Source organism: Salipiger sp. H15, assembly GCF_040409955.1.
Lineage (GTDB): Bacteria > Pseudomonadota > Alphaproteobacteria > Rhodobacterales > Rhodobacteraceae > Salipiger.
Genome location: NZ_CP123385.1, coordinates 220,203 through 275,572 on the forward strand (window position 1 = coordinate 220,203; position 55,370 = coordinate 275,572).

The window sequence follows — 55,370 nt, forward strand, 5'->3', positions numbered from 1 at the left end:
AGATGCCATGAGCGAGATCCGCAGCGAGAGCAGCAAGCCGCGCAGCTTCCAGGAGATCATCCTGCGGCTGCAGACCTATTGGGCCGCCAAGGGCTGCGCGGTGCTGCAGCCCTACGACATGGAAGTGGGCGCGGGCACCTTCCACCCGGCCACCACGCTGCGCGCGCTCGGCTCGAAGCCCTGGGCCGCGGCCTACGTGCAGCCCTCGCGCCGCCCCACCGACGGGCGCTACGGCGAGAACCCGAACCGGCTGCAGCACTACTACCAGTACCAGGTGCTGATCAAACCGAGCCCGCCGGATCTGCAGGCGCTCTATCTCGGCTCCCTCGAGGCCATCGGCATCGACATGGGCCTGCACGACATCCGCTTCGTCGAGGACGACTGGGAAAGCCCGACGCTGGGCGCCTGGGGCCTTGGCTGGGAAGTCTGGTGCGACGGCATGGAAGTCTCGCAGTTCACCTATTTCCAGCAGGTCGGCGGCCATGACTGCCACCCGGTCTCGGGCGAGCTGACCTACGGGCTCGAGCGGCTGGCCATGTACGTGCTCGGCATCGACCACGTGATGGAAATGCCGTTCAACGACCCCGACGCGCCGATCGCGCTGAAATACGGCGACGTCTTCCGCCAGACGGAAGAGGAATACTCGCGCTGGAACTTCGACGTCGCCAACACCGAGGTGCTGCTGCGTCACTTCGAGGAGGCCGAGGCCGAGTGCGAGGCGATCCTCGCGCGCACCCATGACGATCCCAAGACCGGCAAGCGCATCGTCATGGCGCACCCCGCCTACGACCAGTGCATCAAGGCCAGCCACCTCTTCAACCTGCTCGACGCGCGCGGGGTGATCTCGGTCACCGAGCGGCAGGCCTACATCGGCCGGGTCCGCACGCTGGCGAAGAAATGCGCCGATGCCTTCGTCACCACCGAGGCGGGCGGCTGGACGCCGTCAGCGGCGGAGAGCGCCGCGTGAGCGGCAAGATCCTCGCGATCCTCATCGTGGCGGCCGCGCTGATCTTCGGTGCGGTCGTCTACTACACGCAGGTCTACTATTTCTACGAGACCCTGCCCGCGGACGAGGCGCGCGTCGTGCTGACGCCGCAGGACCGCGGCGCGCCGCGCGACATTCCCTTCGAGGGTTTCGAGGCGATCGACGCGACCTCCTCGCCGATCCGCTACCGCGCCTGCTTCACCACTTCCGAGCGTCCGGACACGCTCGACCCGGTGTTTGAGCGCTACGAGGGGGCCGAGCCGCGCAATGCGCCCTTCTGGTTCGGCTGCTTCGACGCGGACGAGATCGGCACCGAGATCGCCGCCGGCACCGCGCATGTCTACACCTCGCAGCGCAACATCGAGTTCGGCATCGACCGCGTTGTGGCGATCACCGAGGACGGGCGCGGCTACGTCTGGGAAGAGGTCAACGAGTGCGGCGACAAGACCTATGACGGCACGCCGCTCGGCGAGGACTGCCCGCAAAGGTGAAAGGCAGGGCGCGCGCCGATCCCGGCCCGCGCCCGCCTCTTCCTCTCAGCTTTTCTTCCAGCCGAAGAACCCGTCGCCCGCCCGCTCCAGCAGCTCGCGCGCCAGATCGGCGCCCATGCGCGCGCCCTCGGTGATCGGGCCGCGGCGCTCACCCGAGAGCGCCTCGCTGCCGTCGGGGCGCAGGATCTCGCCGCGCAGCCACAGCTCCTCGCCGTTCAGCAGCGCAAGCCCGGCGATGGGCGTCTCGCAGCTGCCGTCGAGCGTGCGCAGGAAAGAGCGTTCCGCGTCGAGCCGGAACTGCGTCGGCCGGTCGTGGATCGCGGCCAGCATCGCGGCGGCGCGCGCATCGTCGGTGCGGCGCTCGATGCCGATCGCCCCTTGCGCCACGGCGGGCAGCATGTCCTCGGGTGCGATGGGCGTCATGTGCTCGCCCGCCATGTTCATCCGGTTGAGCCCGGCCATGGCGAGGAAGCTGCAGGCGGCGACGCCGTCCTCGAGTTTCTTGAGGCGCGTCTGCACGTTGCCGCGGAACTCGACGACCTGCAGGTCGGGGCGGCGGTGCAGCAGCTGCGCCCGGCGGCGCAGCGACGAGGTGCCGACCACCGTGCCCTCGGGCAGGTCGGCGATGGCCGAATGCGTGGGCGAGATGAAGCAGTCGCGCACGTCCTCGCGCGGCAGGTAGCAATCGAGGATCAGCCCCTCGGGCTGCTCGGTCGGCATGTCCTTCATCGAGTGCACGGCGATGTCGATGCCGCCCGACAGCAGCTGCTCCTCGATCTCTTTCGTGAACAGCCCCTTGTTGCCGATCTCCTTCAGCGGCCGGTCCGCGGCGATCATCGCGCGGTCGTCGCCGGTGGTCTTGATCACCACGATCTCGAAGGCCTCGGCGGGCAGGTCGAAATGCGCGGCCAGCCGGTCGCGGGTCTCGTGCGCCTGCGCCAGCGCCAGCGGCGAGCCGCGGGTGCCGATCTTCAGCGGTTGGTCGGGAGAGGGCAATTCTCGTGTCATGGCCAGAGCTTTATGTCGCGGGAGAAGCTGTGGCAATGGGGGCCGATTTGACATATTGCCGCTGCGAAGGACACGACGAAGAAAGACGGGGGTTCCCATGACCAAGACGATCCTGCGCGCGCTGGCCGGCGAGACCCTGCCCACCCCGCCGATCTGGATGATGCGCCAGGCCGGGCGCTACCTGCCCGAGTACCGCGCCACGCGCGAGCAGGCCGGGGACTTCCTGTCGCTGTGCTACAACCCCGAGCTTGCCGCCGAGGTGACGCTGCAGCCGATCCGCCGCTACGGCTTCGACGCGGCGATTCTCTTCGCCGACATCCTGTTGCTGCCGCAGGCACTTGGCCTCGACCTCTGGTTCGTCACCGGCGAGGGGCCGCGGCTCTCGACCATCCAGACCGATGCCGACCTTGCCGCGCTGAAGCCGGTGGCCGCGATCCACGACACGCTCAGCCCGGTCTACGACACGGTGAAGATCCTCGCGCGCGAGCTGCCCTCCGAGACCACGCTGATCGGCTTCGCCGGTGCGCCCTGGACCGTGGCGACCTACATGATCGCCGGGCGCGGCACCAAGGACCAGGGCCCGGCGCACGCGCTGAAGGCCGGGAACCGCAAGCTCTTCGAGGGCATCCTCGACGTGTTGACCCAGGGCACCATCGAGTACCTCAGCAAGCAGGTCGAGGCCGGGGCCGAGGTGGTCAAGCTCTTCGACAGCTGGGCCGGCTCGCTCGAGGGCGAGGATTTCCGCAAGTACGCGCTGGAGCCCGCCCGGATCATCACGCAGGAAATGAAGGCGCGCTTCCCCGGCCTGCCGGTCATCGCCTTCCCGCGCCAGGCGGGTGAGGGTTACATCGGTTTCCATGAGGCGACCGGCGCGGATTGCGTCGCGGTCGACGACAGCGTCACGCCCGAATGGGCCGCCGAGAACGTGCAGGTCTCGGGCTGCGTGCAGGGCAACCTCGCCTCCTCGCATATGGTGACCGGCGGCGAGGCGCTGGTGCGCGAGACGCAGCGCGTGGTGAAAGCCTTCTCGAAGGGGCCGCACATCTTCAACCTCGGGCATGGCATCACGCCGGATGCGGACCCCGAGAACGTTCAGCTGATGATCGACACCGTGCGCTCGTTCGGCCGAAGCACCGTCACCGCCTGATCAGCGCCTGACGCTCATCTCCTGACGGCGGTGCTGCCGCGCCGCCGTCCCGGCTGCGGCCGCATCCGCGAGCGCTCGCGCAGGAACACCACCAGCCCCGCCCCGACGATCAGCGCGCAGCCGATCCAGGTGGCCGGGATCGGCCATTCGCCGAACATCAGCCAGCCCCAGAAGATCGCCAGCGGCAGTCCGACATATTCGAAGGGCGCGACCACGGCGGCATCGGACATCCGGTAGGAGGCGCTCATCGCGTAGCCGACGAAGCCCGAGATGCAGCCGAGCGCGAGGAACACCAGCGCGTCGTCGGCGCTCGGGATCACCCAGGGGCGCAGCAGGAAGCGCGCCGCGTCGCTGTCGAAGCTCTCCATGTAGCGCCCGTCGCCCGCGACGACGTAGAAGCAGATCGAGACCACGAGGAACATCAGCTGCAGGTGCACGGCCAGCGCCGAGGCCCGCGTGGTCACGCCGAGCTTGCGCGTCAGCACCTGCAGGAGCGCGTAGAGCAGCGCCGAGACCACCGGCAGCAGCAGCACGAGACGCGAGGCCGGAGCGTCTGCTGCCGCCTCCGCCCAGGGCTGCTGCATGACCACGACCCCGAGGAAGCCGACGCAGACCGCGCCAAGCCGCCACGGCCCCACCCGCTCGCCGAGGATCGGCACCGAGAGCAGCGTGATGAAGAGCGGCGCCACGAAGAAGAGCGCCGTCGCCTGCCCCAGCGGGATGACCGCGACCGAGGCGTAGAAGCTCATGTTCGCCAGCACCACCAAGACCCCGCGCGCAAGGTGCAGGAGCGGCGTGTCGCTGCGCAGCAGCTTCCAGCCGCCCTCGAGCTGCAGCAGCACGAGGATGATGCAGAGCCCCACCGCCGCGCGCGTCGCGACGATCTGGTGCAGCGGGTAGCCGCCCGACAGCAGCTTGATCAGCATGTCGTTGATGGAAATTCCCGTGACCCCGGCGCAGATCAGCGCGATTCCGAGGCCGGGACGGTGAAGGCTGGGGACGGGTGCGGCGAGTGTCATGCGCTGGCTCTAGCCCGGCGCCGCGCCCGGCGCCATATCCAAACGCGTGCACCCTACCTCGAAGAAGGGTGCAAATCTCTTCGAAGAGATTTGCCCGCCACCGCCACTCCTGCCGGAAACTGTCAGCAGGCGCGCCGCGCACAGTGTGCCGTGCGGGATCACACGTTGCGCTTTGCGCGCGCAAGCCTAGGTTTGCGCTCACACGAGACGGAGGAAGTCCCATGTCCATGGTCGAGGTGGCGCAGGTCGCCAAGCGATACGACGGCGGGTTCGAGGCCCTGAGAGGCGTCGACCTGACGATTGAAGAGGGCGAGATCCTCGCCCTCCTGGGTCCCAACGGCGCGGGCAAGACCACGCTGATCTCGATCATCTGCGGGCTGGTCACGCCCACCGGCGGGCACATCCGCGTCGGCGGGCACGACGTGATCACCGACTACCGCGCCACCCGCCGCCTCGTCGGGCTGGTGCCGCAGGAGATCAACCTCGAACCCTTCGAGAAGGTGATCAATACGGTGCGCTTCTCGCGCGGGCTGTTCGGGCTCCGGCGCGACGACGCGCTGATCGAGGACATCCTCCGGCGGCTCTCGCTCTGGGACAAGAAGGACACGCCGATCCGCGCCCTCTCGGGCGGGATGAAGCGCCGGGTGCTGATCGCCAAGGCGCTGGCGCACGAACCGAGGGTGCTGTTCCTCGACGAGCCCACCGCCGGCGTCGACGTCGAGCTGCGCCGCGACATGTGGGAGATCGTCGCCGGGCTCAAGGCGCAGGGCACGACGATCATCCTCACCACCCATTACATCGAGGAGGCCGAGGCCATCGCCGACCGCATCGGGGTGATCAACCGTGGCCGCATCCTGCTGGTCGAGGACAAGCACAGCCTGATGACCCGGCTCGGCCGCAAGGAGCTGCGCATCGCGCTCGACCAGCCGCTGCCCGCCCTGCCCGCCGCGCTGCAGGGCCGCGGGCTCGAGCTGGAGGACGGCGGGCACCTGCTGGTGCACAGCTACGACAGCGCCGCCGAGCGCAGCGGCATCGCCCGGCTGATGGCCGACCTCGCCGCCGAGGGCATCGCAGTGCGCGACGTCTCGACCCGGCAGAGCTCGCTCGAGGAGATCTTCGTCGACATGGTGACCCGCGAGGAGGAACCGGCATGAACCTACGTGGCGTCTGGGCCATCTACCGCTACGAGATGGCCCGCTTCTTCCGCACCCTGCTGCAGAGCTTCATCTCGCCGGTGATCTCGACCTCGCTCTATTTCGTGGTCTTCGGCGCCGCCATCGGCTCGCGCATCGACGAGGTCGAGGGCGTCAGCTACGGCGCCTTCATCGTGCCGGGGCTGGTGATGCTCTCGGTGATCACCCAGGCGATCTCGAACGCCAGCTTCGGCATCTACTTCCCGAAGTTCATCGGCACGATCTACGAGCTGCTCTCGGCCCCGGTGAACTTCCTCGAGATCGTCATCGGCTACGTCGGCGCGGCGGCGACGAAGGCGCTGTTCATCGGGCTGGTGATCCTCGGCACGGCGACGCTCTTCGTCGAGCTGCACATCGCGCACCCGCTGGCGATGGTGGCCTTCCTGCTGCTCACCTGCATCAGCTTCTCGCTCCTGGGCTTCATCATCGGCATCTGGGCGGGCAGCTTCGAGCAGCTGCAACTGGTGCCGCTGCTGGTGGTCACGCCGCTGATCTTCCTCGGCGGCAGCTTCTACTCGATCTCGATGCTGCCCCCGGTCTGGCAGACGATCACCCTCTTCAACCCGGTGGTCTACCTGATCTCGGGCTTCCGCTGGGCCTTCTTCGGCCTTGCCGACGTGCCGATCGGCCTCAGCCTGCTGGCCATCGCCGCCTTCACCGGGCTCTGCCTCACGGTGATCTGGTGGATCTTCCGCACCGGCTGGCGCCTGCGCAGCTGAGCGATCCCCCCCTCGCGGCGCGCCGCCCGACCGGGCCGGCGCGCCCATCCCCGCGTGCCTCTTGAGCAATTGCCCCTGCGGCGATACATCTGCGGGCCTGACCAGAGGACGAATTCCATGCCCATCAAGCTGCCCGAAGACCTTCCCGCCTACGCCGTGCTCTCGCGCGAGGGCGTGATGGTCATGTCCGAGGACAGCGCCTCGCGGCAGGACATCCGGCCCCTGCGCATCGCGCTGCTCAACCTCATGCCCAAGAAGATCCAGACCGAGAACCAGTTCGCGCGCCTCATCGGGGCGACGCCGCTGCAGATCGAGTTCAGCCTGATCCGCATGACCGAGCACCAGACGAAGAACACCGCCGCCGAGCACATGGAGGCCTTCTACCGGCCCTTCGCCGAGGTCGAGGCCTCGGGCGAGAAGTTCGACGGGCTGATCATCACCGGCGCGCCGATCGAGCATCTCGAGTTCGCCGACGTCACCTACTGGGACGAGCTGCGCCGGGTCTTCGCCTGGACCCAGACCCACGTGCACGCCACCTTCGGCGTCTGCTGGGGCGGCATGGCGATGATCAACCACTTCCACGGCGTGCAGAAGCACATCCTCGACCACAAGGCCTTCGGCTGCGTGCGGCACCAGAACCTTGCACCGGCCTCGCCCTTCCTGCGCGGCTTCTCGGACGACATGGTGATGCCGGTCTCGCGCTGGACCGAGATGCGCCGCGACGAGATCGAGGCGGCGGGCCTGCCGGTGCTGATCGACTCCGCCGAGACCGGCCCCGCGCTGGTCGAGGACAAGGCGCACCGCGCGCTCTACATCTTCAACCACCTCGAGTACGACAGCACCACGCTGAAGGACGAGTACGACCGCGACGTCGCGGCCGGAAAGCCGATCAACGTGCCGGCGAACTACTACCCGAACGACGATCCCAGCAAGAAGCCGCAGAACCGCTGGCGCAGCCACGCGCACCTGCTCTTCACCAACTGGATCTCGGAGATCTACATGACCACGCCCTTCGACGTCGCGCGCATCGGCAGCGAGTCGACCGACTGGCGGACCACCGCGAAGGTCGGGGCCTGAGCCCGTGTGGCAGGCGCTGCTGCCCGCTGCCGCGCTGGCGCTGGCGGGCTGCGGCCTGACCGGCAGCCGGGCGACGAAGATGGAGGCGGCCGCCGAGGCCGCCTTCCCGCCCGAGGGACGCTTCCTGCAGGTGGAGGGCCGCCGCGTGCATTACGTGGAGGCGGGCGAGGGTCCGGCGCTGGTGCTGATCCACGGCGCCAGCGGCAACCTGCGGGACTGGACCTTCCGCGCGGTTGACCGCCTTTCGGCGCAGTACCGCGTCATCGCCTTCGACCGGCCCGGGCTCGGCTACACCGAGGCCGAGGCGGACGGCGACACGATCTTCGAACAGGCCGAGCTGCTCTCCGCCGCCGCCACGCAGCTCGTCGCGACGCGGCCGATCGTGCTCGGCCAGTCCTACGGCGGCGCGGTGGCGCTCGCCTGGGCCGCCGATCACCCCGAGCGGGTCTCGGCGCTGGTCCTGCTGGGCGCCGCCTCGCAGCCCTGGGAGGGCGGGCTGCCGTTCTTCTACAAGATGACCGCCGGGCCGCTCGCGCCGCTCGCCAATCCCGCCATCGCCGCCTTCGCGCCGGACAGCGCCGTGCAGGACGCCATCGCCGACGTCTTCCTGCCCAACCCCGTCCCCGAGGGCTATGCCGCCCATATCGGCGCGCCGCTCACCCTGCGCCGGGCCAGCCTCGACGCCAACGCCCGCCAGCGCGCCAGCCTCAAGGCCGAGATCCGCGCCCTCGCCCCGCGCTACCCCGCGCTCGACCTGCCGGTCGAGCTGATCCACGGCGAGGCCGACACCACGGTGGGGCTGCAGATCCACTCGGTGCCCACCGCCGCGCAGATCCCCGGCGCCAACCTCGTGACCCTGCCCCGCATCGGCCACATGCCCCAGCATGTCAGCCCCGCGCAAATGGATGCCGCCATCGCCCGCGCGGCCCATCGTGCGGGTTTGCGCTGAACCGCGCGACGCGCCATATTGGTGCAGAGATTTCAACACGAAGGACCAGCCGCCCGTGTCCAAGTCGTCCAAGCCCTTCGACGGCGCGATCAGCGCCTATTTCGAGAAGACGGCCCCGAAGGATATCCGCGAGGCCATCCACCGCGCCGACAAGGACGAGGTCCTGTCGCCCAGCTATCCCTATTCCGAGGAGATGAAGGGCAAGACCTACGACAAGCAGATGAAGGCGCTGCAGATCGAGCTGATGAAGCTGCAGCGCCACGTCAAGGCCAGCGGCGAGCGCATCGCCATCCTCTTCGAGGGGCGCGACGCCGCCGGCAAGGGCGGCACGATCAACCGCTTCACGCTGAACCTCAACCCGCGCGGCGCGCGGGTGGTGGCGCTGTCGAAGCCCTCGGACACCGAGGCGACGCAATGGTACCTGCAGCGCTACATCGACCACCTGCCCGCCGGTGGCGAGATCGTCTTCTTCGACCGCAGCTGGTACAACCGGGGCGTGGTCGAGAAGGTCTTCGGCTTCTGCACCGAGGAGCAGCGCGAGCATTTCTTCGCGCAGGTCCCCGACTTCGAGAAGATGCTGGTCGAGGAGGGCATCAAGCTCTTCAAGCTCTGGCTCAACGTCGGACGGGCCGAGCAGCTGCGCCGCTTCCTCGAGCGCGAGAGCGACCCGCTGAAGCAGTGGAAGCTCTCGTCCATCGACGTCGAGGGGCTGAAGCTCTGGGACGAGTACGGCGCGGCGATCCGCGAGACCCTGTCGCGCACGCACAGCGCCGCGGCGCCCTGGACGGTGATCCGCTCGGACGACAAGAAGCGCGCCCGCATCGCCGCGATCCGCCACGTGCTGAGCCATCTCGACTATGACAACAAGGACGAGGCCAATGTCGGCGTGCCCGACCCGAAGATCGCCGGAGGTCCCGAAGTCTGGGATGGCTAAACGCGGCTACCACCACGGAAATCTCCGCCAGGCCCTGGTCGAGGCGGCGCTGGAACTGATCGAGGAAAAGGGCCCGGCCGGCTTCACCCTGTCGGAGGCGGCGAAACGCGCCGGGGTCACCCCCGCCGCGGTCTACCGGCATTTCTCGGGGCGCGAGGATCTCATCGCCGAGGCGGCCCGGCAGGGCTACGAGATCTTCGGCGACCTCATGCAATACGCCTATGACAGCGGCCAGCCCTCGGCGCTCTCGGCCTTCGAGGCGACGGGCCGGGCCTATCTCGCCTTCGCCCGCCGCTACCCGGGGCACTACATCGCCATGTTCGAAAGCGGCGTGTCGGTGAACCACTCGCCGGAACTGGCCGCGGCCTCGCGCCATGCCCGCGGCGTGCTCGAGCGCGCCGCCTCGGATCTGTCGCAGCACATCCCGCCCGAGAAGCGCCCGCCCGCCTCGATGTTCTCGGCCCATATCTGGGCGATGAGCCACGGCGTGGTCGAGCTCTTCGCGCGCAACTCGCCCGGCACGCAGTCGCCCTTCCCGGCGGACGAGCTGCTGGAATCGGGCATCGGCATCTACCTGCGCGGCCTCGGGCTGATCCCGCCCGACCAGTAGAGTTTTCCTCCCTGCGGAACTATCCCGGGGACGCCGCCCCCGGCGGCGGGGGCAACGCCTCCGACGAGCCCAGCACCAGGACCGGACCATGACCCAAAAGACCTTCTTCCTCGGCCTCGGCGGCCAGAAATGCGGCTCCACCTGGATCCAGGCCTACCTGAACCGGCAGGAGGGCAGCGACTTCGGCCGACTCGGCGAATACCAGGTCTGGGAACACCAGCTCGGCGGCGTCTTCGCCCGCTACAGCGTGCCCGTGCCGCCGCTGAGGGAGCGCCTGCGCGCCGGGATCAAGACCCGCTTCGGCGCGGACGAGCCCGCGCAGCACCTGCGCTGGCGGCTGCAAGCCGACCCCGAGGCCTATTTCGACTATTTCGCCGGGCTGCTCGAGCGCCCCGGCACGCTGCGAACCGGCGACATCACCCCCTCCTACGCCGCCCTGCCCGCCGAGACGCTGGCACGCATCCGCGACGGGTTTGCCAGGCGCGGCATCGCGGTGAAGGCGATCTTCTCGATGCGCGACCCGGTGGACCGGCTGCGCTCGCACCTGCGCATGGAGATGGAAAAGGGCCGGCTGCCGCTGGCGCAGGACAACACCGACCCGCTGCGCGCCTTCTACGCCTCGCCCGAGGCCGAGGCCCGCAGCCGTTACGACCGCACGCTTTCGGCGCTCGAGCAGGTCTTCTCGCCCGCCGACCTGCACCTGCCGCTTTTCGAAACGCTGTTCACCGACGCGGGCATCGCCGCGCTCGCGAGTTTTGCCGGGGTCCCGGCCGAACGCGGCAGCGGCACGACCAAGGTCAATGCCCGCTCCACCGGCAGCAAGGTGCCCGAGGCGCTTGCAGCCGAGATCGCCGCGCATTACGCCCCGGTCTACGCGGCCGTCTACGCACGGCTTCCCAATGCCCGCGAGCTCTGGCCCTCGGCCCGGCTGCTCGACCGCCCCGGAGAGTGAGATGATCCTCAGCCACAAGCACCGCTTCATCTTCCTGCACTGCCGCAAGACCGCCGGAAGCTCGATCTGCGTGTCGCTGGCGCGTGTGCTGGGGCCGGACGACCTGCAGCTGAGCGGACTTCAGGAAAGCTTCGAGGCCGGGATCGCCACCCCCGCCCGCGTGCTGCGCGAGGCGAAGGACGAGCTGAAGAGCGGCGGCGGCAGCCTCAAGGACCGGCTCGCGCTGGAGGGGTTGCTTGGCGGCGCACGGCAGAACAAGGCGATGATCCGGCTCATCAAGGCGCATTACGAGCCGAGGCTCGGCGCGCGCCCGCAGCACGCCCATGCCTCCGAACTCAGGGCCTGCTTCCCGGAGGAATGGGAGCGCTACGCGAAGTTCTGCGTGGTGCGCAATCCCTGGGACAAGACCGTCTCGGACTACTTCTGGCGCACCAAGGGCCGCAGCGATCCGCCGAGCTTCGAGCGTTTCGTCCACGCGCTGCGCGACGGCGACGAGCTCGGCGGGATGGTGCTGCCGGAGTACCACGACAACTGGCCGCTCTACACCATCGATGACCGGATCGTCGCCGACCGGGTGGTGCGTTTCGAGACCCTCGCCGAGGATCTCAAGGACACCTGCGCCGCGCTGGATATCCCCTTCGACGGCTGGCTGCCGCGCGCCAAGGGCTCGTACCGGCCGAAGAGCGGCAAGACCGGCGACACCCGCAGCCTCTACACCCCCGAGCTGCAGCGCATCGTCGGCACGCTCTACGAAAAGGAAATCGAGGCCTTCGGCTACACGTTCTGAGCCGGGGCCGCGGACGCAGGCGTTTCGGGCCAGAGCATCAGCCCGCAGTCGATCAGCTGCCGCGGGTCCTCGTAGACGGTGCTCGCCGGGGAAAGGAAGGCGTCCGGCGCCTCGGCCATGGCCGCCAGCAGCCGCGCGTAGCCGTGGTACTTGCGCGAGCCGTTGGCATAGCTGCCCCAGTCCATCGCCCGCCGGATCTTCGCCGCGAACTGCGCGGTAAAGACGAAATGCGCGATCACCGGCATCACCGTCGCGCTCGGCGCACGGTTGGTGTTGTGGGTGCCGACCATGTAGGTCTCGGCGGAATGGCAGACGATCGGCGTCTTGTGCCGGGGCGAGCCGAAGGGCTGTGGCGCCGGGCTACGGCCGAGCAGCCGGTTCAGCCAGCCCTTCGGCGCCTCGGGCTCCGGCTCGATCCCGAACCGCGCCATCAGCGCCATGGACTTGCTGGGCGCGACGAACTCCGGCCGCACCGCCCCCGGCGCCAGCTTCAGCAGCGGCTCGGCCTCGAAACAGGGTGAGGCGCGCAGCAGGTCCGCCAGGTTCGCGGGCGGGCGCGGATCGTCGAAGGCCGAGAGGTCGCGCGGGAAGAACTCAACCACCGGCGCCACCGCCGCCACGTCGCCCGCGGCGGCAAGGTGTTCGGCCAGCGCGCCGATCGTCGCGACCCCCGGCGGCAACAGCAGGAACTCGTCGGCATCGACGTAGGTGACGAAACGCCCCGGCATCAGGAACAGCGGGATGGCGCCCTTGAAGTAGATCCCCGCGCGGGTCTTCTTGCGCTTGCCCTCGGGGTCGCGGACCTCGATCGGGTCGCCGTAGCGCAGGTCCGAGCGTATGCGGATGCAATCGGGCTGGGCGTCGAGATAGTCTGTGGTCCCGTCCGTCGAGCCGTCATCGACGATGATGAACTGCGTGACGCCGATACTGCGGTAATGGTCGAAGAAGGCCGGGGCGAAATACATCTCGTCCCGAAAGATCGAGAAGACCGTGGTCCGCTCCGGGTCGACCGCCGGACCGATCAGCTCGAGATGCGCGCCGACGTCCTTGAACTCGAGAGGTTGCATTGGGCTCCACGCATCCGTTGTTCTGGCGAACCTCATACGCCATCCGGGGGCCGGAGCGCCACCGCCGCGGGCGAAGTTTTTCCGCGGGTCGCGGCACGCGCGGTCAGGGACGCGGTCAGGGGCGTGACAGCGGCCGCGGCGCGGGCGCCTTCGGAACCTCCGGCACCGGCCAGCCGGCGCGGCGGCGCCGCATGAGCCATTGCACCGCCCAGGGTGCAAGCGCGATGAGCCGCGCCATGCGCCGCCACTCCGCCCGCTTGCGCGTCTTGCGCCCGAGGTTCTTGTAATGCAGCACCTTGCCGGTGCGCCGTGCGGTGTCGTTGTAGACGCGCGCATCGAGCCGCGCGAGCGACAGCCCGTCCACCGTCTCGAGCCCCGGCGCGGGCACCATCTCCCACGCCTCCAGCAGCTGCGACATGGCGCGCTGGTCCGACATCTCGCTCCCGGCACAGAGCCGGGCCCATGTGTCGAGCATCTTCTGCGCGGGTTCGGTCGCGGCAAAATAGAGCAGCCCCGCGTTGATCGTGCCGTTGTCGGCAAGCTGCTCGCGGGCGATCTCGTTGGGGTGGCGCGGCGTGACCGCGAGGTCGGCACCGAGAAAGTCGGCGGGGGTCAGCGGCTCAGTCAGCAGCATGTCGGCGTCGAGATAGAGGCAGGCCCTGCCCGTCCGGGCAATGGCATGGCGGATCGCCCCGGGCTTGTGGGTGGTCCGGATGAAGCCCTTGGGATCGAGCGCCTTGTACGAGGCATCGGTGTCGATCCGCACCAGCTCGGAGCGGAGCTGCGCGCGCTGCGCCTCGGTCATCCCGAGGTCGTAGATCACCGGGTAGCGGCCCTGGATGCGCAGGACGTTGTCCTCGAACACCTGCACGACCTCGAAGAAGCCCGAGTCGGCGCAGGTGATGATGTCCAGATCCGACGCTGCCATGTGATCCTCCCGCATGGCCGACCCCCCAAAACGAAACAAGGGCCACGTCGCGAAACGAGGCCCTTGCTCTTTGGAATGTCCCGTAAGCTTAGCGCTTCGAGAACTGGAAGCTGCGGCGAGCCTTGCGCTTACCGAACTTCTTACGCTCGACGACGCGGCTGTCGCGGGTCAGGAAGCCTGCGGCTTTCAGCGCGCTGCGCAGCGACGGATCGAAGAGCTGCAGGGCTTTCGAGATGCCGTGCTTGACTGCACCGGCCTGGCCCGAGAGACCGCCGCCCTTGACGGTGGCGTAGACGTCGAACTGGTCCTCGACACCTGCGATGGTGAAGGGCTGGCGCAGGATCATCTGCAGCACGGGGCGTGCGAAGTAGACGGACTGTTCCTTGCCGTTCACCACGACCTTGCCGGAGCCCGGCTTGATCCAGACGCGGGCAACCGCGTCCTTCCGCTTGCCGGTCGCGTAGGAACGGCCGAGCGCGTCACGGACGGGCTCGCGCGGGGTTTCGACGACTGCGGGAGCAGTTTCGATGCCGGCTGCGGCGCCGAGCTCTTCCAGGGAGTTGATCTGATCGGCCATGATTACACCCGGGTGTTTTTCTTGTTCATCGACTTGACGTCCAGCACTTCCGGCGACTGTGCCTCGTGCGGATGCGCCGCGCCTGCGTAGATGCGCAGGTTGGTCAGTTGCTTGCGCGACAGGCGGTTGCCCGGCAGCATGCGCTTGACGGCCTGGAACACGACGCGCTCGGGGTGTGCACCCTCGAGGATCTGGGCCTTGGTGCGGGACTTGATGCCGCCCGGGTGGCCGGTGTGCCAGTAGAAGTGCTCTTCACGCTTCTTGCCGGTCATCTGCACCTTGTCGGCGTTGATGACGATGACATTGTCGCCCATGTCCATGTGCGGGGTGAAGGTGGCCATGTGCTTGCCGCGCAGACGCATGGCGATGATCGAGGCGAGACGGCCGAGAACGACGCCTTCCGCGTCGATCACGATCCATTTCTTCTCGATGTCTGCAGGAGTCGCAGAGAAGGTTTTCATCGTGGTTGCCCTTGAGCTGTTCAAAGAGGACCCGCCTGGGGGGCCCGAATTCCGATGGGCGGGTTATAAGGCCGCCCACGGCACAGTCAAGCGGGTTGTTTTTTGATTTGTTTAGCAAAAACAGTGTCTTGCAAAAACGGTATCAAAATACCCCAACTATTTTCGGTGCCACCCCGCGTCAGACGATCATCTGCTCGGGCGGATCGTCCAGCAGACGCCGCAGCCGCAGGATCGCCTTCTCGAATTCCGCCAGCGGCACCTGCCCGTTCATGCCGATGCGCACCGCGTGCGGCGCAAAGGCGTCGCGCAGCGCGAAATCCTCCGCCGGGCGCACCTGCACCCCCTGCGCCTCGGCCGCCATGCAGAAGGCCGCCGCCCGCCAGCCCGCCGGCAGCCGCAGCCAGACGAAGGGCGCCTCCTCGCTCCAGCGCAGCTCGTGCCCGCCGAGGAAATTCACCGTGCTGCGCACGTAGAGCGCGTTGCGCTCGCGCACCGCCCGGACGATCTGCTTGGTCTCCTCGCGTGCCAGCAGGTCGGCGACGAGATCGGCAAGCGGCAGCGCGAGGCCGAAGAAGCCATACTCCGCCGCCCGCCGCAGGTCGCCCCGCCGCGCCCGGGGCGCGATGGCAAAGCCGACGCGCAGCCCCGGCGTCAGCGTCTTCGAGATCGACGAGACGAACCAGCCGAGGTCGGGCAGCATCGCCCGGTAGGTCTCGCAGCGCGCCTCGCCGAGGAAGGTGCTGTCATCCTCGAGGATGTGCAGCCCGCAGCTGCGCGCGACGTCGGCGATCTCGCGCCGGCGCTCGGGCGGGGTGACGATGGTGGTCGGGTTGTGCAGTTCGGGCGAGGTGCACAGGAGCTGCGCCTCGTGCTTGCGCGCCAGCTCCTGCAGCGCGTCGGGACGGATGCCCTGCGCATCCATCGGCACCGGCACCGGCTCGGCGCGCAGCAGCTCGGCGGCGCGGCGGAAACCGGGGTAGCAGAGCTCCTCGACCAGCACCACCGGGCGCCGCCCGCGCAGCACCGCCTGCATGACCAGCGAGATGCCGTTCTGCGCGCCGTGGCTGAGCACCAGATCCTCGTGGTGCACCGGGCCCAGCGGCACGTCCGACAGCCAGTCGAGCGCCACCTGCCGCGCCGGCGCGAAGGCGCGGGTCGAGGGGTAGTTCATCAGCCCCGGCGCCGGGCGCACGGCGATCCGCGCCAGCGCCTCGCGCACCAGCGCGACCTGCCCGAGGTCGGGAATGCGCCCGGTGAAGAGGCTCACCATCCGGTCGCCCGACTCGGTCACCTCGCGCGGGCCGCTCTCGATCAGCAGCGGCGCGGCCTTCTGGAGCTCGCCGCGCACGAAGGTGCCGCGCCCGACCTCGGCGACCAGCGCGCCCTCGTCGGTGAGGATTGTATAGGCCCGCGCCACGGTGCCCGGCGTCATGCCGAGTCGCCATCCGAGGTCCCTCACCGGCGGAAGCCGCGTTCCGGCGGGCAGGTTCCCCTGCGTGATCCCCTCTCGCAAAGCGCCTGCGAGAGCACGATATTTCGGTCCGGATGCCTGATTTTCGAACAGTTCGAAAATTGTATCGGTGACAATGTTTTGCTCGACGGTCATTGGGGCACAATGTATCAATATACCCATGAGATCAAGATAATTGTACCGATACAAAACTGGAGACTTACCGATGGCACTCGCCGCCCATGCCCCGCTGATCGCCTATCTCGACGCGCAGAAACCGCTGCCGCCGTTTGCCGCGCTGGCGCTGCGCGTGGCGGTGGTGAGCGCGCAATGGTCCGAGCGTCGCCGCACCCGCCGTGCGCTGGTCGACCTCGACGATCACCTGCTGCGCGATGTCGGACTCGAACGGACCGCCGCCCTCCGGGAGGCGCGCCGCATGTTCTGGCAGGGCTGATCCCCGGACCTGACAGGACCTCTTCCCCTGGGCGCGAGGCACACCCTCGCGCCTTTTTTCTTTTCCGCCCCTGCCCGCCCCCGCCAGCCCCTGCCCGGCGCCGCGCCGCCCGCACTGCCGGGCAGGCGTATTTGGAAAGAGAAGAAGCCGGATGCGGCGCCGCCTTTTGCGGCGTGACCCGCGCCGCGCGCCGGGCTATGCTCGGCCGGTTTCCGCAGCAGCAGCACCCCCGCCATGGATCACCCGCTCATCGACCTGATCAACGCCCGCATCGCCAAGGCCGAGGCCGAGGGCGCCTTCGACAACCTGCCGGGCGCGGGCCGGCGGTTGCCCGACTGCGACGATCCCGAGAACGCCGTGCTGACCCGCATCCTCAAGGACAACGGCGCCGTGCCGCAGGCGGTGGCGCTCTCGCGCGAGCTCGCCGCGCTGCGCGAGGAGCTGCGCGAGGCCTCGGACCGCGACGCGCGCCGGCGGCTCATCCAGGACATGTCGCTGCTCGAGACGAAGCTGGAGATCGCACGCAAGTCTCGATAAAGCTTGGTTTATCCTCCCCGCCATGCCAGAGTTCGCGCAAGGCAGGGGAGCGCGCATGGTCACGGTAAAAGAGCAGTACGAGAGTTTTCCCTACCCCGCGCGCGACCCGAAGGACGAAGAGACAAGGCTGATCACCGGCTCGCCGTCGCACCCGTTCGAGATGGACCACTGGCTCTGGCAGGGCGGCCGCGACTGGTCGAAACCGCTGCGCGTGCTGGTCGCCGGCGGCGGCACCGGCGACGGGCTGATCCAGCTGGCGACGCTGCTGGCCGCCGCGCGGAAAGCTTACGAGATCACCTATCTCGACCTCTCCACCGCCTCGCGCGCCGTCGCCGAGGAGAGGGCAAGGGTGCGCGGCCTCACCGGCATCAGCTTCCACACCGCCAGCCTGCTCGACGCGCCCGCGCACGGGCCTTTCGACTACATCGACTGCTGCGGCGTGCTGCACCACCTGCCCGACCCCGCGGCGGGCTTCCGCGCCCTGCGCGCCGCGCTCGCCCCCGGCGGCGGCATGGGCTTCATGGTCTACGCCCCCTATGGCCGCTCCGGCGTCTACCCGCTGCAGGAGGCCTTCGGCGCGCTCTTCGACGGGCTGCCGCCGCAGGAGCGCCTCGCCCGCGCGCGGCGCATCGTGGCGGCGCTGCCGAAGGGCCATCCCTTTGCCGCCAATATCAACCTCGGCGATCACCACGCCTCGGACGCGGGCTTCTACGACCTGCTGCTGCACGGGCAGGACCGCAGCTTCTCGGTGCCCGAGCTGCTGGAAACGCTTGCGGAGACCGGCTGGCGGCTCGCCGGCTTCACCACCCCGGCGCTCTACGACCTTGCGCAGATCACCGAGGTGCCCGAGGGCATGGACCCGGCAGAGCAGATGGCGCTCGCCGAGAAGCTGCGCGGCACGATCCGCATGCACACCGCCTATGCGGTGCCCGCCGAGGCCGGCGAGACCCGCGCTAAACCCACCGACCGCAGCCTCGTGCCGCAGCTGCGCGGCGTGCAGCGCGCGGCGCTGGCGCAGGCCGTGGCGCAGGGCCGTCCGCTGCCGGTGAAGATGGGCGGGGTCGAGACCACGCTGACCCTGCCGCGAAGCAGCGCGCCGATCCTCGCCGGGATCGACGGCCGCCGCAGCCTTGCCGCGATCGCGCAGGCCGCGAAGCTCGACCCGATCAGCTTCGGCACCGCCTGGGCGCAGGTCCACAGGGCGCTCGAGCCCTGGGGCCTGCTGCTCTACTCGTCGCTGCTGCGCTGAGCGCCCAGCCTTTCGAAGAGCGGCCCGCTCACTCGTAGCTGCGCGCGTCCTCGATCACCACGCCGTCGCGCGGCAGCCCGCCCGGCGGCACCAGTTCGACCTTGCCCTTGAGCTTCAGGAGCTCCGCCACGCTCGCCTCGAAGGCCCCGGCATCGGGCGCGCTGCCCTCTCCCGAGGTCTCGATGCGCACGGTCATCACGTCCATCTCGCCCTCGCGGCTGGCCACCACGCGGGCCCGGCCGATCTCGGCATGGCGCGCGACCAGCGCCGCCACCTGCTCGGGGCGCACGAACATGCCCTTGATCTTGGTGGTCTGGTCGGCGCGGCCCATCCAGCCCTTGATGCGCATGTTCGACCGCCCGCAGGGGCTCACCCCCGGCATCACCGCGGACATGTCGCCGGTGGCGAAGCGGATCAGCGGGTAGTCGGGGTTTAGCGTGGTCACCACCACCTCGCCGACCTCGCCCTCGGGCACCGGATCGCCGGTGCCGGGCGTCACGATCTCGACGATCACCCGCTCGTCGACGATCATCCCCTCCATGCTCGGCGTCTCGTAGGCGATGAGCCCGAGGTCCGCCGTGGCATAGCATTGCAGGCAGGCGATGCCGCGCCCCTCGTAGAAGGCCCGCAGCGACGGGAAGAGCGCGCCGCCCGAGACCGCCGCCTTGGTGATGCCGAGCGCGACGCCCATCTCGTCGGCCTTGTCGAGGATGATCTTGAGGTAATCGGGCGTACCCGCGTAGGCGGTGACGCCCACATCCGCCGCCGCCTGCACCTGCAGCTCGGTCTGGCCGGTGCCGGCGGGCAGCACCGCCGCCCCCACCGCCCGCGCGCCGCTCTCGAAGATCATCCCGGCCGGCGTCAGGTGATAGCCGAAGCAGTTCTGCACGATGTCGCCCGCGCCGATCCCCGCGGCGTGCAGGAAGCGCCCGAGCCGCCACCAGTCGTGCTCGGCCCCGCCCGGCTCGTAGATCGGCCCGGGCGACTGGAAGACATGGGCAAAGCCCGAGGCGGGCCGGGTGGTGAAGCCGCCGAATGGCGAGGCCGCCTTCTGCGCCTTGCCGAGCCCCGACTTGCGCAGCACCGGCAGGGTCGCCAGCGCCGCGCGCGTGGTGATCGCGGCGGCATCCACGCCCGCCAGCGTGTCGGCATAGCCCGGCAGCGCCTGCGCCCGGGCGATCTGCGCGGGCAACGCCTCGGCCAGCGCGGCGGCGCGCGCCTCGGCGCTGCGCGTCTCCAGATCGTCGTAATACCTGCTCATCCGAGCCTCCCTTCCAGCCCAGTCCTATCCCGTTCCGCCGACGGCAGCGCCGGGCGGTGGCGGCAGCGCATAGGCCGCCAATGTCTCGTAGACCGCCCCCTCGGGGGTCAGCGTCGAGGCGACGAGCCGCAGCTCCTCCGCCTCCTCCGCCCCGGTGGCGAGCGCAACCTGCCCCGCCACCGCCCGTTCAAACCGCGCCATCGCCTCGCCGCGCAGCCCGGCACCGAAGCGCACGAGCGTCACGTGCGGGCGGAAGCGCCGCCGCTCGAGCTCGATCCCCGCGGCCCGGCAGGCGCGCACCACGCGCCCGTGCAGCGCGACCAGCCCGGGCTCCGCGGCGATCTCCGCCGCCAGCAGCCGCGGCGACCGACCCCCGAAGCTTTCCAGCCCGGCGACCCGCAGCCGGCAGCCCGGCAGCGCCTGCCCCTCGAGCTCCATGTGCAGCTCCTGCAGCGCCGCCTCCCCGACCTCGCCGAGGAAGGCCAGCGTGACGTGCAGGTTCTCCTCGGGCACCGCGCGCCCCACCGGCACCGCCTCCTGCACCGCCAGCAGCGCGGGCAGCAGCGCCTCGGGCAGCGGCAGGGCAAGAAAGCAGCGCATGGCTCACGCCAGCCACCGCTTGCGGCGGCGGTAGGAGCGCACGTCGCGGAAGGACTTGCGCCCCTCGTCCGACATGCCGAGGTAGAATTCCTTGACGTCCGGGTTCTCGCGCAGCGCCTGCGCCGGCCCGTCCATCACCACCCGGCCATTCTCGAGGATGTAGCCCTCATGCGCGTAGCGCAGCGCCACGTTGGTGTTCTGCTCGGCCAGCAGGAACGAGACCCCCTCGCCCTCGTTGACCGCCCGGACGATCTCGAAGATCTGCTCGACGAGCTGCGGCGCAAGCCCCATCGAGGGCTCGTCCAGCAGCACCATCTCGGGGCGCGACATCAGCGCGCGGCCGATCGCGCACATCTGCTGCTCGCCGCCCGAGGTATAGCCGGCCTGGCTCTTCCGCCGCTCCTTCAGCCGCGGGAAATAGTCGTAGACCATCTCGAGGTCGCGCTGCACCGCCGCCTTGCCGTCGCGCCGGGTGAAGGCGCCGGTCATCAGGTTCTCTTCCACCGTCAGGTGCTCGAAACAGTGCCGCCCCTCCATCACCTGGATCACCCCGCGCTTGACCAGTGCCGCCGGGTCGAGGTCCTGCACCCGCTCGCCGCGGTAGGAGATCGTGCCCTTGGTGACCTCGCCGCGCTCGGACTGCAGCAGGTTCGAGATCGCCTTGAGCGTGGTGGTCTTGCCCGCGCCATTGCCGCCGAGCAGCGCCGTGATCCCGCCGCGCGGCACGGAGAGCGAGACCCCCTTCAGCACGAGGATCACGTGGTTGTAGATCACCTCGATATTGTTGACCTCGAGCAGGGTCTCGCGCGCCTCGCCGTCACGGGCAGAGGTCTCGTCCGGTCGCACTCCGTCCAGCATCTTCTTCTCTTCCCAAATACGCGAAATCCGGCGGCGACACCTGCGCCGCCGCCGGAAGTGTCAGCTCAGCCGCCGCAGCTGTCGTTCACCGGCCAGGGCTGGTTGGCATCGGCGTATTCCATCGCCGCCTTCTCCTCGAGCGGGGCGATCATGTCGGAATCCGGCATGATGAGGTCCGAGGCCTTGACGAACTTCTCGCCGTCCCATTCGAGGATCCAGCCGCCCGAGTGGCCGGTGTGGTTGTCGCAGGAGGTCGAGAACGGCGGCACCATGCCGGTCATCCCCAGCTCGTCGAGCCGCGCCTCGGTGATCTCGAGGTTCTCGAGCCCCCAGCGCAGGTCCGCCGGCGAGATCTCGGCCTTGCCCGCGTGTTCCTGCGCCACCCGGATGCCCTCGCCGAGGATCATCGAGATGACGAGGCCGCGCGAGTAGAAGACACCCGACATCTCCTCGGCGTTGCTCAGCGTCTTGCCCGGCTCGACCACGTATTTCTGCAGGTCGGCCATGATCGGGGCCTCGGGGTTCGGGAAGGACCAGCTGACGGACTTGTAGCCCTTGCCCGCCTCGCCGACGATCTTGAGGTCGGCGTCATGCCCGGCCCACCACACGCCCAGCATGTTCTCCATCGGGAACTTGGTCTTCACCGCCTCGGTGATCGCCCCGGCGTTCATCGCGCCCCAGCCCCACATGATGACGTAGTCCGGGCGCTCGCGGCGGATCTGCAGCCATTGCGCCGACTGGTTCTGCATCTCCTTGAGACCGACCGGGATCGGCAGCAGCTCGAAGCCCTGCGCCTCGGCCTCGGCCTCGAGGAAGGGCAGCGGCTCCTTGCCGAACGGGTGGTCGAGGTGCAGGAAGGCGACCTTCTTGCCCTTCAGGTCGCCCTGCGCGGCGATGTACTTGATCAGGATCGAGGCGCCGTCCCAGTAGCTCAGCGGCGTGTTGAACGCCCACTGGAACACCTTGCCGTCGGCCATGGGCGAGAAGCCGTAGCCCGGCGCGAGGATCGGGATCTGGTCGACGTTGGTCTTCGGCAGCACCTGCAGCGTGATGCCCGTGGACCAGGGCTGGGTCACGATCGCCTTGCCCTTGGTCTTCTCGTAGCACTCGACGCCCTTCTCGGTGGAATAGCCGGTCTCGCACTCGTCGAAGTCGATCGGGACGCCGCCGATGCCGCCGTCGCGCGCGTTCATCAGCTCCATGTAGTCCTTCTGCCCGTTCATCAGCGGGATGCCGGTGGCGGCAAAGGGCCCGGTGCGGTAGGCGAGGTTCGGCGCGTAGAGGCTCTCGGCCATCGCGCCCCCGGCGATCGTTCCGGCCATCAGCGCACCCAGCGCCGCGGCCCCCGCCAGTCTGGTCAACGTCTTCATCCTGTCTCCTCCCTGAGATCTTCGATGATGTGGAAAGCCCCGCCCGCGCCTCCTCAATGCGGGAAGGGCCAGATGATCAGCTTCTCCCGGATCAACGCCCAGAGACGCGCGAGCCCGTGCGGCTCGATGATCAGGAAGAAGACGATGAGCGCGCCGACGATCATGATGTTGAGGTGCTCGACCGTGGCCGAGCTGATCGACAGCCCCAGCGCCTGCGGCACCGTGCCCAGCACGACCGGCAGGCCGACGATGAGGATCGCGCCCAGGTAGTTGCCGAGGATCGAGCCCAGCCCGCCGATGATGGCGATGAACAGCACCCGGAAGCTCAGCGGAATGTCGAAGAGGTTGGGCTCGGCCGCGCCGCGCCACATGAAGACGAAGAGCGCGCCCGCCACCCCCACGACGTAGGACGAGACGGCGAAGGCGGTCAGCTTCGAGCGCATCAGGTTGATGCCGATGAGCTCGGCCGCGATGTCCATGTCGCGCGTCGCCTTCCAGGTCCGGCCAAGGTTGCCGCGGGTGAGGTTGATGCAGAGCACCGTCATCAGCGTCACCACCGCCAGCACCACGTAATACTGGGTGATCGAGCTCGCCTGCGGCCCGGCGACGTAATGCCCGAACATCTCGAGGTTCGGCACCTGGATCGCGCCCGAGGCGTTGTAGTTGTAGAGCCAGCCCCATTTCTCGAAGAGCCAGACCAGGAAGAACTGCGCCGCCAGCGTCGCAATTGCGAGGTAGAACCCCTTGATCCGCAAGGAAGGAATGCCGAAGGCCACGCCCACGCCGGCGCTGAAGACGCCCGAGAGCAGGATCGCCACGACCGGGTTCATCCAGGGGAAGAGCGTCACCAGCTTGTAGCAGGCATAGGCCCCCACGCCCATGAAGGCGGCGGTCCCGAGCGAGAGCTGCCCGGCATAGCCCGTCAGGATGTTCAGCCCCTGCGCCGCCAGCGCGTAGATCAGGATCGGGATCAGCAACGTCTGGAAGGCGAACTCGCTGGCGGTCAGCGGAAAGACCACCCAGGCAAAGCCGAGGATCACCATCAGCAGCACCGCGTCCTGCCGGACCGGGAACAGCGCCATGTCCGACTTGTAGCTCGTCTTGAATTGCCCCGCCGTGCGATAGAGCATCGGTCTCTCCCTCTCCCGGCGCGCCCGGCGCCGCTCCGTCTGGCGCTTCCGCCGCCGGGGCTCCTCCTGCCCGGGCGCGCGGTCCCGCCGGTCTGCGTCGTCCGCCCTCAGGCGGTCTCGTGTGTCTCTTCGGGGTAGGCCCGTTTCGGCGCGGCCGCGTAGCCCGTCGCCTCCGAGTGCCGCACCAGCCAGAACCAGGCCCAGAGCCCCGCCGCGCCGCCCGCCGCCGCCAGCAGCAGCGCCGGCAGCACATGCGCGCCGCTCCCGGTCAGGGCGAGGTAGCCGAAGGCCCAGAAGCCCGCCCAGGCCACCACGTTCAGGATCGCCACAAGTTTCGCCATTCCGCCGTCCTCCTCCCTTCCGCGAAAGCCCGCCTCCCGCAGACCTTCATCTTTCCTCAAATACTCCCGCCGGAGGCGTCCTCCGCCGGGAGAAGTGCTAGACCCTTTCGATGATGCGCTCCCCGAACAGCCCCTGCGGGCGGAACAGCAGCACGATCAGCGCCAGCACGAAGGCGAACCAGGTCTCGGTATTGCCGCCCATCAAGGGCTGGCCCCAGTAGATCTCGAAGAGCTTTTCCAGCATGCCGATCATCAGCCCGCCGATGATCGCCCCGGTGATGCTCTCGAGCCCGCCCAGCATGAGAACCGGAAGCGCTTTGTAGGCAATGACTTCCAGCGCAAAGCTCACACCCGCCCGGGCGCCCCAGGCGATGCCGGTGACCAGCGCGATGATGCCGGCGATGAACCAGACCAGCACCCAGATCGTCTGCAGCGAGATGCCGACCGACAGCGCCGCCTGGTGATCGTCGCCAAGCGCGCGGATCGCCCGGCCCATGCGGGTCTTGCCGAGGAAGAGCAGCAGCGCCACCACCAGCAGCCCCGCGACGATGACCGCCGTGATGTCCTTCTGCTCGAGGATCAGCAGCCCGCCCCAGGGCTCGAAGGTCACCGAGTCCGTCGGGATGCCCAGCTCCTCGGTGATCATCACCTTGTTCTCGCCGCCGAAGATGATCTCGCCGAAGCCGATGAGGAACAGCGTGATGCCGATCGTCGCCATGAAGAGGATGATGTCGGGCTGGCCCACCAGCGGGCGCAGCACGACCCGCTCGATCGTCACCGCCAGCACGAACATCACCGCCAGCGTCAGCGCGACGCTGACCCAGGCCGGCACACCCATGGCGTGCAGCCCGACGAGGGTCAGCGCGGCAAAGACCACCATGATCCCCTGCGCGAAGTTGAAGATCCGGCTCGAGCGGTAGATCAGCACGAAGCCGAGCGCGATCAGCGCGTAGAGGATGCCCGAGACGAGCCCCTCCCAGAGCACCTGCAGCAGGAAGTCCGGCGCGGCGAACATGTCGGCGAAGGGCTGGATGAAGATGTCGTTCAGCATGTCGCGTCCCCTGCCTCGCTGCGCGGCTCGGATGCATGATGTGTGCATGCGGTGTGCATCGGATGTGTCCTCCTCTTTCCGCCGCTCAATGCGCCACGCCGAGATAGGCGTCGATCACGTCCTGGTTCGCCCGGACCTCTGCCGGCGCGCCGTCCCCGATCTTCTTGCCGTAGTCCATGACCACCACCCGGTCCGACAGGTCCATGACCACGCCCATGTCGTGCTCGATGAGGCAGATGGTGGTGCCGAACTCGTCGTTCACGTCGAGGATGAAGCGGCTCATGTCCTCCTTCTCCTCGACGTTCATCCCCGCCATCGGCTCGTCGAGCAGCAGGAGCGACGGCTCCGCCGCCAGCGCCCGCGCCAGTTCCACCCGCTTCTTGAGCCCGTAGGGCAACCGCCCCACCGGCGTCTTGCGGATGTTCTGAATCTCAAGGAAATCAATGACTTTCTCGACGATCTCGCGATTGGCGATCTCCTCGTCGCGGGCGCGGCCCCACCACAGCGCCTGGCTGGCGATGCCCGCCTTCATGTGGGTGAGCCGCCCGGTCATGACGTTGTCGAGCACCGTCATCCCTTCGAAGAGCGCGATGTTCTGGAAGGTCCGCGCCACGCCGAGCCGCGCCACCTCGTAGGGCTTCATCGGCGGACGCTTGGCGCCCTTGTACCAGAGCTCGCCCTCGGACGGCGTGTAAAAGCCCGAGATGATGTTGAGCATCGAGGACTTGCCCGCCCCGTTCGGCCCGATGATCGCCCGGATCTCGCCCTCGCGGATGTCGAAGGAGATGTCCTTGATCGCGACAACCCCGCCAAACTTAAGGGTAATATTGCGCAGCTCCATCAGCACGCCGCCGATCTGCCGCCCGTCCTCGGTGACGTAGCCCCCGTCCTTGCTGGCATCCTTCACGGCGACCTGCCTTTCCTCGTTCCCCGAAATACCCAGATCCGACCCGTCCATCATTCCGCCGCCACCTTCATCGCCGCCACCGGCACCACCCGCGCGTCGCGGATCGCCAGCGTTGCCTTGATCCGGCCCTTGCGCCCGTCCTCGTAGGTGACCTCGGTCTCGGTGTAGATGCTCTCCGAGCCGTCATAGAGCGCGGTCACGAGGTCGGCGTATTTCTCGGCGATGATGTTGCGGCGCACCTTGCGGGTGCGGGTGAGTTCGCCGTCGTCGGCATCAAGCTCCTTGTGCAGCACGAGGAAGCGGTGGATCTGGCAGCCCGAGAGCATCTCGTCCCGCGCAACGGAGGCGTTCACCTCCTCGACGTGGCCCTGGATCATCTCGAGAACCTTCGGGTGCCCCGCCAGCTCCTGGTAGGAGGCATAGGCGATGTTGTTGCGCTCGGCCCAGTTGCCCACCGCCGTGAGGTCGATGTTGATGAAGGCGGTGCAGCGGTCGCGGCCGTTGCCGAAGACCACCGCCTCGAGGATGTTGGGGTAGAACTTGAGCTTGTTTTCCACGTACTTGGGCGCGAAGAGCGCGCCGTCCGCCATCTTGCCCACGTCCTTGGCGCGGTCGATGATCCGCAGGTGGCCCGTCGCCTCCTCGATGAAGCCCGCGTCGCCGGTGGCGACCCAGCCCTCGGCATCCTTGGTGCTCTCGGTGCTGGCCGGGTTCTGGTAGTACTCCACGAAGACGCCGGGCGAGCGGTAGAAGACCTCGCCGCTCTCGGCGATGCGGATCTCGACGCCCGGCGACGGCACGCCGACGGTGTCGGGCCGGACCTCGTTGTCGGGCTGCTGGGTGATGAAGACCGAGGCCTCGGTCTGGCCATAGAGCTGCTTGAGGTTGATCCCGAGCGCCCGGTAGAAATCGAAGATCTCGGGGCCGATCGCCTCGCCGGCGGTGTAGCCGACGCGCACGCGGGAAAAGCCCAGCGTGTTCTTCAGCGGCCCGTAGACCATGAACTCGCCAAGCGCGTACTTGATGCGGTCGAGCATCCCCACCGGCTTGCCGTCGAGCACCTTGGGGCCGACCACCTTGGCGTGGTTCAGGAAGTGGTGGAAGAGCTTGCGCTTGACCGCCCCCGCATCCTCCATCCGGATCATGATCTGGGTGAGCTGCGTCTCGAAAACCCTTGGCGGCGCGAAATAATAACTCGGTGCGATCTCGCGCAGGTCGGTCATCATGGTCTCGGCGGACTCGGGGCAGTTGACGCAGAACCCGTTCCAGTAGGCCTGGCCGATCGAGAAGATGAAGTCGCCGACCCAGGCCATCGGCAGGTAGGCCAGCACCTCCTCGCCGGGCGTCAGGTGGTCGAACTCGGACGAGGATTTGGCGGTCTCGATGATGTTGCGGTTCGAGAGCACCACGCCCTTCGGCTTGCCGGTGGTCCCCGAGGTGTAGAGCATCACGCAAGTGTCGTCGTAGCCAAGCGCCTCGCGGCGGGCGGTCAGCTCTGCCATCAGCTCGTCGCGGGCGGCGCGGCCCTGCTGCTGGACATGGGCATAGTCGTGCAGCGCGCGGTGGTCATATTTCCGCATCCCGCGCGGATCGACGTAGATCATGTGCTCGAACTGGTGCAGGTCCGCCTGGATTTCGATGACCTTGTCGACCTGCTCCTGGTCGGCGGCGATCACGAAGCGCGCGCCGCAATGCTGCAGCACGTATTGCATCTCTTCGGCGACCGCGTCCTGGTAGAGCGGCACGGGCACCGCCCCGACCATCTGCGCCGCGACCATCGACCAGTAGAGCGTGGGGCGGTTGCGGCCGATCACCGCGACGTGATCCCCCTTTGCCACGCCGAGGTTCAGCAGACCCAGCGCGAAGGCCTCGATCTCTTCCTGCGTCGCGGCCCAGCTCCAGCTCTGCCAGATGCCGAACTCCTTCTCCCGGTAGGCGGGACGGCCGGCAAAGCTCTCGGCATTGCGCTTCAACAGGGCCGGAACGGAGCGCAGCCCCGCCGCGCCCTCGGACATGTAAGCCAAAGTGTCTCCTCCCTAGGCTCCCGGTTTCCCGGACGCCCCAAGCCACCTCCTCTGCAGCTTGGGACGCGCATTTTGCGAGTCAGCCCCATTAAGGGGTTCGCCCAGCCTGACCGTCAATGTTTTCGTGATCTTTGCCTGAATCTAACGAATTGTAACGACAGGGTGGTTCGCCCCTCCCACGCGCCCCGCCCGTGGCAGCGCCGGATATGCGTATTTGGAAAGAGAAGAAGATGGGGTGCGCGCTGCGACGTCGCGGCGCGCTTCTCTCCGGCGCCCCGGGGTGCTAGCCCTTGGGACGGAGGAGAATTCATGGACAAGGATGCGCTCACGCAGGCGGGGCTGAACCTGATCCAGCAGGCGCTCTCGATCTACGATCGGGAGCTGAAGCTGGCCGTCTGCAACCGGCCCTTCGCGCTGATGTTCGACCTGCCCGAGCGGCTGACCCGCCCCGGCGCCAGTTTCGAGGACACGATCCGGCACCTCGTGGAAGCGGGCGAATACGGCGCGGTCGAGGAGCCCGAGGGCTTCGTGCGCGCGCGCGTCGAGCAGGCCCGCGCCTTTGCCCCGCATTACATGGAGCGCACCCGCGCCAATGGCCGGACCATCTCGGTCGAGGGAGCGCCGCTGCCGCAGGGCGGCTGGGTCACCGTCTATACCGACATCACCGCGGTCAGGGCGCAGGAGGCGCTGCTGCGCACCCGCTCGGAGCTGCTGTCGGAAGAGGTGATCCGCCGCGCCGAGGCGCTCGCCGCCACCAACCGCCAGCTTGCCGCCACCAATGCCGCGCTCGAGGAGGCGCGGCGCGAGCTGACCGAGATGGAGGCGCGCACCCGGCTCACCACCGAGATGATGCCCGCGCATATCGCCCGGGTCGGGGCCGACGGGCGCTACACCTATTCCAACCGCCGCCTGTCGCAGGTCATGCCGGGGCGGCCGTCCGAGATCACCGGGCTGCACGTCTCCGAAGCGCTGGGGCCGGCCTATGCCAAAGTGCGCCCGCACCTCGCCCGGGCGCTCGACGGCGCGCAGAGCATCTTCGAGTTCACCGACGACGTCTCGTCGCGGCGCATCCGCGCCGTCTTCACCCCCGACCCGGCCGAGCGCGGCGTCTACATCCTGTCGCTCGACGTGACCGAGGAGACCCAGGCGCGGGCGGCGCTGCAGCACGCCCGGCGGCGCGAGCTGGCCGCGCAGCTCACCTCGGGGCTGGCGCATGACTTCTCCAACCTGCTGACCATCATCCTCGGCATGCAGTCGAAGCTCGCGCGCATGGACCTCGCTCCGGAGGCGGCGCAGCTGGCCGCGGGCACGTTGCAGGCGGCGCGGCGCGGCGGCGACCTGCTGGACCGGATCGCCGGGATCACCTCGCACCGTGCCTGGACACCCGAGCCGGTCGACCCCGCGAATTTCCTGCGCGACCTTGGCACCCTCACCGGGCCGACGCTGCCGGAGCGTGTCACGCTGGAGATCGCCGCCGCGCCGGAGGGGGTCTTCCTGCTCGACCGCGGGCTGCTGCAGGACGCGGCGCTGAACCTCGTGCTGAACGCGCGCGACGCCTGCGGCGCGGCGGGCGGGTGCATCCGCGTGGCGCTGCGCACGGTCAAGGACACCTGGCTCGAGCTCACCGTCAGCGACAGCGGGCCGGGCTTCTCGACCGAGGCGCTGAAGCACGGGCTCGATCCCTTCTTCACCACCAAGGGCGGCGCGGGATCCGGGCTCGGCCTCGCGATGGTCTACGACATGGTCAAGCTGGCGGGCGGCACGATCAAGCTCGGCAACGGACCGCAGGAGGCACCGGGCGCGCGCGTCACGCTGCGCCTGCCGCTGCGCCGGGCGCCGCGGCTGCAGGACCGGGCGCGCGGGCTGGTGCTGCTGGTCGAGGACGACACCGAGCTGCGCGCGCAGCTGCGCGAGATGCTGACCGGTCTCGGCCACGCCGTGGTCGAGGCAAGCTCGGTGGCCGAGGCGCGCGCGCTGGCGGAGGGGCTGACGCTCGAGCTGGTGCTGTCCGACCTTCTGCTCGAAGGGGACGAGCCCGGCTCGGCCCTGCCCGCCGCCCTGCCCGGGCTCGACGTGCGGCTGATGACCTCGCTGCCGCCCGGCGATCCGCGCCGCATGGCCGCCGAGGCCGCCGCGCCGGTCATCGCCAAGCCCTTCAGCCAGGGCCAGCTTGCCACCTTCCTTTCGGGAGTTCCCGCATGAGCGCACCGCTGATCTCCATCCTCGACGACGAGCCGGCGATCCGCGCGATCCTCTCCGAGGCGCTGACCGAGGCGGGGTTCCGCACCATGGCCTTTGCCCGCGCCACCGAGTTCGAGGCGGCGCTGAAGCGCTGCGCGCCGGATGTCTGCCTCGTCGATCTCGGCCTGCCGGACCGCGACGGGCTCAGCCTCGTGCACCGGCTGGCGCTGGAACAGGGGGCGACGGTGATCATCGTCTCGGGCCGGGCGCAGGTGCAGGACCGGGTCACCGGGCTCGAACTCGGGGCGGACGACTATATCATCAAGCCCTTCGATCCGGCCGAGGTGGTCGCCCGCGTCCGCGCCAGGCTGCGCGGCCCGCGCGCCGCCCCGGCACGGGGCGAGACCGCGCGCTTCGCCGGCTGGACCGCGCATTTCGACCGCTACGCGCTCGAGGATGCCGAAGGCGGCGAGACGCCCTTCTCCCACGCGGAGGGCGAGGTGCTGCGGCTGTTTCTGGAAAGCCCGAAACGGCTCATCACGCGCGCGCACATGCAGGAAAGCCTTGGCGGCGCGGCGGGGGAAAGCTTCGACCGGGCGATGGACGTGCGCATCTCGCGGCTGCGCACGAAGCTGCGGGAGGATCCGAAAAACCCGCGCCTGATCAAGACGATCTACGGCGCGGGCTATATCTTCCTCGGGGATGTGGTCTGGGGCTGAGCCCGGCTCAGTCCTGTTTCGGCTTTTCCGGAAGCGAGCGTTCCTCGGCCTGCACGGCCTGCAGCAGATCCTGAAGCTCGGCCTGCATCTGCACCAGTTCGTCGCGGTAGCGCGAGGGCTCCAAGGCCTTGATCACCTCGGTGAAGCCGGCGAGCACCTTCGCCTCGGACTCGCGGATGCGGTCCATCATGTCGCCGTCGATCCCGCCGAAGACCGCGCGCACTGACAGGCCCGCGCGTTTCATCACCGCGCTGAGGTTGTCCGACGGATCGGCCTCGCCCCCCACGGCGGTGATCAGCGAGGTCAGCCGCTGCACCTGCTCGACGTGGAGCCCGTGGAAGCGCACCGCGACGAAGCGGAACTCGGGCTCGGATCTTTCCACCATCTCGTCGAACCAGCCGCGCGCGCCAATGCTGCGCGCCAGCAGGTGCTGCAGCTGGTCAAGCTGGCTCGGGCTGGCGGTGATCGCCTGAATGTCTCTCTGGGCGTCCTTCATCTCTGCGTCCTCCGGCTCTGGTCACCGGACAAACGCCGCTGGCCCGCGCCAGTTCCCGCGCGGCCTCAGCCGAGCGCCGTGACCGCCGCCGCAAGCGCCCGCAGCCCGGTGACCAGATCCTCCTCGGAGGTGTCCTCGGCGAAGTCGTGGCTGACGCCGCCGATCGAGGGCACGAAGAGCATGGCGACCGGCATCAGCCGCGAGAGGTTCGTCGCGTCGTGCAGCGCGCCCGAGGGCATGACGCGCCACGCGCCGGGCGCCGCCGTCTCTGCCCCCTGCTCGAGCGCGGCGCGCAGCCGGGCGTCCATGGTCACCGGCGCCAGCTCGAGCTTCGGCGCGACGTCCAGCCCCAGCCCGCGCTCGGCGCAGATCTCCCGCGCAGTGTCGCGGGCGATGGCCTCCAGCCGGTCGAGCCGGTCGGCAGAGCCGTCGCGCCATTGCAGGGTGAAGCGCACCTCGCCCGGCACCACCGCATGGGCGTTGGGGTGCAGCTCGACATGGCCGATGGTCCAGACCGTCGCCGGGGTCACCACGTTGCGGAAGCGCTCGTTGAGCGTGGTGGTGAAGGCGGCGAGCCCCTGGAAGGCATCCTTGCGCAGGCGCATCGGCCTGGTGCCCGCGTGGTTCTGCGCGCCCCTGAAGGTCATCGTGAGGTTGCGCAGGCCGACGATCGCCTCGACCACGCCGAGCTTGCCACCTTCGGCGTCGAGCACCGGCCCCTGCTCGATGTGCATCTCGAGAAACCCGGTGAACCGGTCGGGGTCGAGGAAGGCCCCGGCGCGCGCGCCCAGCCCCCGGCGCGCCTCGCCCAGCGTGATCCCGTCCGGGCCCTTCAGCGTGTCGGCCTCGGCGAGCGAGAGGGTGCCGGCCCAGACCGCGCTGCCGGTGGTCACGCCAAAGCGCCCCTCCTCGTCCTGGAAGGACACGCAGGACACCGGCGGGCCGCCCGCCTCCTGCGCCGCGCGCGCGACCTCGAGCCCCGCGATCACCCCCAGCGCACCGTCGAGCCAGCCGCCCTCGACCTGGCTGTCGGAATGCGAGCCGATCAGCAGCGAGGGCCCCTCGACCAGCCCGAAGAGCGAGCCGACGGGATCGAAATGCGTGCGCAGCCCCGCCTCCTCCATGCGCCCCGCCAGCCAGTCGCGCGCCGCCATGTCGGCCTCGGAAAAGGCCGGGCGGCAGACCCCCTTGCCGACCCCCGTGGCTCCGAAGGAGCGCAGCATGTGCAGGTCGGCGAGGAAGCGGTCGGGATCGACGGGAAGCGTTGTCATGGCTGTCTCCTTCTGTGCCCCGCGCCGCGCTCAGCTGCCGCGCAAGATCGCCTCAATGGCCGGGCGGTAGCGGTCGGGGATGCGCTCGGGCCGGGTCTCGGCATTCACCGCGACGTGCAGGATGAACCCCTCGGCGCAGGCGATGTCGTCGTCGTTGCGGAAGAACCCCACCTCGAAGCGCGCCGAGCTGTTGCCGAGATGGCCACAGCGCACCCCGGCGTGCAGCAGGTCGGGAAAGCGCGCCTCGGCATGGTAAGTGCAGCCGTTCTGCGCGGCGAGGAAGCGCAGCCCGCCGGGATGGTCGATCTCCATCCCGGCATCCAGCTGCCAGAGCGTGACGGCGGTGTCGAGGAACGACAGGTACGCGGCGTTGTTGAGGTGGCCGTAGGCGTCCATGTCCTTCCAGCGCGTGGCGATGGGGTAGAAGGCGCAATAGGCACCCCGGCGGGAGGGCGGCGGACGGCTCATCCCGAACGGATCGCCCGGAACAGCGCCGAGGCGCCCCAGCCCGCCAGCGCGGCGATGGCGAGCGACAGCAGCCCGTAGGCCAGCGGCATCTGCCGCGACAGGGTGAAGAGCCAGCGCTCGAGCCCGACCTTGCCGACCTGGATCTCGCTCTCGTGGGCCGAGACGACCTTGCCGCCCCGCGTCAGGAAGACGCGGGTCAGGTAGCGCCCCTCGGAGATGTTGGCGGGCATGGTGATCGAGGTGTCGAAGAGCGTCGAGTCGCGCAGCTCCACGCTCTCCTCCTCGACCCGGTAGAGCCCCTGCTCCTCGCGCACGCGGATCAGCGCCTCGGTGAAGGCCTCGCTGTCCATGATGTCCATCGGTGCGCCGACCGAGCGGATGGCGCGCGGGATCGACACGCCGTGGCGCAGGTCCTCGACCGCCGAGATGCTTTCCTTCCACGGCGCCGAGGTGGCGACGGCGTAGAAGCTCGGGGCGCTGTCGATCTCCACCGCCTCGGCGTTGACCCAGATGCCGAGCCGGCGCGCCTTGCGCCAGACGGTGACCGGCTCGAGCGGCCCCTCGACGGTGACGATGACCTGCAGCGGCGGCACGGCCTGGATCGCCGTCTCGCGCTTCACCGCGCCGAAGATCAGGATGTCGGACCCGTCGAAATCCGTGGTGATCGACACGCTGTCCCGGCTGAGCCCCAGCACCACCTCCTCGGCCCGCGCCGGCAGCGCGGCAAGGAGCAGCAGCAGCGCCGCGAGCAGCCTCATGGCGCCACCAGCTCGTAGAGCTCGGACGGGGTGATGAAGAGATCGAGCGCCAGCTTGCCGCAGACCAGCAGCACCAGCGAGGCGAGCGCGATGCGCAGCTGCTCGGCCTTGAGCCGGGTGCCGAAGGCGGTGCCGATCTGCGCGCCGATGACCCCGCCGAGGATCAGCACCAGCGCCAGCATGATGTCGACGGTGTAGTTGGTGGTGGCGTGCAGCAAGGTGGTGAAGGCGCTGACGAAGATGATCTGGAAGAGCGAGGTGCCCACCACCACCTTGGTCGGCATGCCGAGCAGGTAGATCATCGCCGGCACCATGATGAAGCCGCCGCCCACCCCCATGATCGCGGCGAGCACGCCCACCGAGAGCCCGACCAGCACTGGTGGGATCGCCGAGATGTAGAGCCCCGAGGTGCGGAAGCGCATCTTGAAGGGCAGCCCGTGCACCCAGCCGTGGTGGCGGCGCTTCGGCACCGCGCCCTTGCGCGACTTGAAGATGGCGTTGACGCTCTCGATGAACATCAGCCCGCCGATGATCCCGAGAAAGACCACGTAGCAGAGCCGCACCAGCAGGTCGACCTGGCCGAGCCCCTTCAAGAGGTTGAAGATCCACACCCCCAGCGCCGCGCCGACGAGCCCGCCGGCCAGCAGCACGAAGCCCATGCGCAGGTCCACGGTCTTGCGCTTGAAATGCGCCAGAACACCCGAGATCGAGCTTGCCACGATCTGGTTCGCCCCGGTCGCCACGGCGACCGCCGGCGGGATGCCCATGAAGAACAGCAGCGGCGTGATCAGGAAGCCGCCGCCGACGCCGAACATGCCCGACAGGACACCGACCAGCCCGCCCAACCCGAAGAGCAGGAAGACATTGACCGAGACCTCGGCGATGGGGAGGTAGATCTGCATGGGCCGACTTTGCTTGCCCCCGGGTGATTTGGCAACCGAGGTGCAGCGCTCCTCGGCCACGAAGATGCTGCGCCGCGGCGGTTTTCCCACAGCCCCGGCGCGGCGCGGGCGGCGAGCGAAGGATTTGCGTATTTTTGAAGAGAAGAAGCGCAGGGGGAGAGCGGTGCCGCGCCGCCTCCCCCTTCTTCTCTTTTCAAATACGCCCTTCGGGGCGGTGCCGCCCACGGATCGCTGCGGCAGGGGCGCGCGGGTTCAGCGCTCCTTCACGTAGGGCTCGCCACCGGCGCGCGGCGGGATCGCCTTGCCGACGAACCCGGCGAGGATCACCACGGTCAGGATGTAGGGCAGCGCGTCCATGACCTGCACCGGGATGATGAACCCGCCGAGGTCGATGTTCTGGTAGCGCAGCGCCACCGCCTGCAGCAGGCCGAAGAGCAGGCAGGCGTAAAGCGCGTACCACGGCCGCCACTTGGCAAAGATCAGCGCCGCGAGAGCGATGTAGCCGCGGCCCGCGGTCATCTCGCGCACGAAGCCCGCCTGCAGGCCGGTGGCGAGGTAAGCGCCGGCGAGGCCGCAGAGCAGCCCGCAGATGGCGATCGCGGCAAAGCGCAGCCCGACCACCGAGACACCCGCCGTGTCCACCGCCTCGGGCGCCTCGCCCACCGCGCGCAGGCGCAGGCCGAAGCGGGTGCGGTAGAGGATCCACCAGGTCAGCGGCACCATCAGGAAGGCGACGTAGACGAGGATGGAGTGGCCCGAGATCAGCTCGTAGTAGAGCGGGCCGATGATCGGCACGCCGCTCAGCGCCTCGGCGAAGGGCAGCGTGATGCTCTCGAACCGGCCGCCGCCCATCAGCGAGGGCGTGCGCCCGCCCTGGCTGAACCAGTCCTGCGCGATGAGCACGGTGATGCCCGAGGCGAGGAAGTTGATCGCCACCCCCGAGATCAACTGGTTGCCGCGGAAGGTGATCGAAGCCAGCCCGTGGATCCCCGACATGACCAGCGAGGCGGCGATGCCCGCCAGCAGGCCGAGCCAGACCGAGCCGGTGACCGCCGCCACCGCCGCCGAGAAGAAGGCGGCGGCGAGCATCTTGCCCTCGAGCCCGATGTCGACGATGCCGGCGCGTTCCGAGAAGAGGCCCGCGAGGCAGGCCAGCAGCAGCGGCGTGGCGAGGCGCACGGTGGAATCGAGCACCTGCAGAAGCGTCGCGTAATCCATCACGAGGACCTCCGGCGCAGCGAGACGAAGAGTTTTTCGAGCGGCATCCGCACCATGTTGTCGAGCGCGCCGGTGAAGAGGATGACCAGCGCCTGGATCACGGTGATCAGCTCGCGCGGGATCGAGGTCCAGAGCGCCAGCTCCGCCCCGCCCTGGTAGAGGAAGCCGAAGAGCAGCGCCGCGAGGAACACGCCCACCGGGTGCGAGCGGCCCATCAGCGCCACGGCGATGCCGATGAAGCCCGCGCCCTCGGTGGCGTTGAGCACCAGCCGCTCGGCCTCGCCCATGGTGGTGTTGAGCGCCATCATCCCGGCGAGCCCGCCGGAGATCAGCATCGAGATCACGGTGATGCGCACCGGCGAGATGCCGGCGTAGCGCGCGGCGCTCTCGGAATGGCCGAAGGCGCGGATCTCGTAGCCGAGCTTGGTGCGCCAGATCAGGTACCAGAAGGCGATGCAGGCGACGACGGCGAGGAAGAAGGACACGTTCGCCGGCGAGCCGCGGAAGAGCGGGTTCTCGGGCGTGGCGAAGAGGTCCTGGAAGGTGGGCAGGCTGGTGGCCGCGGGGAAGTTCGCGGTGGCCGGCTCCATCGCACCGACGGGGCGCAGGATGTTCACCAGCACGTAGTTCAGCAGCGCCGCGGCGATGAAGTTGAACATGATCGTGGTGATCACTATGTGGCTGCCGCGCTTGGCCTGCAGCCAGGCCGGGATGAAGGCCCAGGCCGCGCCGAAGGCGGCTGCCGCGAGGGTCGCCACGAGCAGTGCCACCGACCAGTGCGGGAAGGGGATGAAGAGGCAGGCCAGCGCCACGCCGAGCCCGCCGACCATCGCCTGGCCCTCGCCGCCGATGTTGAACATCTTGGCATGGAAGGCGACCGCGACGCAGAGGCCGGTGAAGATGAAGTTGGTGGTGTAATAGAGCGTGTAGCCCCAGCCGGTGCTGCGCATCAGCGCGCCGTCGACCATCAGCTTGAAGGCCTCGACCGGGTTCTCGCCGATGGCGAGGATCACCAGGGCCGACAGGATCGCCGCCAGCAGGATCGAGATCAGGGGCACGAGCACCGCGTCGGCCCATGCGGGCATCTTATCCATTCGGAACCTCGTTCGTCGTGCCGGTGCGGCGCGCGCCCTGCGGGCGCTGGTGCCTCCGGCGGGAGTATTTGGGGAAAGATGAAGGCGCGCGGTCAGTCATGCCGGCCGGCCTCGCGCGCTTCCTTGTCCTTCAGCGAGGCATCGACCGCCGCGATCAGCGAGCCCTCGGGCATCTCGGTGACGCCGGCCATCAGCAGGCCGAGCTCGGTCTGGTCGGTCTCGTCCGGCATGCGCTCGCCCATGATCCGGCCGTCGAACATCACCGCGATGCGGTCCGAGAGCGAGAAGATCTCATCGAGCTCGACCGAGACCAGCAGGATCGCCTTGCCCTTGTCGCGCAGGCGGATGATCTCCTGGTGGATGAACTCGATGGCACCGATGTCGACGCCGCGGGTGGGCTGGCCGATCAGCAGCACGTCGGGGTCGCGCTCGATCTCGCGCGCGAGCACGATCTTCTGCTGGTTGCCGCCCGAGAAGTTGCGCGCCGCGAGATTGGGGTTGGGCGGGCGCACGTCGTAGCGGGTCATTTTGTCCTGCGCCTCTTCCTTGATCAGCGCATTGTTCATCAGCATGCCCGACTGGTAGCGCGGGTCGCGGTGGTAGCCGAAGACGGTATTCTCCCAGGCGGTGTAGGCCATGATCAGCCCCTCTTCCTGCCGGTCCTCCGGCACATGGCCGATGCCGGCGGCGCGGCGGGCGCTGCCGTCGGAGCCGGGCCCGGAGAGCGGCAGCGGCGCGCCCTTCATGGTGATCGAGCCGGTTGCACCCGCGTAGCCGCCCAGCACCTCGAGGAGTTCCGACTGACCGTTGCCGGCGACCCCGGCGATGCCCAGCACCTCGCCCGCGCGCAGCTGCAGCGACACGCCCTTGAGCCGTTCGACCCCGGCCTCGTCCACGTGGCGCAGGTTCTGCACGTCGAGCAGCACCTCGCCCGGATGCGCGGGGGTTTTGTCGACGCGCAGCAGCACCTTGCGCCCGACCATCAGCTCGGCGAGCTGCTCGGGCGAGGTCTCGGCGGTCTTGACGGTGGCGGTCATCTGGCCGCGGCGCATCACCGAGACCGTGTCGGTGATCTCCATGATCTCGCGCAGCTTGTGGGTGATCAGGATGACGGTCTTTCCCTCGGCCCGCAGGTGGTCGAGGATGCGGAAGAGGTGGTCGGCCTCGGCCGGGGTCAGCACCCCGGTCGGCTCGTCGAGGATGAGGATGTCGGCCTGGCGGTAGAGCGCCTTGAGGATCTCGACGCGCTGCTGGTGACCGACCGAGAGGTTCTCGACCAGTTCGTCGGGATCGACCGACAGCTCGTATTCCTCGGCCAGCTGCTTCAGCACGCCGCGGGCGCGCGCCAGCGAGGGGCGCAGCATCGGGCCGTCCTCGGCACCGAGGATGACGTTCTCGAGCACGGTGAAGTTCTGCACCAGCTTGAAGTGCTGGAACACCATGCCGATGCCGGCCGAGATCGCGGCCTGGCTGTCGGTGATGTCCTTGTGCGATCCGTTGACCCAGATCTCGCCGGCGTCGGCCTTGTAGAAGCCGTAGAGGATCGACATGAGCGTCGATTTCCCTGCGCCGTTCTCGCCGATGATGCCGTGGATGGTGCCGGGCATCACGCGGATCGAGATGTCCTTGTTGGCCTGGACGGGGCCGAAGGCCTTGGAAATGCCCTTCAGCTCGATGGCGGGGGTGTCGTTCATGCGAAGCCTCGCGGCATTGGAAAGTACGGCCCGGCCTCATCTAATCGAGGAACCGGGCCACACGAAAGCAGAAAACGGGGACACGGCATCAGCCGCGCCCCCGTCCGTCAAGTCCCTATCAGAAGTTCAGGGCCGGGCAGCTGTCATCCGCCGAGTAGTCGTGGACCTCGATCTCGCCCGCGATGATCTTCTCCGCGGCGGCGTCCACGGCCGCCTTCATGTCGTCGGAGACCAGCGAGGCGTTGTTCTCGTCGAGCGCGTAGCCGACGCCGTTCTCGGCGAGGCCCAGCACCTTGACGCCGGTCTCGAGGTCGGGGCCAGCGGTCATCGCCTCGGCCACGGCCACGTCGACGCGCTTGAGCATCGAGGTCAGGACCTTGCCCGGGTGCAGGTAGTTCTGGTTGCTGTCCACGCCGATCGACAGGATGCCCTCGTCGGCGGCGGTCTGCAGCACGCCGAGACCTGTGCCGCCGGCCGCGGCAAAGACCACGTCCGCGCCCTGGCTGATCTGCGCCTTGGTCAGCTCCGAGCCCTTCACCGGGTCGTTCCACGCGGCCGGGGTGGTGCCGGTCATGTTCGAGATGACCTTCATGTCGGCGTTCACCGCCTTGGCGCCCTGGGCGTAGCCGCAGGCGAACTTGCGGATCAGCGGGATGTCCATGCCGCCGACGAAGCCGACGGTGCCCGACTTCGAGGCCATCGCGGCCAGCATGCCGACGAGGTAGGAGCCCTCATGCTCGGAGAAGAGGATCGACAGCACGTTCGGGTGCTCGGCCGGGTCGACGAAACCGTCGATGGTGACGAACTTGGTGTCCGGGTAGTCCGCGGCGACCGAGGCGATCGGCGAGGACATCGAGAAGCCGGTGGTCACGACCGGGTTGAACCCGGCCTCGGCGAAGCGGCGCAGGGCCTGCTCGCGCTGTGCCTCGGACTGCAGCTCGATATCCTTGTACGCGCCGCCGGTTTCCTTGGCGTAGATCTCGGCGCCGTTGAAGGCCGCCTCGTTGAAGGACTTGTCGAACTTGCCGCCGAGATCGTAGATCAGCGCCGGATCCGCCAGCGCGGCGCCGGCGGTCAGGGCCAGCGTTGCGGCGGTGCCGAGGATGGATTTCATGAAGGTCATGTCTTGCTCCCGGGTCTGGACGTGCGGGCATCTTTCAACGGGCCCGCGAATTGGACTGCACTGTGGCAGATCATGCCCGATTAATCCTGTGCCCTACCGGAGGGTCAACAGGTTTTTGCAAGTCCATGCACGGGGTTGGCCCAGCGTTGCATCTGACCTCAGGTCAGCGCCCGGCACATGAGCAGCGCGTCGTCGCGGCTGCCATCCGCATGACGGTAATAGCCTTTCCGGCGACCGGAGGTGGTGTAGCCGCAGGCCTCGTAGAAGCCGATCGCGGGCTGGTTCGCCGCGGCGACCTCGAGAAACACCTGCGCCGCGCCGCGGGCCGCGGCCTCGGCCTCGAACATTGCGAGCAGCGCGCGGCCGACACCCCGGCGCTGCTGCGCGGGATCGGTGGCCAGGGCGAGAATCTCCGCCTCGTCCAGCACGACCCGCCCCAGCACGAAGCCGCCCTGTGCGCTCACCAGCAAGCTGCTCGGCTGCGCAAGCGTGCCTTCGAAGGCGCGCGCGCTCCAGGGCTCCATGTGGACATAGGCGCGGGCCGCGATGGCGGCCAGATCGGCGGCGGAGAGACTCACCGGATCAGTCGAGCAGCCGCGGCGGTGCATCGCGCGAGGGCGCGGCATCGGCGGGGCGGATGTAGAGCGGCGCGGGGCGCAGGCCGGGCTCCTTCAGCGCGGCGGCGCGGGCGATGCGGATCGCCAGCTCTCGCGGATCGGGCGGCAGGAGCGCGTCGATGCCCTCGGCCTCCACGAGCTCGGGCGCCTCGGTGTGGCGCTGCACGTAGATCTGCCCGCGCGGCGCAGGCACCCCGGCGAGCGCTTCGGGCGCGTCGAGATGGATCGCCTCGAAGGTGCTGACGCCGACCGCGGGCCTGCCGAGCCCCAGCGCCAGCCCGCGCGCGGTCGAGACCGAGATGCGGATGCCGGTGAAGTTGCCGGGCCCGACCCCCACCGCGATGCGGTCGAGATCGCCCCAGCTTGCCCCGCCCTCGGCCAGCACTTCCTCGAGCAGCGGCATCAGCCGCTCGGCCTGCCCCCGGCCCATCTCCTCGGCGCGGGCGGCAAGCACGGCGTCGCCGCGCAGCAAAGCGGCCGCGCAATGCGCGGCCGATGTGTCGAAGGCTAGGATCAAGAGATCACCCATAGAGGGAACCGGCCGCTCAGACGGCGACCGGGCGCACCTCGGTGACCTCGGGGATGTAATGGCGCAGCAGGTTCTCGATGCCCATCTTGAGGGTGAGCGTCGAGGACGGGCAGCCGGCGCAGGCGCCCTGCATGTGCAGGTAGACGACGCCGCGGTCAAAGCCGTGGAAGGTGATGTCGCCACCGTCCTGCGCCACGGCCGGGCGCACGCGGCTGTCGAGCAGCTCCTTGATCTGGCCGACGATCTCGGCGTCCTCGCCGGTGAATTCCTTGTGGCCCGAGGCGCGCGCCTCGCCGGCCATCACCGGCTCGCCGGACTGGAAATGTTCCATGATCGCGCCGAGGACGGCGGGCTTCACGTGATCCCAGTCAGCGGCCTCGTCCTTCGTCACGGTGACGAAGTCATTGCCGAAGAACACGCCGGTCACGCCCTTCACGCCGAAGAGGCGCTTGGCGAGCGGCGAGGTTTCGGCGCCTTCAGGGCTGGGGAAATCCGCGGTGCCGGCCTCGAGCACGGTCTGGCCCGGCAGGAACTTCAGCGTCGCGGGGTTCGGGGTGGATTCGGTCTGGATGAACATCTGCGAAATACCTTTCTGCGGGCTGCCCTCTATATGCGCCGCCGCCGCCCGGACGTCAAGTTTTGGAACGGTTCTAAAGTGCATCCGGCGGCGTTGTAAGGCCAGCCGCCTCAGGTGATGGCCTCGAGCCGCTCCTTGGACATGTCGCCCGGAACGATGGTCAGCGGTATCGGCAGGCTGCCCGAGCTGCGCGTCATCTGCGTGACCAGCGGCCCCGGCCCCTTCTTGTCGGCGGCGGCGCCCAGCACCAGCACGCCGATGGTGGGATCGTCGCTCACCTGCCCGAGGATCTCGGTCACCGGGTCGCCCTCGCGGATCACCAGCTCGGGGTCCACCCCCTGCCGGTCACGCATCCACTTGGCAAAGACCTCGTAATGCGCCTCGATGCGTTCACGCGCCTCGGCACGCATGATGTCCCCGACCCCGATCCAGTGGTTGAATTCGTCCGGCGCGATCACCGACAGGATCGCCACCCCGCCCCCGGTCTTGGCCGCCCGCATCGCGGCGAACCGCATGGCGTTGAGGCATTCGCGGCTGTCATCCAGCACGACGAGAAACTTGCGCATCCCTTGGTCTCCTTCGCGGCGATCATGGCGCAGGGGCAAGGCTCAGGCAACGGCCTTTTGGGAGCAGCAAAATTCAGCGCTCGAGACGGCCCGCCACGCCGCGCGCCGCCGGGCGCAGCATCCGCGTGCCGAGCCAGCCTCCCAGCGCCGTGAGCGCCTGCGCGAACCCGAGCCAGATCAGCGCCGCGACGGCGACCGCATGGTCCGACAGGCGCACGAGCGTGCGGAAGGTCCGCGACTTGCCCAGCACCTCCATCACCCCGCGCGTCTCCGAGCCCGCCACGTCCGACACCCGCGCCAGCCGCGCCGCGTCCTCGGCGCTGTCGACATGGCGCAGCAGCAGCACGCCGTCGGTCATCGAGGTGTTGCGCACCACCCGGCTCACGTCGCCCGCCACCGCCTCGGTGCGCGCGAGCCGCGCCGTGTCGGCGGCGTCGCCGGTCCCGGCGAGCAGGCGGCGCAGCATCGCCGGGTCCATCGCCCGGCCAAGCTCGTCGAGGAACCCCGGCGTCAGGGTGCGCAGCCGCCGCCCCATGCGCAGCGCGGTCGAGCCCGCCTTGACCGAGGCCGAGGTGCCGCCGGTGAACACCAGCGCGCCGGTGGCGGCGAGCCCGACGGTGGCAAGCGTCACCTCGACCTCGTCCACCTCGTCCCCCGCGAGATACGCCATCCCCGCCCGCCGCAGGGCGTTGAGGTCGCCGATCGGTGTCAGCTCCAGCGGGATGCCGCAATAGGCGAGCATTTCCAGCGACGGGCAATTGGCGATGTCGGCGGCGCAGATGCCGCAGGCCTCGACCTTGGCGCCGACGCTCTCCTTCTGCTCGCGCAGCGCGGCGATCTGCTCGGCCTGCTCGATCCCCGGCGTCACCCCGACCCGCGCCGCCACCGGCAGCAGCATGTCGATCCTGTCGAGGTCTTCCTCCGCCAAGGCGGAGCCGATCTCCTCGCCGAGCCGCCGGGGCGTCAGCGCATGGGCGAGCGCCCGGTCGAGCGCCTCGCGCACCTCGGCTTCGCTGGCGCGCAGGAAGGGCCGCGCAAAGGGATTGGTGGTAAGCGCCCAGACCGCAAGCGCGAGGCTCAGCAGCAGCGGCAGCGCCCGGATGATCCGCGCCAGCCTCCGCCGGGGCCGCCGCCGCGCAGGCCTCCGCGCGGGGCCCGGCGCGCGCGCCACGGCCGCGCCCTGCCCCGTCTCGACCCGCGGCGCGCCATGGGCAGACGCGGCATCAAAGTGCCGCTCGGCCCGCAGCACGGCGCGCTGCGGCTCGGCGGGGCGTGTCGCGCGGAGCGGCGGCTCGCGGCGCAAGGCTCAGCCTTCGGTCAGCGCCCAGTCCCAGTAGAGCTCGCGCACGCGGCGCGTCACGGGACCGATCTGGTAGCTGGTGTCCTCGAAGCCCGAGACCGGCGTCACCTTCTGCAGGTTGCCCGACAGGAAGACCTCGTCCGCGCCCTCGAAATCCTCGAAGGACAGCACCGCCTCGTGCACCTCCATGCCGTCGGCGCGCATGTTCCGGATGTGGCGCGCGCGGGTGATGCCCGACAGGAAGGTGCCGTTGGCGATCGGCGTGAAGACCGCGCCGTCCTTGACCATGAAGACGTTGGCCGTGGCGCTTTCCGCCACGTTGCCGAGCGCGTCGGCCACCAGAGCATTGCTGAAGCCGCGCGTGCGCACGTCCTTCAGCATCCGCGCGTTGTTGGGGTATAGGCAACCGGCCTTGGCGTTGCAGACCGAGCTTTCCAGCAGCGGCCGGCAGAAGCGGGTGCGGCCGAGATGCGCCGCCGCGCCTTCGGGTGCCATCGGGATTTCCTCGAGCGAGATGGCAAAGGCGGTGCCCTCCTCGCCCGGCACGATGGCCGAGGCGTCGCCCTGCGTCGCCCAGTACATCGGGCGGATGTAGATGGCCGCCTCCCTGGGATAGGCCGCGAGCCCTTCCCAGACGATCTGCACCATCTCCTCGGTCGAGACGAACGGCGTCAGCATCAGCGCGACGGCCGAGCGGTTGATCCGCGCACAATGGGCATAGAGGTCGGGCGCGATGCCGTTGACGTAGCGCGCCCCGTCGAAGACCGAGCTGCCGAGCCACGCGGCGTGATCGGCGCCGCGCATGATCATCACGTCGCCGTCGTGCCAGGTGCCCTGGAAATAGGTGCGGATGTTCTTGCCCGTTGCCATCTTCGTGTCTCCTTCGAAAGTTGCGCGGACCCTATGCCCGCGCGCCCGCAAGGTCCAGTGCGCGCGCGTCCGCCCTCACGGAAGAGCGAGCCCCCCGCACCGCACCGAGGCAGGCCTTTCATCTTTCCCCAAATACTCGCCTCCCGCCCCCTCCGCCCCGCGCCGGCGCCGGGCAGACGCGCCGCTCAGCCCAGCGTCACGTCGAGGAACATCATCAGGATGAGCCCGAAGAGCAGCCCGGTGGTCGCGCGCCGCTGGTGGCCGTTGCGGTGGGTCTCGGGGACGATCTCGTGGCTGATGATGTAGAGCATCGCGCCCGCGGCGAAGGTCAGCCCCCAGGGCAGCAGCACCGAGCTGACCGAGACCGCCAGCACGCCCAGCAGCGCCCCCACCGGCTCGACGAGCCCGGTCAGCGCGCTGTAGGAAAGCGCCTTCCACCGCGAGTAGCCGAGCCCGACCAGCGCCACCGCCACCGCCAGCCCCTCGGGCATGTCCTGCAGCGAGATGCCGGTCATCACCGAGAAACCGTTGGTCCGGTCGACGCCGTAGGCCACGCCGATCGACAGGCCCTCGGGGAAGTTGTGGATCGAGATTGCCAGCACGAAGAGCCAGATCCGCGCGAAGGTCGCCTGGTCGGCGCCGCCCTCGGGGCCGGTCTTGAAATGCTCGTGCGGGATCGCGTGGTTGAGCCAGGCGACGAAGCCCGCGCCGAAGGCGATGCCGAAGGCGGCGATGGCGGCGGCGGTCCAGACCGAGCCGGTCTGCTCCTGCGCCACCTCGATGCCCGGGATGATCAGCGAGAAATACGAGGCTGAGAGCATCACCCCCGCGGCGAAGCCCAGCATCATGTCCGACGTGGCCTGCGTCATCTTGCGCCCGATCAGCGCCGGGATCGCCCCTGCCGTTGTCGCGAGCGCGGCGATCATCCCGCCACCGACGCCCCAGAGAATGTCCTGCATGTCGCCTCCGAACTGCTCCGGCGCACTAAAGGCACTCCGGGCAGAAGACACAAGCACATGTCATTGCGCCGTTATCCCGAAAGCGGTAAGGAAACCTGACCAGTCAGAGGAGGATGTCCGGCCCATGCCCGTGATCACCGAGATCGAAGACCTGAAGCGCATCTACAGGCGCCGGGTGCCGAAGATGTTCTACGACTACTGCGAGTCGGGCAGCTGGACGGAGCAGACCTTCCGCGAGAACAGCTCGGACTTCGACAAGCTCTACCTGCGCCAGCGCGTCGCGATCGACATGACCGGCCGCAGCACGGCGACGCAGATGATCGGGCAGGACGTGGCGATGCCGGTGGCGCTTGCGCCGGTGGGCATGACCGGGATGCAGCACGCCGACGGTGAGATCCACGCCGCCCGCGCCGCCGAGAAGTTCGGCCTGCCCTATTGCCTGTCGACCATGTCGATCTGCTCGATCGAGGACGTGGCGTCGAACACCTCCAAGCCGTTCTGGATGCAGGTCTACACGCTCAAGGACGACGACTACATGAAGCGGCTCTTCGACCGCGCCAAGGCCGCCAAGTGCTCGGCCGCGGTGATCACGGTCGACCTGCAGATGCTGGGCCAGCGCCACAAGGACCTGAAGAACGGCCTTTCGGCCCCGCCCAAGCTGACCCCGAAGTCGGTCGCCAACATGATGACCAAGGTGCCATGGGGCCTCGAGATGCTGCAGACCAAGCGGCGGTTCTTCGGCAACATCGTCGGCCATGCCAAGGGCGTGACGGATCCCTCCTCGCTGACCACCTGGACGGCGCAGAGCTTTGACCAGGCGCTCGACTGGGACCGCATCCGCGAGTTCCGCAAGATGTGGGACGGCCCGCTCATCATCAAGGGCATCATCGACCCGCGCGACGCGCTCGAGGCCTGCAACGTCGGCGCCGATGCCATCGTGGTCTCGAACCACGGCGGGCGGCAGCTTGACGGCGCGCTGAGCTCGATCCGCGCGCTGGCGCCGATCATGGATGCGGTGGGCGACAAGATCGAGGTGCATCTCGACAGCGGCGTGCGCTCGGGTCAGGACGTGCTGAAGGCCGTTGCCATGGGCGCCAAGGGTGTCTGGATCGGCCGCGCCTACATCTACGGGCTCGGCGCCATGGGCGAAGCCGGGGTGACTCGCGCGCTCGAGGTGATCCACAAGGAGCTCGACGTGTCGATGGCGCTCTGCGGGCGCACCGACATCACCACCGTGGACCGCGACATCCTGATGATCCCCAAGGGCTTCTCGGGCGACTGGGAAGAGTAACCCCGGCGCCCCGTCCGCGAAGCAGGAAGGCGCGGCCCCGGCCGCGCCTTCGCATGTCTGCCTCAGCCGATGCTGATGCTGAGCGGTGCAAGCCCCTCGATCTCGACGAGGCAGGTATCGCCGCGCTCGAGCGCGCTGACCCCGGCGGGCGTGCCGGTGTAGATGAGATCGCCGGCCTTCAGCTCGACCAGCCCCGACAGGTAGGCGATCACCTCGGGCACCGACCAGATCATCTCCGACAGGTCGCCGTTCTGCCGCTCCTCGCCGTTCACCGCGAGCCGCAGCGTGCCCTTGTCGAGGTGCCCGACCTCGGTCACCGGGTGCACCGGGCCGCAGACGGCCGAGTAGTCGAAGCCCTTCGCCATGGTCCAGGGACGACCCTGCTTCTTGGCCACGGCCTGCACGTCGCGGCGGGTGAGGTCGATCCCGGCGGCATAGCCCCAGACGCAGTCCAGCGCCTCGCTCTCGGGGATGTTCACCCCGCCCTTGCCGAGCGCCACCACCAGTTCGCCCTCGTGGTGCAGGTCGCAGGTCGCGGGCGGGTACGGGATGGCGTCGCCGGCCTCGGCGATCGTGTCGATCGGCTTGTCGAAGAAGAACGGCGGCTCGCGGTCCGGGTCATGGCCCATCTCGCGCGCGTGCTCGGCGTAGTTTCGCCCGACGCAGAAGATCCGGCGCAGCGGGAAGCGCGCGTCGGTCCCGGTGACGGCCACCGAGGGCTGCGGCTGCGGGTCAAAGACGAAATCGGTCATGGGAGGTCCTTCCTGTGCTGTTGCCCGCTTCTTCGGGTCGGGGGGCAAGTTGCGGAAATGTCTAGCAGGTCCGCCAGCCATGACCAGCGGGTAGAAGAAAGAATGATGGACCGATCAGCACCCGTGCCCCGCGGCGTTTGCCCACCCTCGCGCGATCTGCTAGCGCAATGGGCAACGCCCAGAAAACAGGCCCGACCATGAGCGATCTCTTCGACGCAGCGCCCCTCAAGGGCCACCTGCCCCTCGCCGCCGCGCTGCGGCCCGAGACGCTGGACGACGTGATCGGGCAGCACGCGATCACCGCGCCGGGCTCGATCCTGCGCCGGCGCATCGCGGCCAAGGCGCTGGGGAGCATCATCCTCTACGGCCCGCCCGGCATCGGCAAGACCACCATCGCCCGCGCGGTGGGCAACATGCTGGGCAAGGAGTTCCGCCCGCTGCACGCCACCCGCGACGGGGTGAAGGAGCTGCGCAAGATCGCCGACGAGGCGCGCATCCGGCCGCTGCTGATCTTCGTCGACGAGGTACACCGCTTTTCCGCGACGCAGGCCGACGACCTCTTGTCGATCTGCGAGGAAGGCACCGCCGATTTTGTCGGCGCCACCACCGGCAACCCCTACCACGCTCTGCCGCCCGCGCTGGTCTCGCGCTCGACCATCCTCAAGCTCGAGCCGATGAGCCTCGAGGACATGGAGGTGGTGGTCCGCCGCGGCATCGAGCATCTGGCGAAACAGGGCGCCGAGGTGACCATGACGCCCGAGCAGGTCCGCCTCATCGCAGGGCGCTCGGGTGGCGACGCGCGGCGCGCGCTGACGACGCTGGAAAGCCTCGCGATCGGCCATGGCGTCGGGCAGGAGGGCGGCACGGTCCAGATCACCGAGGCCATGCTCGAGGAGGCCTATGCCTCGGCGGCGATCAACCACGACCGGTCGGGCGATCAGCATTACGACGTGGTCTCTGCCTTCGTGAAATCCATGCGCGGCTCGGATCCGGACGCGACACTCTACTGGCTGGCGCGGCTGATCCACGCCGGCGAGGACCCGCGCTACATCGCCCGGCGCATCATGATCCATGCCTCCGAGGACGTGGGCCTTGCCGACAACACCGCGCTGCAGACCGCCGTGGCGGCCTCGCAGGCGGTCGAGAAGATCGGCTATCCCGAAAGCCAGATCATCCTTGCCCATGCGGCGCTGCACGTGGCGCGCGCGCCGAAGTCGGGCTCGGCCACCCGCGGCATCGGCGCGGCGCTTGCCCATGTCACCGGCCAGCCCCCCGCCCTGGTGCCGCTGCACCTGCGCGACGCGCATTACAAGGGCGCCGAGAAGCTCGGCCACGTCGGCTATCTCTTCCCGCATGACGACCCGCGCGGATGGGTGGAACAGGTCTACGCGCCCGGCATCCGGCAAGGGGCCTTCTACCAGAGCGACGCGCGCGATGCCGCGACCTTCGAGAAGCGCGCCGATGCCTTCTGGCACGAGGTCACCGGCCAGCCGCAGCCACGGCGCTTGCCGACGCGGGACAGGTGATGCACATTCGCTTTGCAATCATGGCGTGGCTGCCGCCGCGGTGATCACTGAGCGGGAATCGACCTGTCCCAAACCCGGGCTTGCATCACTGCAAGAGTCGATGCTTTCTGGTTCCAGAACATTAACGATATATTAACCTTAGTTAACGGCCCGGCGAGTCGCCGCACCGCAACGCATTTTCAGGTCTGCCGAACGATTTTTCACGGCACCCAGATTTTTTGAAATTCGACGATTGGACCACGGCTGATGAAATACCGTTCAGAAATTGATGGTCTGCGTTCCGTCGCCGTCCTTCCGGTCATATTCTTCCACGCCGGATGGCAGCTCTTCAGCGGTGGCTTCGTCGGCGTCGACATCTTCTTCGTCATCTCCGGCTACCTGATCACCACGATCATCGTCGACGAGCTGGGGCGCGGCGAGTTCAGCATCCTGCGCTTCTACGAACGGCGGGCGAAACGCATCCTTCCCGCGCTCTTCGTCGTCTGCCTCGTATCGCTCGTGCTGGCCTGGATGCTGCTCCACAGCCGCGACTTCACCGATTTCTCGCGCAGCCTCGTGGCGGTGGCGAGCTTCTCGTCGAACATCCTGTTCTGGCTCGAGGCGGATTACTTCGACACCGCCGCCGAGCTGAAGCCGATGCTGCACACCTGGAGCCTTGCCGTCGAGGAGCAGTTCTACATCTTCTTCCCGCTGCTGCTGATGGCGCTCTGGAAATACGGGACGAAGCGCCTCACCTGGGTCATCGTCGCGATCTGCGCCGGCAGCCTCGCGCTGGCGCAATGGCAGGTGGTGCATGCCCCGATGGCGGCCTTCTTCCTGCTGCCCGCCCGCGCCTGGGAACTGGGGATCGGCGCGCTCTGCGCCGTCTACCTGCGGGGCAGCCCGGTGCCGATCGGCGGCGCGCTGCGGAACGCGCTCTCGCTGCTCGGGCTGGGGCTCATCGCCTATGCAGTCTTCCTCTTCGACGACCAGACCCCGACGCCCGGCGTCGCCACCCTGATCCCCACAGTCGGCACGGCGCTGATCATCCTCTTCGCCACCCCGGGCACCTGGGTGCAGGGCCTCCTCAGCCTCAGGCCCATGGTCGCCGTCGGGCTCATCTCCTACAGCGCCTATCTCTGGCACCAGCCGCTGATGTCCTTCACCCGCCACAACGCGCTCAACGAGCCGCCCTGGTACGTGATGGCCGGGATCGTCCTGCTGACGCTGGTCCTCGCCGCGCTCAGCCTGAAATACATCGAGACCCCGGTCCGCAAGGGGCGGATGCCCCGCCTCCGGGTCTTTGCCTACAGCGCCACCGGGCTCTGCGCCTTCCTCGCGGTGGGGCTCGTCGTGCACTTCAACGACAGGCTGAACTTCGGCAGCGGCCGGTTCAACGTGCTCGACGAGCAGATCGCCATGCTGGACTACGACAACGACAACGACAGCCTGCGGCAGGCGAGCTGGGTGCCGCTGCGCACCTACGCCAAGGGGCTCGACTGCCTCGTCAGCTGCAAGCTCGGCAACAACCAGCGCAAGTGGTTCGACGCGCGGACCGACAAGCTGCGCGTGCTGCTCGTCGGCAACTCGCACTCCAAGGACATGTTCAACATGATGTTCATGAGCGAGGAGATCTCGGCGCAGGTGGAGCTGGCGCGCTTCAATGCGCAGGTGGGCGAGCTGACCCCCAAGAACGCGATGTTCTCGTCGGAGAACTACCGCGACGCCGACGTGGTGATGATCGTCAGCCGCTACGACGGGCGGCGCGGCGACGTCTCGATCCTCGAGGACCTCGTGCGGCGGCTCCGCGACGACGGCAAGTCGGTGGTGCTGGTGAAGAGCATCTTCGAGTTCCCCACCTACCTCGGCGGCAAGTGGACCATCTTCGACAAGATCGTGCACGAGGCCTATTCCGAGGGGCTGACCGACGGGCCCGCGATCGCGGCGCGCTCGAACGCCGAGTATTACGCCGTCTACAAGAGCGGCGTGCAGGACGAGCGGGTCATCGAGGCCAATGCCGAGATCGACCGGGTCGGAAAGCTGTTCCCGGGGGTGATCGTGCTCGACCGCATGGATTACATCTGCTCTCAACCCGACGAGACCTGCTACTCGGCCAACGACCAGCTCGAGAAGTATTTCCCCGACTACGGTCACCACACCGTGGCCGGGGCGCAGTATTTCAGCCATCGCATCGACCGGACCGGCTGGCTGAAGCCGGTGCTGGACCTCGCGCAGTACAAGCAGTCGGCGCAGGTCTCGCCGATGCGTTGAGCGCCGGAGCCGGGCGGGTGTCATCGTCCGGCGGCCGAAACCCCTATGTTATTCTTCAATTCACATATATGATTTCGTTGTCAAAGGGAGGAGACGACGATGATCAGGAGAACCGCGCTCGCCGCGATGCTGGCGGCCCTGCCGCTTGCGGCCATGGCAGAAGGCAAGACCCACCACGTGGCGATCCACGTGGACCAGGACGATCCGCAAGTGCTCAACATGGCGCTCAACAACGCCCAGAACGTCGCCTCGCACTACGCCGGACAGGGCGACGAGGTGGTGATCGAGCTGGTCGCCTACGGGCCCGGCCTGCAGATGCTGGTCGCGGGCAAGAGCCCGGTGAAGGACCGCATCTCGACCATGTCCATGGAGCTTCCGATCACTTTCTCGGCCTGCGGCAACACCATCGCCGGGCTGGAAAAGAAGACCGGCGAGAAGGTCGTGCTGCTCGACGAGGCCCAGGTCGTGCCCTCGGGCGTGGTGCGGCTGATCGAGCTGCAGGAAGAGGGTTACGCCTACGTGCGGCCGTGACGCGCCGCGGGTCACGGCCCTCTGCCGGGGCAAGGCCGTGACCGCAACGTGACGCGCGCCTAGCTCGGCGTGTAGAGCGCCCGCGACTGGCGGTGCAGGTTCACCCGCTTGTCGTAGCCGCAGTTGCAGTTCGGGCAGTTGAGGTTGAACGCATCGCGCGAGAAGCGCGTGTGCTTCTCGGTGAACAGCATCTCGGTCAGCCGCTGCTTGTGCAGGTTGCCCATCCTGAAGGTCACGAAGCAGAGCTGCACCGTACCGTCCGGGCCGATCCAGAGCATGTCGTAGCTCGTGCAGGGAAGGCGCATCTTCTCCTTGCGGATCAGCCAGTCGGGGATCGAGCGGATGCCGCGCTCGGTGTTGCGGATGAGGTCCGGCTCCTTCTGCTTGGCCTCGAGCAGCATGCCGCAGATCTCGTCGAGCAGCGGCCGGTCCTCCTCCTCGAACCAGAAGGGCTGGTTGTCGCCCGCCCCGTCCTTCTTGACGAAGTAGGGCAGCGAGTAGTGGATCAGGTTGATGTAGATCTGCATGTCGAGATCGCGGGCGAACTGCAGCGTGTCGCGCACCGTCTCGGGCTTGCCGGTGCCGCGCATCAGCAGCCAGTCGAGGCTCATCGGCAGCCTGTCCGCGCCGTGGCGGCGGCGGGTCTCGGTGAGCGAGGCCTTCACCAGCTCGAAAGAGCCCCGGCGCTGCACGTAGTCGTCGTAATCCTGCCCCAGCCCGTAGAGCCCGACCGAGACCTTGCGCAGCCCGGCGTCGACCAGCTTGTCGATCTTCTTGTCGAGCAGCAGCCCGTTGGTGGTGACATACATGTTGAGGCCGCGGTCGCGGATCCGGGACACGAACTTGTCGAGGTCGCGGTGCAGCAGAGGCTCGCCGCCGTAGAGGCGGATATTGCCGATACCGAGGTCCCTGCAATCGTCGATGAGCTGCGCGCCGATCTCCCAGGGCAGCTGCGTTCCGTGCATGAAGTCCCGCCCGTAACAGCAGGCCCCGCAACGCAGATTGCAGTTTGACGTCAGGCTCAGGAAGACCTCGTGCGGGGCCGGGCGCACCAGCTTGTCGCTGACCTGCGCCATCGAGAAATGCGCCCGCCGCATGTGCTCCTTGACCAGCTTGGCGGGCGCGTAGAGCGGTGAGCCCCGCAGCGCCGACTTGACGCTCCTTTCGAACCTGTTGCCGTTCGGCATCGACTTTCTCCTCCTCCATGTGGGTGTAGGTGTCAGAACGGGTCGGCGCGGAACACCTCCTCGTCCAGCGCGCCCGCCTCGATCGAAACGCCGTTGAAATCGCCTTCCGCCGCCTTGCGGTAGAGCCGGCGCAGCGCCGCGCTCCAGTCCTCGACCCGGTAGCTGCGCAGCACGCGCGCCCGCGCCGAGCGGCCAAGCTCGGCGCGCAGCGCCGGGTCCGCCGCAAGCTCGGCCATGGCGCAGGCCAGCGCCTCGGGCGCGGCCGGGGGCACCCGCCGCCCGACGCTGGCGTCGACCACCGAGAAGGCGCTGCCCGCGGGCGTCGCAATGACCGGCAGCGCGTGGCTCATCGCTTCCAGAAGCGCGATCGACAGCCCCTCGGCGCGCGAGGCGCTGACGTAGACGTCGTGCAGCCGCAGCAGGTCCGGGACATCCCGCCGCGCCCCGAGGAAGGCGACCCGGCCCAGCAGGCCGAGCGCCCGCGCCCGCGCCTCGAGCTCGGCCCGGCAGGTGCCGTCGCCGACGACCGAGAGCCGGAAGTGCACCCCACGCGCCGCCAGCCGTGCGGCGGCGAAGAGCACCGTGTCGACGTCCTTTTCGGGCGAGAGCCGCCCCACCGACAGGAAGCGCACCGGGCCGCCGGGCACCCGGCCGGTGCTCCGGCGCAGCTCGAGCGCCGCCAGCGGCGGCGGCGGCGGCGCGGGATTGGGCAGCACCGCGATGGGCAGCGTGCCGAGACGGGCGCGGTTCTCGCGCGCGACGCTGGCGGCACAGGCGATCGCCCCGAGCGCGGCGCGCCGCAGCGACTGCGCCTCGGCGAGCCCGCGCAGCCTTGCGCGCCGGCCCGGGCCCGGCGGCGGCAGGTGCAGCCCGCCGAGCACCGGCACGCCCGCCAGCCGCCCCGCCGGCGGCGCGACCGTGTTGGCCAGCCGCAGATGCGCATGGACCAGCTGCACCCCGTGCGCGCGCAGCCCCGCGGCGAGGCGGCGCACCAGCCCCGGCAGGCCGCCGGCACCGCGCTTCAGGTAGGTAACCGGCACCCCCGCGCCTTCAAGCCGCGCCGCGTAGGGCGTCTCCAGCGGGCCCGACAGCACGAAGACCCGCAGCGCCAGCCGCTCGATCTGCTGCCGCTCGGCGAGGTAGACCAGCAGCTCCTGCGTGCCGCCCCAGTCGAGGGTGCCGATGACCTGCGCCACGCGCAGCGGCGGCAGTCCGGGCGTCCCCCCGGGCGGCGGCGCGCTCATGTCCCGGCCCGGTGGAAGGCGTGGAATTTCGACTCGCGCCCGGTCAGCTCGGCGTAGCTGCCCTGTTCCAGCACCCGGCCCGCGCCGATCAGGTAGATCAGGTCGCACCCCCGCACCGAGCTCAGCCGGTGCGCCACGATCACCACGGTTGTCCGGCCGCGCAGCCCCTGCACGGCGGCGGTCAGCTCGGCCTCGCTGATCGTGTCGAGCGCCGAGGTCGACTCGTCGAGCACCAGCAGCGCCGGGTCGCGAAAGACCGCCCGGGCGATGCCGATGCGCTGGCGCTGGCCGACCGAGAGGCTCTGGCCGCGCTCGCCAAGCGGCGTCTCGTAGCCCTCGGGCAGCTCGGCGATCAGCCCGTCCAGCCCGGCAAAGCTGCCGGCGCGGCGCAGCGCCTCCGCCGCATCGCCCGCGGGCGCGAAGCCGAAACGGATGTTGTCGCCGATCGTGCCCTCGATCATGCAGCTGTCCTGCGGCACATAGGCCACCGAGCGCCGCCAGCGCGCGAGATTGCCCGCCTCGATGCGGGTGCCGTCGACGTAGAGCCCGCCGGTATCGGGGCGGATGAGCCCGGTCATCATGTCGAGGATGGTGCTCTTGCCCGCGCCGGTGGCGCCGACCAGCCCGACGATCTGCCCCGCCGGGACCCTCAGGTCGAGGTCCCGGATGAGCTGGCCCCGGCCGTCGGGATAATCGTAGCCGACCCCGCGCAGCTCCAGCGCCTCCCGGAGCGGCAGCCCCTCGCCCGGCAGCGCGTCCGACAGGCCCAGCCCCTCGACCGCGGCAAGGTCGGCGTGCAGCTCGTCCACCGCCGGAAGATCGCCGCGCAGCGCCGCGGCCGAGGCATAGATGCGTTGCAGCGCCGGAAAGAGCCGCGCCGCGGCAAAGGCGTAGAGCGCGACGACGGGCAGCGCGCTGCTGCCCTCGCCCTGTTCCACCAGCGTCCAGACCACCAGCAGGATCATCGTGCCGAAGGTCAGCACCTCGAGCACCGACTTCGGCACGTCGCGCAGCAGGTCGGCGGTGGTCGTCGCCTCGGCACGGCGGCGGAAGGCGCTCTCGAAGCGGTCGAGATAGCTCTGCTCCATGCCGTAGAGCTTGACCTCGCGCG

56 protein-coding genes (1 of these 56 only partly in view) are annotated in these 55,370 nt (G+C 68.9%); 20 read left to right on the forward strand and 36 right to left on the reverse strand.

From position 1 onward, the window contains the following. The first annotated feature begins 7 nt into the window (after positions 1-7). The gene (locus PVT71_RS15375) at positions 8-967 is read left to right on the forward strand and encodes a glycine--tRNA ligase subunit alpha (RefSeq protein ID WP_353474945.1); all 960 of its coding nucleotides are present in this window, start codon (positions 8-10) and stop codon (positions 965-967) included. Then, positions 964-1,476 (forward strand): DUF6446 family protein, encoded by a 513-nt coding sequence (locus PVT71_RS15380; protein WP_353474946.1) that lies wholly within the window; start codon positions 964-966, stop codon positions 1,474-1,476. Before PVT71_RS15375 ends, PVT71_RS15380 begins: the two co-directional genes overlap by 4 nt. A 45-nt stretch (positions 1,477-1,521) precedes the next feature. Here PVT71_RS15380 and hemC read toward each other — a convergent pair whose 3' ends face one another. Then, positions 1,522-2,484: a hydroxymethylbilane synthase gene (gene hemC / locus PVT71_RS15385; RefSeq protein ID WP_353474947.1), complete on the reverse strand. Its 963-nt coding sequence runs from the start codon at positions 2,482-2,484 to the stop codon at positions 1,522-1,524. A gap of 97 nt (positions 2,485-2,581) precedes the next feature. Here hemC and hemE point away from each other — a divergent pair, with 97 nt between their 5' ends. Then, entirely contained in the window at positions 2,582-3,631 is a 1,050-nt protein-coding gene (hemE, locus tag PVT71_RS15390) for a uroporphyrinogen decarboxylase (protein WP_353474948.1), read from the forward strand. Positions 3,632-3,645: 14 nt separating this feature from the next. On the opposite strand, the gene PVT71_RS15395 is transcribed toward hemE, so the two are convergent. Further along, positions 3,646-4,650: a DMT family transporter gene (locus tag PVT71_RS15395; RefSeq protein ID WP_353474949.1), complete on the reverse strand. Its 1,005-nt coding sequence runs from the start codon at positions 4,648-4,650 to the stop codon at positions 3,646-3,648. 221 nt (positions 4,651-4,871) lie between these two features. Here PVT71_RS15395 and PVT71_RS15400 point away from each other — a divergent pair, with 221 nt between their 5' ends. From PVT71_RS15400 to PVT71_RS15435, 8 genes are all read left to right on the forward strand, one after another. Beyond that, positions 4,872-5,804 (forward strand): ABC transporter ATP-binding protein, encoded by a 933-nt coding sequence (locus PVT71_RS15400; RefSeq protein WP_353474950.1) that lies wholly within the window; start codon positions 4,872-4,874, stop codon positions 5,802-5,804. Continuing rightward, positions 5,801-6,562 (forward strand): ABC transporter permease, encoded by a 762-nt coding sequence (locus tag PVT71_RS15405; protein ID WP_353474951.1) that lies wholly within the window; start codon positions 5,801-5,803, stop codon positions 6,560-6,562. The genes PVT71_RS15400 and PVT71_RS15405 overlap by 4 nt, the downstream gene beginning before the upstream one ends. Before the next feature lie 117 nt (positions 6,563-6,679). Beyond that, positions 6,680-7,639, forward strand: coding sequence for a homoserine O-succinyltransferase (gene metA / locus PVT71_RS15410; protein WP_353474952.1), 960 nt, complete (start codon positions 6,680-6,682; stop codon positions 7,637-7,639). Between the two features lie 4 nt (positions 7,640-7,643). Next, on the forward strand, positions 7,644-8,588 hold the full coding sequence (locus tag PVT71_RS15415) for an alpha/beta hydrolase (protein ID WP_353474953.1): 945 nt from the start codon (positions 7,644-7,646) through the stop codon (positions 8,586-8,588). 55 nt (positions 8,589-8,643) lie between these two features. Then, the gene (gene ppk2 / locus PVT71_RS15420) at positions 8,644-9,522 is read left to right on the forward strand and encodes a polyphosphate kinase 2 (RefSeq protein ID WP_353474954.1); all 879 of its coding nucleotides are present in this window, start codon (positions 8,644-8,646) and stop codon (positions 9,520-9,522) included. Further along, the gene (locus PVT71_RS15425; RefSeq protein WP_353474955.1) at positions 9,515-10,132 is read left to right on the forward strand and encodes a TetR/AcrR family transcriptional regulator; all 618 of its coding nucleotides are present in this window, start codon (positions 9,515-9,517) and stop codon (positions 10,130-10,132) included. The genes ppk2 and PVT71_RS15425 overlap by 8 nt, the downstream gene beginning before the upstream one ends. A gap of 88 nt (positions 10,133-10,220) precedes the next feature. After that, entirely contained in the window at positions 10,221-11,084 is an 864-nt protein-coding gene (locus PVT71_RS15430) for a sulfotransferase family protein (protein WP_353474956.1), read from the forward strand. Between the two features lies 1 nt (position 11,085). Then, positions 11,086-11,871, forward strand: a complete 786-nt coding sequence (locus PVT71_RS15435; protein ID WP_353474957.1) for a sulfotransferase family 2 domain-containing protein — start codon at positions 11,086-11,088, stop codon at positions 11,869-11,871. Here the strand turns inward: PVT71_RS15435 and PVT71_RS15440 are convergent. The 5 genes from PVT71_RS15440 to PVT71_RS15460 all read right to left on the reverse strand — a co-directional run bounded on the left by PVT71_RS15440 (position 11,859) and on the right by PVT71_RS15460 (position 16,510). Continuing rightward, positions 11,859-12,938, reverse strand: coding sequence for a glycosyltransferase family 2 protein (locus PVT71_RS15440; RefSeq protein WP_353474958.1), 1,080 nt, complete (start codon positions 12,936-12,938; stop codon positions 11,859-11,861). The two genes, PVT71_RS15435 and PVT71_RS15440, sit on opposite strands and share 13 nt — an antisense overlap. Before the next feature lie 115 nt (positions 12,939-13,053). After that, positions 13,054-13,866, reverse strand: a complete 813-nt coding sequence (locus tag PVT71_RS15445; protein WP_353474959.1) for a putative nucleotide-diphospho-sugar transferase — start codon at positions 13,864-13,866, stop codon at positions 13,054-13,056. An 88-nt stretch (positions 13,867-13,954) separates the two neighbouring features. Then, a complete protein-coding gene (rpsI, locus tag PVT71_RS15450; RefSeq protein WP_353474960.1) occupies positions 13,955-14,443 on the reverse strand; it encodes a 30S ribosomal protein S9 in 489 nt (162 codons plus the stop codon). Between the two features lie 2 nt (positions 14,444-14,445). Further along, on the reverse strand, positions 14,446-14,904 hold the full coding sequence (gene rplM / locus PVT71_RS15455; RefSeq protein ID WP_194132845.1) for a 50S ribosomal protein L13: 459 nt from the start codon (positions 14,902-14,904) through the stop codon (positions 14,446-14,448). 178 nt (positions 14,905-15,082) lie between these two features. Next, on the reverse strand, positions 15,083-16,510 hold the full coding sequence (locus PVT71_RS15460) for a PLP-dependent aminotransferase family protein (RefSeq protein WP_353474961.1): 1,428 nt from the start codon (positions 16,508-16,510) through the stop codon (positions 15,083-15,085). A gap of 70 nt (positions 16,511-16,580) precedes the next feature. Here PVT71_RS15460 and PVT71_RS15465 point away from each other — a divergent pair, with 70 nt between their 5' ends. From PVT71_RS15465 to PVT71_RS15475, 3 genes are all read left to right on the forward strand, one after another. Then, complete coding sequence (locus PVT71_RS15465; RefSeq protein ID WP_353474962.1) at positions 16,581-16,808, forward strand: DUF1127 domain-containing protein; 228 nt, start codon at positions 16,581-16,583, stop codon at positions 16,806-16,808. Positions 16,809-17,042: 234 nt separating this feature from the next. Then, positions 17,043-17,345, forward strand: a complete 303-nt coding sequence (locus PVT71_RS15470; protein WP_353474963.1) for a DUF1992 domain-containing protein — start codon at positions 17,043-17,045, stop codon at positions 17,343-17,345. Positions 17,346-17,400: 55 nt separating this feature from the next. Continuing rightward, the gene (locus PVT71_RS15475; protein WP_353474964.1) at positions 17,401-18,594 is read left to right on the forward strand and encodes a class I SAM-dependent methyltransferase; all 1,194 of its coding nucleotides are present in this window, start codon (positions 17,401-17,403) and stop codon (positions 18,592-18,594) included. 28 nt (positions 18,595-18,622) lie between these two features. On the opposite strand, the gene PVT71_RS15480 is transcribed toward PVT71_RS15475, so the two are convergent. From PVT71_RS15480 to PVT71_RS15520, 9 genes are all read right to left on the reverse strand, one after another. Next, on the reverse strand, positions 18,623-19,855 hold the full coding sequence (locus PVT71_RS15480) for a phenylacetate--CoA ligase family protein (RefSeq protein WP_353474965.1): 1,233 nt from the start codon (positions 19,853-19,855) through the stop codon (positions 18,623-18,625). A 24-nt stretch (positions 19,856-19,879) separates the two neighbouring features. Next, entirely contained in the window at positions 19,880-20,455 is a 576-nt protein-coding gene (gene thpR, locus PVT71_RS15485; protein WP_353474966.1) for an RNA 2',3'-cyclic phosphodiesterase, read from the reverse strand. Positions 20,456-20,458: 3 nt separating this feature from the next. Next, positions 20,459-21,313, reverse strand: coding sequence for an ABC transporter ATP-binding protein (locus PVT71_RS15490; protein ID WP_353474967.1), 855 nt, complete (start codon positions 21,311-21,313; stop codon positions 20,459-20,461). Positions 21,314-21,378: 65 nt separating this feature from the next. Further along, positions 21,379-22,683, reverse strand: coding sequence for an ABC transporter substrate-binding protein (locus tag PVT71_RS15495; protein WP_353474968.1), 1,305 nt, complete (start codon positions 22,681-22,683; stop codon positions 21,379-21,381). A gap of 53 nt (positions 22,684-22,736) precedes the next feature. After that, complete coding sequence (locus PVT71_RS15500; protein ID WP_353474969.1) at positions 22,737-23,813, reverse strand: branched-chain amino acid ABC transporter permease; 1,077 nt, start codon at positions 23,811-23,813, stop codon at positions 22,737-22,739. Positions 23,814-23,920: 107 nt separating this feature from the next. After that, complete coding sequence (locus PVT71_RS15505) at positions 23,921-24,154, reverse strand: hypothetical protein (protein WP_353474970.1); 234 nt, start codon at positions 24,152-24,154, stop codon at positions 23,921-23,923. Between the two features lie 97 nt (positions 24,155-24,251). Next, positions 24,252-25,205, reverse strand: a complete 954-nt coding sequence (locus PVT71_RS15510; RefSeq protein ID WP_353474971.1) for a branched-chain amino acid ABC transporter permease — start codon at positions 25,203-25,205, stop codon at positions 24,252-24,254. A gap of 85 nt (positions 25,206-25,290) precedes the next feature. Continuing rightward, a complete protein-coding gene (locus PVT71_RS15515; RefSeq protein WP_353475548.1) occupies positions 25,291-26,112 on the reverse strand; it encodes an ABC transporter ATP-binding protein in 822 nt (273 codons plus the stop codon). A gap of 50 nt (positions 26,113-26,162) precedes the next feature. Beyond that, positions 26,163-28,127, reverse strand: coding sequence for an AMP-binding protein (locus PVT71_RS15520; protein ID WP_353475549.1), 1,965 nt, complete (start codon positions 28,125-28,127; stop codon positions 26,163-26,165). Between the two features lie 318 nt (positions 28,128-28,445). On the opposite strand from PVT71_RS15520, the gene PVT71_RS15525 reads away from it, so the two are divergent. After that, positions 28,446-30,338, forward strand: coding sequence for a PAS-domain containing protein (locus PVT71_RS15525; RefSeq protein ID WP_353474972.1), 1,893 nt, complete (start codon positions 28,446-28,448; stop codon positions 30,336-30,338). Beyond that, positions 30,335-31,036: a response regulator transcription factor gene (locus PVT71_RS15530; RefSeq protein WP_353474973.1), complete on the forward strand. Its 702-nt coding sequence runs from the start codon at positions 30,335-30,337 to the stop codon at positions 31,034-31,036. Before PVT71_RS15525 ends, PVT71_RS15530 begins: the two co-directional genes overlap by 4 nt. Before the next feature lie 7 nt (positions 31,037-31,043). Here PVT71_RS15530 and PVT71_RS15535 read toward each other — a convergent pair whose 3' ends face one another. The 16 genes from PVT71_RS15535 to PVT71_RS15610 form a co-directional block, all read right to left on the reverse strand. Beyond that, positions 31,044-31,532, reverse strand: a complete 489-nt coding sequence (locus PVT71_RS15535; protein ID WP_353474974.1) for a DUF2383 domain-containing protein — start codon at positions 31,530-31,532, stop codon at positions 31,044-31,046. Positions 31,533-31,597: 65 nt separating this feature from the next. Next, positions 31,598-32,803, reverse strand: a complete 1,206-nt coding sequence (locus PVT71_RS15540) for a hydantoinase/carbamoylase family amidase (protein ID WP_353474975.1) — start codon at positions 32,801-32,803, stop codon at positions 31,598-31,600. A gap of 30 nt (positions 32,804-32,833) precedes the next feature. Beyond that, the gene (locus PVT71_RS15545) at positions 32,834-33,271 is read right to left on the reverse strand and encodes an acyl-CoA thioesterase (protein ID WP_353474976.1); all 438 of its coding nucleotides are present in this window, start codon (positions 33,269-33,271) and stop codon (positions 32,834-32,836) included. After that, on the reverse strand, positions 33,268-34,029 hold the full coding sequence (locus PVT71_RS15550; protein WP_353474977.1) for a TIGR02186 family protein: 762 nt from the start codon (positions 34,027-34,029) through the stop codon (positions 33,268-33,270). Before PVT71_RS15550 ends, PVT71_RS15545 begins: the two co-directional genes overlap by 4 nt. Further along, positions 34,026-34,931 carry a sulfite exporter TauE/SafE family protein gene (locus PVT71_RS15555; RefSeq protein WP_353474978.1) on the reverse strand — a complete coding sequence of 302 codons (906 nt, stop codon included), beginning with the start codon at positions 34,929-34,931 and terminating at the stop codon, positions 34,026-34,028. Before PVT71_RS15555 ends, PVT71_RS15550 begins: the two co-directional genes overlap by 4 nt. A 252-nt stretch (positions 34,932-35,183) precedes the next feature. Next, positions 35,184-36,149, reverse strand: coding sequence for an ABC transporter permease (locus PVT71_RS15560; protein WP_353474979.1), 966 nt, complete (start codon positions 36,147-36,149; stop codon positions 35,184-35,186). Next, complete coding sequence (locus PVT71_RS15565) at positions 36,149-37,243, reverse strand: ABC transporter permease (protein WP_353474980.1); 1,095 nt, start codon at positions 37,241-37,243, stop codon at positions 36,149-36,151. The genes PVT71_RS15560 and PVT71_RS15565 overlap by 1 nt, the downstream gene beginning before the upstream one ends. Before the next feature lie 92 nt (positions 37,244-37,335). After that, positions 37,336-38,937 carry an ABC transporter ATP-binding protein gene (locus tag PVT71_RS15570; RefSeq protein ID WP_353474981.1) on the reverse strand — a complete coding sequence of 534 codons (1,602 nt, stop codon included), beginning with the start codon at positions 38,935-38,937 and terminating at the stop codon, positions 37,336-37,338. Between the two features lie 118 nt (positions 38,938-39,055). After that, complete coding sequence (locus tag PVT71_RS15575; protein WP_353474982.1) at positions 39,056-40,060, reverse strand: BMP family ABC transporter substrate-binding protein; 1,005 nt, start codon at positions 40,058-40,060, stop codon at positions 39,056-39,058. A 158-nt stretch (positions 40,061-40,218) separates the two neighbouring features. After that, positions 40,219-40,638 carry a ribosomal protein S18-alanine N-acetyltransferase gene (gene rimI / locus PVT71_RS15580; protein ID WP_353474983.1) on the reverse strand — a complete coding sequence of 140 codons (420 nt, stop codon included), beginning with the start codon at positions 40,636-40,638 and terminating at the stop codon, positions 40,219-40,221. Between the two features lie 4 nt (positions 40,639-40,642). Next, on the reverse strand, positions 40,643-41,206 hold the full coding sequence (tsaB, locus tag PVT71_RS15585) for a tRNA (adenosine(37)-N6)-threonylcarbamoyltransferase complex dimerization subunit type 1 TsaB (protein ID WP_353474984.1): 564 nt from the start codon (positions 41,204-41,206) through the stop codon (positions 40,643-40,645). Between the two features lie 16 nt (positions 41,207-41,222). After that, on the reverse strand, positions 41,223-41,783 hold the full coding sequence (locus PVT71_RS15590; protein ID WP_353474985.1) for a NifU family protein: 561 nt from the start codon (positions 41,781-41,783) through the stop codon (positions 41,223-41,225). A 110-nt stretch (positions 41,784-41,893) separates the two neighbouring features. Next, positions 41,894-42,349 (reverse strand): universal stress protein, encoded by a 456-nt coding sequence (locus PVT71_RS15595; RefSeq protein ID WP_353474986.1) that lies wholly within the window; start codon positions 42,347-42,349, stop codon positions 41,894-41,896. A 73-nt stretch (positions 42,350-42,422) separates the two neighbouring features. Further along, positions 42,423-43,652 (reverse strand): hypothetical protein, encoded by a 1,230-nt coding sequence (locus PVT71_RS15600; protein ID WP_353474987.1) that lies wholly within the window; start codon positions 43,650-43,652, stop codon positions 42,423-42,425. Positions 43,653-43,655: 3 nt separating this feature from the next. Continuing rightward, a complete protein-coding gene (locus PVT71_RS15605) occupies positions 43,656-44,519 on the reverse strand; it encodes a branched-chain amino acid aminotransferase (RefSeq protein WP_353474988.1) in 864 nt (287 codons plus the stop codon). A 185-nt stretch (positions 44,520-44,704) separates the two neighbouring features. Beyond that, on the reverse strand, positions 44,705-45,478 hold the full coding sequence (locus PVT71_RS15610; RefSeq protein ID WP_353474989.1) for a ZIP family metal transporter: 774 nt from the start codon (positions 45,476-45,478) through the stop codon (positions 44,705-44,707). Between the two features lie 124 nt (positions 45,479-45,602). On the opposite strand from PVT71_RS15610, the gene PVT71_RS15615 reads away from it, so the two are divergent. Continuing rightward, a complete protein-coding gene (locus PVT71_RS15615) occupies positions 45,603-46,769 on the forward strand; it encodes an alpha-hydroxy acid oxidase (RefSeq protein WP_353474990.1) in 1,167 nt (388 codons plus the stop codon). A gap of 62 nt (positions 46,770-46,831) precedes the next feature. On the opposite strand, the gene PVT71_RS15620 is transcribed toward PVT71_RS15615, so the two are convergent. Next, positions 46,832-47,521, reverse strand: coding sequence for a fumarylacetoacetate hydrolase family protein (locus PVT71_RS15620; RefSeq protein WP_353474991.1), 690 nt, complete (start codon positions 47,519-47,521; stop codon positions 46,832-46,834). Between the two features lie 197 nt (positions 47,522-47,718). Here PVT71_RS15620 and PVT71_RS15625 point away from each other — a divergent pair, with 197 nt between their 5' ends. The 3 genes from PVT71_RS15625 (at position 47,719) to PVT71_RS15635 (ending at position 51,828) form a co-directional block, all read left to right on the forward strand. Further along, positions 47,719-49,047 carry a replication-associated recombination protein A gene (locus PVT71_RS15625; RefSeq protein ID WP_353474992.1) on the forward strand — a complete coding sequence of 443 codons (1,329 nt, stop codon included), beginning with the start codon at positions 47,719-47,721 and terminating at the stop codon, positions 49,045-49,047. A gap of 246 nt (positions 49,048-49,293) precedes the next feature. Next, complete coding sequence (locus tag PVT71_RS15630) at positions 49,294-51,297, forward strand: acyltransferase family protein (protein WP_353474993.1); 2,004 nt, start codon at positions 49,294-49,296, stop codon at positions 51,295-51,297. Positions 51,298-51,396: 99 nt separating this feature from the next. Beyond that, positions 51,397-51,828 (forward strand): DsrE family protein, encoded by a 432-nt coding sequence (locus PVT71_RS15635; protein ID WP_353474994.1) that lies wholly within the window; start codon positions 51,397-51,399, stop codon positions 51,826-51,828. A 59-nt stretch (positions 51,829-51,887) separates the two neighbouring features. Here the strand turns inward: PVT71_RS15635 and PVT71_RS15640 are convergent, their stop codons facing one another. The 3 genes in view from PVT71_RS15640 to PVT71_RS15650 are tightly spaced (at most 32 nt apart) and all read right to left on the reverse strand, a layout consistent with a single transcriptional unit that may run on beyond the window. Then, a complete protein-coding gene (locus tag PVT71_RS15640; protein WP_353474995.1) occupies positions 51,888-53,015 on the reverse strand; it encodes a radical SAM protein in 1,128 nt (375 codons plus the stop codon). A gap of 32 nt (positions 53,016-53,047) precedes the next feature. After that, complete coding sequence (locus PVT71_RS15645) at positions 53,048-54,259, reverse strand: glycosyltransferase (protein ID WP_353474996.1); 1,212 nt, start codon at positions 54,257-54,259, stop codon at positions 53,048-53,050. Next, positions 54,256-55,370, reverse strand: partial view of an ABC transporter ATP-binding protein gene (locus PVT71_RS15650; RefSeq protein ID WP_353474997.1) — the 3' portion only. It continues 679 nt past the right edge of the window; only the last 1,115 of its 1,794 coding nucleotides appear in the window; the start codon falls outside the window, past its right edge; it ends in the stop codon at positions 54,256-54,258. The genes PVT71_RS15645 and PVT71_RS15650 overlap by 4 nt, the downstream gene beginning before the upstream one ends.

Bases quoted from the DNA above. Each gene is read 5' to 3' on its own strand.
- PVT71_RS15375 (WP_353474945.1), top strand. From the start codon at position 8: ATGAGCGAGATCCGCAGCGAGAGCAGCAAGCCGCGCAGCTTCCAGGAG.
- hemC (WP_353474947.1), bottom strand. From the start codon at position 2,484: ATGACACGAGAATTGCCCTCTCCCGACCAACCGCTGAAGATCGGCACC.
- hemE (WP_353474948.1), top strand. From the start codon at position 2,582: ATGACCAAGACGATCCTGCGCGCGCTGGCCGGCGAGACCCTGCCCACC.
- PVT71_RS15395 (WP_353474949.1), bottom strand. From the start codon at position 4,650: ATGACACTCGCCGCACCCGTCCCCAGCCTTCACCGTCCCGGCCTCGGA.
- PVT71_RS15400 (WP_353474950.1), top strand. From the start codon at position 4,872: ATGTCCATGGTCGAGGTGGCGCAGGTCGCCAAGCGATACGACGGCGGG.
- PVT71_RS15405 (WP_353474951.1), top strand. From the start codon at position 5,801: ATGAACCTACGTGGCGTCTGGGCCATCTACCGCTACGAGATGGCCCGC.
- metA (WP_353474952.1), top strand. From the start codon at position 6,680: ATGCCCATCAAGCTGCCCGAAGACCTTCCCGCCTACGCCGTGCTCTCG.
- PVT71_RS15425 (WP_353474955.1), top strand. From the start codon at position 9,515: ATGGCTAAACGCGGCTACCACCACGGAAATCTCCGCCAGGCCCTGGTC.
- PVT71_RS15430 (WP_353474956.1), top strand. From the start codon at position 10,221: ATGACCCAAAAGACCTTCTTCCTCGGCCTCGGCGGCCAGAAATGCGGC.
- PVT71_RS15435 (WP_353474957.1), top strand. From the start codon at position 11,086: ATGATCCTCAGCCACAAGCACCGCTTCATCTTCCTGCACTGCCGCAAG.
- PVT71_RS15440 (WP_353474958.1), bottom strand. From the start codon at position 12,938: ATGCAACCTCTCGAGTTCAAGGACGTCGGCGCGCATCTCGAGCTGATC.
- PVT71_RS15445 (WP_353474959.1), bottom strand. From the start codon at position 13,866: ATGGCAGCGTCGGATCTGGACATCATCACCTGCGCCGACTCGGGCTTC.
- rpsI (WP_353474960.1), bottom strand. From the start codon at position 14,443: ATGGCCGATCAGATCAACTCCCTGGAAGAGCTCGGCGCCGCAGCCGGC.
- rplM (WP_194132845.1), bottom strand. From the start codon at position 14,904: ATGAAAACCTTCTCTGCGACTCCTGCAGACATCGAGAAGAAATGGATC.
- PVT71_RS15460 (WP_353474961.1), bottom strand. From the start codon at position 16,510: ATGACCGTCGAGCAAAACATTGTCACCGATACAATTTTCGAACTGTTC.
- PVT71_RS15465 (WP_353474962.1), top strand. From the start codon at position 16,581: ATGGCACTCGCCGCCCATGCCCCGCTGATCGCCTATCTCGACGCGCAG.
- PVT71_RS15470 (WP_353474963.1), top strand. From the start codon at position 17,043: ATGGATCACCCGCTCATCGACCTGATCAACGCCCGCATCGCCAAGGCC.
- PVT71_RS15475 (WP_353474964.1), top strand. From the start codon at position 17,401: ATGGTCACGGTAAAAGAGCAGTACGAGAGTTTTCCCTACCCCGCGCGC.
- PVT71_RS15480 (WP_353474965.1), bottom strand. From the start codon at position 19,855: ATGAGCAGGTATTACGACGATCTGGAGACGCGCAGCGCCGAGGCGCGC.
- thpR (WP_353474966.1), bottom strand. From the start codon at position 20,455: ATGCGCTGCTTTCTTGCCCTGCCGCTGCCCGAGGCGCTGCTGCCCGCG.
- PVT71_RS15490 (WP_353474967.1), bottom strand. From the start codon at position 21,313: ATGCTGGACGGAGTGCGACCGGACGAGACCTCTGCCCGTGACGGCGAG.
- PVT71_RS15495 (WP_353474968.1), bottom strand. From the start codon at position 22,683: ATGAAGACGTTGACCAGACTGGCGGGGGCCGCGGCGCTGGGTGCGCTG.
- PVT71_RS15500 (WP_353474969.1), bottom strand. From the start codon at position 23,813: ATGCTCTATCGCACGGCGGGGCAATTCAAGACGAGCTACAAGTCGGAC.
- PVT71_RS15505 (WP_353474970.1), bottom strand. From the start codon at position 24,154: ATGGCGAAACTTGTGGCGATCCTGAACGTGGTGGCCTGGGCGGGCTTC.
- PVT71_RS15510 (WP_353474971.1), bottom strand. From the start codon at position 25,205: ATGCTGAACGACATCTTCATCCAGCCCTTCGCCGACATGTTCGCCGCG.
- PVT71_RS15520 (WP_353475549.1), bottom strand. From the start codon at position 28,127: ATGTCCGAGGGCGCGGCGGGGCTGCGCTCCGTTCCGGCCCTGTTGAAG.
- PVT71_RS15525 (WP_353474972.1), top strand. From the start codon at position 28,446: ATGGACAAGGATGCGCTCACGCAGGCGGGGCTGAACCTGATCCAGCAG.
- PVT71_RS15530 (WP_353474973.1), top strand. From the start codon at position 30,335: ATGAGCGCACCGCTGATCTCCATCCTCGACGACGAGCCGGCGATCCGC.
- PVT71_RS15535 (WP_353474974.1), bottom strand. From the start codon at position 31,532: ATGAAGGACGCCCAGAGAGACATTCAGGCGATCACCGCCAGCCCGAGC.
- PVT71_RS15540 (WP_353474975.1), bottom strand. From the start codon at position 32,803: ATGACAACGCTTCCCGTCGATCCCGACCGCTTCCTCGCCGACCTGCAC.
- PVT71_RS15545 (WP_353474976.1), bottom strand. From the start codon at position 33,271: ATGAGCCGTCCGCCGCCCTCCCGCCGGGGTGCCTATTGCGCCTTCTAC.
- PVT71_RS15550 (WP_353474977.1), bottom strand. From the start codon at position 34,029: ATGAGGCTGCTCGCGGCGCTGCTGCTGCTCCTTGCCGCGCTGCCGGCG.
- PVT71_RS15555 (WP_353474978.1), bottom strand. From the start codon at position 34,931: ATGCAGATCTACCTCCCCATCGCCGAGGTCTCGGTCAATGTCTTCCTG.
- PVT71_RS15560 (WP_353474979.1), bottom strand. From the start codon at position 36,149: ATGGATTACGCGACGCTTCTGCAGGTGCTCGATTCCACCGTGCGCCTC.
- PVT71_RS15565 (WP_353474980.1), bottom strand. From the start codon at position 37,243: ATGGATAAGATGCCCGCATGGGCCGACGCGGTGCTCGTGCCCCTGATC.
- PVT71_RS15570 (WP_353474981.1), bottom strand. From the start codon at position 38,937: ATGAACGACACCCCCGCCATCGAGCTGAAGGGCATTTCCAAGGCCTTC.
- PVT71_RS15575 (WP_353474982.1), bottom strand. From the start codon at position 40,060: ATGACCTTCATGAAATCCATCCTCGGCACCGCCGCAACGCTGGCCCTG.
- tsaB (WP_353474984.1), bottom strand. From the start codon at position 41,206: ATGGGTGATCTCTTGATCCTAGCCTTCGACACATCGGCCGCGCATTGC.
- PVT71_RS15590 (WP_353474985.1), bottom strand. From the start codon at position 41,783: ATGTTCATCCAGACCGAATCCACCCCGAACCCCGCGACGCTGAAGTTC.
- PVT71_RS15595 (WP_353474986.1), bottom strand. From the start codon at position 42,349: ATGCGCAAGTTTCTCGTCGTGCTGGATGACAGCCGCGAATGCCTCAAC.
- PVT71_RS15605 (WP_353474988.1), bottom strand. From the start codon at position 44,519: ATGGCAACGGGCAAGAACATCCGCACCTATTTCCAGGGCACCTGGCAC.
- PVT71_RS15610 (WP_353474989.1), bottom strand. From the start codon at position 45,478: ATGCAGGACATTCTCTGGGGCGTCGGTGGCGGGATGATCGCCGCGCTC.
- PVT71_RS15615 (WP_353474990.1), top strand. From the start codon at position 45,603: ATGCCCGTGATCACCGAGATCGAAGACCTGAAGCGCATCTACAGGCGC.
- PVT71_RS15620 (WP_353474991.1), bottom strand. From the start codon at position 47,521: ATGACCGATTTCGTCTTTGACCCGCAGCCGCAGCCCTCGGTGGCCGTC.
- PVT71_RS15625 (WP_353474992.1), top strand. From the start codon at position 47,719: ATGAGCGATCTCTTCGACGCAGCGCCCCTCAAGGGCCACCTGCCCCTC.
- PVT71_RS15630 (WP_353474993.1), top strand. From the start codon at position 49,294: ATGAAATACCGTTCAGAAATTGATGGTCTGCGTTCCGTCGCCGTCCTT.
- PVT71_RS15635 (WP_353474994.1), top strand. From the start codon at position 51,397: ATGATCAGGAGAACCGCGCTCGCCGCGATGCTGGCGGCCCTGCCGCTT.
- PVT71_RS15640 (WP_353474995.1), bottom strand. From the start codon at position 53,015: ATGCCGAACGGCAACAGGTTCGAAAGGAGCGTCAAGTCGGCGCTGCGG.
- PVT71_RS15645 (WP_353474996.1), bottom strand. From the start codon at position 54,259: ATGAGCGCGCCGCCGCCCGGGGGGACGCCCGGACTGCCGCCGCTGCGC.